The organism is Asticcacaulis sp. (assembly GCF_051956075.1).
Taxonomy (GTDB): domain Bacteria; phylum Pseudomonadota; class Alphaproteobacteria; order Caulobacterales; family Caulobacteraceae; genus Asticcacaulis.
Genome location: NZ_JBQCGA010000013.1, coordinates 54267 through 109925 on the forward strand (window position 1 = coordinate 54267; position 55659 = coordinate 109925).

Below are 55659 nucleotides of genomic sequence, written 5' to 3' on the forward strand. Positions count from 1 at the left end.
GATCACCGTCGCACCGCCTTTTTCCAGCCGCGCCTGCAACCGCCCGCCCTTGCTGACGACGATCGAGCGCCCGCCCGCCGCGATGATCGCTTCGGAGACGTCCACCACGGTCTGTTCGACGCCGCCCGTATCGAGTTCGGGGACGACTTGCAGGACGCAGGCGGTGAAGGCGTGATCGGGCATGGATTGTCTGTGCGGGGAAACAATGGCAAAGCATTGACCATGACCGACTTTTTAAATCAAGCACCGCAATGGCGCGACGCCCCGAACGGCGACCGCATCGCCTATCGCCGTATCGAAGGCCAGGGACCGACCCTGCTGTGGCTGGGCGGTTTCCTGTCCGACATGACCGGCTCGAAAATCGCTTATCTGAGCGACCTCTGCCGCCGCGAAGGCCGCGCCTTTGTCTGTTTCGACTATTTCGCCCACGGCGAGACGGGCGGCGACTTTGCGCACGCCTCGGTCAGCCGCTGGCGCGACAATGTGCTGGCCGTGGCGGACAGTATCGACGGGCCGCTGGTCGCCATCGGCTCCAGCATGGGCGCGCATATGCTGGCCCTGCTGCTGAAGGCGCGTCCGGGCAAGGTCCGGGCGGCGGGCTTTATCGCCCCGGCGCCGGATTTCGCCACCCAACTCATGCTGCCGTCTTTGACCCCGCAACAGCGTGAAGCCTATGAGGCGACCGGTGTTCACAACATGCCCGGCTATGACCGCCCTGTGCCGCTATCAAAAGCGTTTTTCGACGACGCCGCGCAGCATGAGGTGCTGAACGCCCCCATCGCCTTCGACGGTCCGGTGCGTATCCTGCATGGCATGCAGGACGTTGTCGTGCCGTGGCGGCACGGCGTCCGCCTGCTGGAAACCCTGACCACGGCGGATGCGCGCATGGAGCTGATCAAGGACGGCGACCACCGCCTGTCGCGCCCGCAGGATTTGCAGAGGCTGGGTAAAATGGCAATTGAGCTCCGCGCCCTGGAAACAGTCAAAAATTGACAATTTTTACAAAATCTGTCATATACAGACTCTATTGTCGGAAAAACCGCTATGTCCCGAAATCGTCAGTATAGAAGCGAACCTGACCAGCCGATCTCCGGCGTCAGCGAAGCGCCGACTGCGCCTTTCCACCTGCAACTGCAAATCGGCGCCGATGGCCGCGTCCTGATTCCCTCAGAACTGCGCCGCCAGATGCGTTTGGAGGCAGGCGGCGTCGTCAATGCCGAACTGGTCGATGGTGAATTGCGACTGCTCAGTCCTGCCGTAGCACTGGAAAGACTGGAACGCCTGTTCGCGCCGCTCCGAGATGGTCCGTCTCTGGTCGATGAGCTTATTGCGGACCGCAGGGCCGAGGCGGCGCGCGAATGAGCGCGGTTCTGGACGCATCGGCCCTACTGGCCATGCTGTTGTATGAACCGGGTCGCGAAACAGTGTTGGCCGCCCTGAAGGGCGCCGCCGTCAGCGCCGTCAATATGTCAGAAGTCTATGCCAAGATAGCCGAAAAAGGCTTGGACTCGGAGGCGGCGCGAAAGGCGTTTTCAACTCTGCCGTTTGAAGTCACGCCTTTTGACGAGGCGCATGCCTTCCTGGCGGGACAGTTGCGCGTTGCGACACGCGCCTATGGGCTATCCTTCGGCGACCGCGCCTGTCTGGCGACGGCCATGCTGGCGAAACGAGCCGTGCTGACCGCGGATCGCGCCTGGCTCAAACTCGATCTGGGACTTGAGATCGTTGCGATCCGCTAACCCAGCCTGTCTTTAAGAATATCGCCAACCCTAAGCGCGTTCGCCACTGTCGTCAGGGTCGGATTGACCGCCGAGGCCGAGACGAAGAAGGATGTATCGGTCACATACAGATTGTCCAGTTCGTGCGCCTTGCAGTTTTCGTCCAGCACGCTGGCCGCCGGATCGCGACCGAAGCGGATCGTGCCGCACTGGTGCGCGGTGCCGTAAAGCGGCAGCAGCGAATCGATGGCGAAATGCGGCTCGAACAGGGTGTGCTGGCGCAAGCTAAAGCCCTTCAGACCCGCCTCCAGCTTCTTGGTCAGCCTCAGATGCGAGGTCAGATTGTTCGGCGTATAGGTCAGCTTGATCTGGTCGTCGTCGGTCAGGGTGACGCGGTTTTCAAAACGCGGCAGGTCTTCGCTCATGGTCAGAAACGCGACCATGTGACGCGCAATATCGTCGGTCAGGAAGTCGGGAATCAGCGACGGCGGAATGATGTCGGAAATCTGCCCCTCCAGCGTCTGACCGTTCATATATTCGAGCAGTTGAATCTGTCCCATCGGGTACGGATAATTGTCCGCCGGATCGCCGAAATAGAAGTCGTTGACCGCAAAGGTCTTGGGGAAGGTCGAATCGAAGCGCTCGGCCATGATCGAAATCACCGCCGAGGTGGTGTGAAACATGTAGTTGCGCCCGACCAGACCCGATGAATTGGCCAGCCCCTCCGGGTGATGTTCGTTGCGCGAGCGTAAGAGCACAGCGGCGGAATTGGCCGCCCCCGCCGCCAGCACGAAGATGTCGCCTCTGAAGCTGGACAACAGGCCGTCGGCGCTCATCGTATGCACGGCGGTGACGGTCTTGCCGTCGCCGGAGGTTTCGAAACGCTGCACCTTATGACCGGTCAGGATGGTGACATTGGGCAGGTCGCGGATCGGCTCGATGACGATGGTGCGCGCGTCCGACTTGGCCTTCAGGAGGCATGGAAAACCGCCGCAGGTCGTGCAGCGCACGCATTTGGAATGTTGCGGATCGGCCTCATCGCGATTGATGCCGAGCGGCAGGGGGGACGGATGCCAGCCCAGACCCTCAAAATGCGATTTGAGCCTGGCCACGCCCGGATCGTCGGAGATCGGCGGATAGGGATAGGGCGGATCGTCCGGCAGATCGTTTGGATCGATGCCGCGTTCGCCATGCACGCGCCACAGCTTTTCCGCCTCGGTATAGTAGGTCGCATAGTCGGTATAGCTGAGCGGCCAGGCGGGCGACAAACCGTCGGCGTGATCGACCGCCTCGAAATCGCGTTCCTTCATGCGCATCAGGGCCGCGCCGTAAAAGGTGGTGTTGCCGCCGACCCAGTAATTGGTGTTGGGAATGAAGGGCTTATTCTCCTTATCCAGCCATTCTTCCATGGTGCGGTAGCGATGCTCAACAAAGACCGCGTGCGCGTCCCAGTTTTGCGGCTCGACCGGCAGGACTTCGCCGCGTTCGAGGATCAGGATCTTCTTGCCCGTTTGGGCTAACCGGTAGGCCAATGTGCCGCCGCCCGCGCCGGAGCCGACAATGACGATGTCATAGGATTGGGTTTCGCGCTGCAAGGCTTCAGGCATGGCTACTCCGGTATCTGGTATTTGCTGGCGCCCCAGCGGATCAGCGGCGTGATCAGCCCGTCGGGCAGAAGCGTCATGGCGGCGACGGCGATTGTGTTGACAAGGCCGGTGACGATGACTTCGCGGCCCGCCTCATTGGCGCGGATGGCGGCGGCGACCACGCTGTCGGTGGACTGCGACAGGCGTTTCGGTTTTTGGTCCAGTACCTTCGTCATGCCATTGGCCTGCTGGAACTCCGACTCGGTCGTGCCGGGGCAGAGGGCGGTGACATGCACGCCCTTGGCTGCGACCTCCGCCGCCAGCGAGCGCGAGAATTTCAGCATATAGGCCTTGGCCGCAGGATAGAGGGTATGCCCCGCGGCGCCGGGCGAAAAGGCGACCATTGAGGAGACATTGATGATGCGGCCAAAGCCGCGCGTCAGCATGCCCGACAGCAGCTCATGCGCCAGAATCGTCGGCGCGGTCACGCAGACCTCAAGAAAATCGACCTGCTGCTGTGTGCTGGTGTGGCTGAAGGTGTGGGCCAGCGAATAACCGGCATTGTTGATCAGGCCGTCCACCGCCTGACCCTCAAGTCGATCAAGCAGGTTCTGCACGTCGTCGCGCTTCGACAGATCGGCGGCCAGACAGCGCGCCGTCACGCCATGCTTATCGCCAAGCTCCGCCGCCAGCGCCTCCAGCCGGTCGAGCCGCCGCGCCACCAGAACGAGATCATGACCCATAGTCGCATACTGCCGGGCGAACTCCGCGCCGATGCCCGAAGACGCGCCGGTGATCAGAAAAGTGCGGGAAGCCGTCATGCGAAGCTCGTAAAAACCCTGGCCGCAGCCTAGACCTTTTTACCGCTCCCGCAATGTCAAACCGCCATTTATTGAAAGAGTTTCAGCAGATAGCTACTCGACTGGTTGGCGATGGACAGAACCTGAATCGCCAGTTGCTGCTTGACCTGCAAGGCTTGCAGATTGGCGCTCTCCCGCGCCATGTCGGCATCGACCAGATCGCCGATGGCGCCGGTCAGCGTGTCCTGCAACTTGCCGACGAAGTCACTATGCGTGGACAGGGCCTTGGACGACGTGCCAAAGCTCGACAGGGCCGAAGACACATTGCGGATCGAAGCGTCGAGGCTGCTGAGCAGGTTGGACGCCGCCGTCGCCGACGCGAAGGACGCGCCTGCGCTCAGGGTGATGATCGACCCGCCGAGCGACATATTATGCGCGGCCACAGTCATATGGTTGGCGCCGCTGGCGTCGGCCAGGGCCGCCACCGACGCCCGCGATCCGTCGAGCAGGTTTATGCCGTTGAAATCGGCCAGCCGCACGGTCTGCGTTATCTGGTTGCGCAAGGCGACGAAGTCGCTGTTCAGCGCGGCGCGGGCGGTCGAATCCAGCGACGTGTCGCTGGCCGCCAGCGCCTTGTCGCGCAACTGGGTCAAAAGTTCGGAAACGGTTTCGCCCGCCGTCATGGCGACGTCGATGGTCGATGATGTCCGCGACAGCGACTCCTTGACCGCATCCAGGGACGACACCTGTGAGCGTTCGTTCTGCGCAATCGACCACGCCGCCGGATCGTCCTTGGCGCTGGCGACGCGCAGGCCGGTCGAGATGCGATTCTGGGTCGCCGCCAACTGCGCGTTGATGGCGTTCAGATTCTGCAACGCGACCATCGCGCTGAGATTGGTATTGATGGAATTCATCTTCCTGCGATCACCAATACGACCCATCGACCTTCTGCCGGGGCGGGCTTTACTCTCGCATAACGGGACTAACGGAGTCTGAACGAAGCGTTAAAAATAGCGCTCAGTCCCTCACGGTAGGTCGGATAGCGCAGGCGCCAGCCCAGTTCCGCCTTGGCGCGGGCGTTGGAGACGCGCTTATTGTCGCGATAGAAGCGCTGCATCGGACCTGACAGGGAAGGATCGTCCCACCTGATCACCGGCGGCAGGGACAGGCCGCTCAGATCGGCGGCGAATTCCAGCACGACATCGGCGGGCGCGGGCTCATCGTCGCAGAGATTATAAATCCCGCCGGGACGCGGTCGCGCCGCCGACGCCATCAGGGCCGTGGCGCAGTCATCGTGATGCAGGCGGGAAAAGACATGGCCGGGCTTATGGATGCGTCGCGCGGTTCCATCCCTCAGCCGTTCGATGACATTACGGCCCGGCCCGTAAAGGCCCGGCAGGCGAAAGACCTGTGCGCCGCGCGTCAGCCATTGCTGTTCCGCCTTCACGCGCCGCGCGCCTTCTCTGGAGGTCGGCGAAAGCCTCGAATCCTCGAACACCCAGCCGCCGTTCCGGTCGCCATAGACGCCGGTGGTGGACAGATAGCCGATCCATTGTCCGCCGATATAATCACCTATTGTCGCAAACGCCGGGCAGCCGTCATCATCCGGCGCGGGCGTGATCAGGATCAGATCGGCGTCGCAGGCGCGTTGCAGCGCGTTTGCATCGGCGGGATCGACCGCTTCGACGCCCTGAGTGGTTAGATCGGCGCGTTTGCCCGCATCGCGGGCGGTGGCGCGGATCGTAAAACCTTCCTGACGCGCGGCGGACGCGAACGCCTGACCGATAAAGCCATAGCCGAAAATAAAGGCCGTGCGGCTCACTTCAGCGCGGCGGCCTGTGCGGACGCCGAAGCGGCGGCGGCGCTGGCGGCGGCGTCCGCCCTGGCCTGAGCTGCCTTTTGCTCGGCCTCGTGCTGGCGGCGTTCGTCGCGTTCGCGCACCATGCGGTAATAGTCAGGCATTTCAATAGCGTGGCCGAACGGCGGCAAGGAGCGCGTCCCCAGACCCTGCGGCCAGACCAGGCTCAGGGCGATCAGCAGCAGCGCGATTATGGCGGCGGCGGGGAAGAAGATCTTGGCTTGCATGGCCTGACTTATAAGCGGTTCGCGCGCGCGGCGCCAGCCTGCTTTTCGCGGGCGCATAATGCCGCGCGTTATTTTGCCTCGTGGACCTTGTGTTGTGCAAATGTCACACCATATCGGAGCCACTGACGGGTCGCTTCAGTGGGAGGGCGCGTTGGAATTTTCCGCCTTAAAAGGGGACCAAAAACGCTATGAATATCGAAAAATATTCCGAAAAAACGCAAAAACTGATTCAGGCCGCCCAGAGCGCCGCCCAAGGGGCCAGCCACGCCTATTTCATGCCCGTGCATGTGCTGAAGGCGCTGATCGACGATAAGGATTCCATCGCCCTGCGGCTGATCACTCTGGCGGGCGGTCGCGCCGACGCCTTCGCCGCCTCGGTCAATCTCAGCTTAGGCAAGCTGCCGAGCGTCAGCGGCGATACCCAGCTTTACATGAACAACGATACGGCCAAGCTGTTCAACGCCGCCGAAACCGACGCGCAGAAGGCGGGCGACGCCTTCGTGACCGTGGATCGCCTGTTCGTGGCCGCGCTCGACACGCCGGACGGTCAGGCCGCGCTGAAGGCCGCAGGCGTTGCGATGAAACAGGTTCAGGCCGCGCAGGCTGAGTTCCGCAAGGGCAAACCCGCCGATTCCGCCACCGCCGAAAACGGCTTCGACGCGCTGAAAAAATACGCGCGCGACCTGACCGAGGCCGCCGAAGAAGGCAAGATCGACCCGGTCATCGGCCGCGATGAGGAAATCCGCCGCACCATTCAGGTGCTGGCGCGCCGCACCAAGAACAATCCGGTGCTGATCGGCGAGCCGGGCGTCGGCAAGACCGCCATCGTCGAAGGGCTGGCGCAGCGCATCGTCAATGGCGACGTGCCGGAAAGCCTCAAGGACAAGAAGTTGTTCGCGCTCGACATGGGCGCCCTGATCGCGGGCGCCAAATATCGCGGCGAGTTCGAGGAGCGGCTGAAGGCCGTGCTCAATGAGGTCACGACCGCCGAAGGTCAGATCGTGCTGTTCATCGACGAGATGCACACCCTGGTCGGCGCGGGCAAGTCGGACGGGGCGATGGACGCCTCCAACCTCTTGAAGCCCGCTCTGGCGCGCGGCGAACTGCACTGCGTCGGCGCGACCACGCTCGATGAATACCGCAAGCATGTCGAAAAAGACCCGGCCCTGGCCCGGCGCTTCCAGCCGGTTTTCGTGCAGGAGCCGACGGTCGAGGACACCATCTCGATCCTGCGCGGCCTGAAAGAAAAGTATGAAGTCCACCACGGCGTGCGCATCTCCGACAGCGCCATCGTCTCGGCGGCCACCCTGTCGAACCGCTATATTCAGGACCGTTTCCTGCCCGACAAGGCCATCGACCTGATCGACGAGGCGGCCTCGCGCGTGCGCATGGCGGTCGATTCCAAGCCGGAGGAACTGGACGAGCTGGACCGCCGCATCGTGCAGCTCAAGATCGAGCGCGAGGCTCTGACCAAGGAGACCGACGCCGGTTCGCGCGCGCGGCTTGAAAAGCTGACCGACGAACTGGAAGACCTTGAAGGCAAGTCGTTTGCGCTGACCGAACGCTGGAAGGCGGAAAAGGACAAGGTCGGCTCGGCGGCCCGCGCGCGTGAGGCGCTGGACCGGGCGCGCATCGACCTGGCCAACGCGCAGCGCGTCGGCGATCTGCAAAAGGCGTCGGAGATTCTGTACGGCCTGATTCCGCAACTGGAGAACCAGTTGAAGGCGGCGGAAAACGCCTCGACGGAGAGCGCCGCTTTGACGCCGGAAGTGGTCGATTCTTCGCAGATCGCTCAGGTCGTGTCGCGCTGGACCGGCATTCCGGTCGATAAGATGCTGGAAGGCGAGCGTGACAAGCTGCTGCGCATGGAGGACGAGTTGCGCAAGCGGGTCGTCGGTCAGGACGAAGCTCTGGTCGCCGTCTCCGACGCCGTGCGCCGCGCGCGGGCGGGGCTGAAAGACCCGAACCGCCCCATAGGCTCCTTCCTGTTCCTCGGCCCTACGGGCGTCGGCAAGACCGAGCTGAACAAGGCGCTGGCCGAGTTTCTGTTCGATGACGAGACGGCGATCACCCGGCTCGACATGTCCGAATATATGGAGAAGCACTCGGTCTCACGCATGATCGGCGCGCCTCCGGGCTATGTCGGCTATGACGAGGGCGGGGCGCTGACCGAGTCGGTGCGGCGCCGGCCCTATCAGGTCGTGCTGTTCGACGAGGTCGAAAAAGCGCACCCGGACGTGTTCAACATCCTGCTTCAGGTGCTGGATGACGGGCGGCTGACCGACGGGCAGGGGCGTGTGGTGGATTTCCGCAATACGCTGATCGTCATGACCTCGAACCTCGGCTCAGATATATTGGTCAATATGGACCTGCGCTCAAACAGCGTAAGCGGTAGCGCAAAGCAAGATGTGGCCGATGTCGAGGCGGTGCGGCCATTGGTGCTGGACGTGGTGCGCAAGCACTTCCGCCCGGAATTCCTCAACCGCATCGACGAGATGATCCTGTTCCATCGTCTCGATCAGGCGCACATGCACGACATTGTGCGCATCCAGCTCAAGGGTCTGGAAAAGCTGCTGGCCGACCGCGAGATGACGCTGAGCATCGACGAGGCGGCGCTGAACTATCTGGCCGAAAAAGGCTTCGACCCGGCCTACGGGGCGCGGCCTTTAAAGCGGGTGATCCAGAAGCTGCTGGTCGATGGCATTGCGCGCGAAATCCTGGCCGGACGCTTCGTCGATGGCGACGTGATCCATGTCGGCTTCGATGGCGAGACCTTAAGCATCGGCAAGCCGACGGTGAACTAAAATCTTCATCCTCCCCTGATTTCAGGGGAGGATTTTCTTTATCCCTTCTCCTCCGGTTCTTCCGGCGGCAGTTCGGTGTGCAGGTCGGCGGCGGCGTCGTTGGTGGAGGGCAGCATGGCCTCCGGCTTCTTCGCCTGACCGGTCTTGAGGCCCAGGCTTTTGAGCGCATCCTCCTCGGTCAGGCCGAACAGGCTGCGCACATGCAGGTCGCGCTGCGGGAACGGGATTTCAATGCCCTCGGCGCGCAGGGCGTCCTCAATGGCCCAGTTATAGGCCGCCATCAGCGAAGCCGGGCGGCGGATCGCCTCATTGGTCGGCCACACCACCAGCTCGAAATTGAGCGAATTGTCGCCAAAGCCGGTCAGCCAGACCTGAGTGCGGCGCTGATCGGTGTCGGGCAGGGTGAAGGACACGCTCTGCGCCGCGCGGATCACGCATTCGCGCACCCGCGCCTTATCGACGCCATAGGCGACGCCGAACGGCACATGGATGCGCCGGGTCGAGCCCTTGAAGGTCCAGTTGATCACCTGGTTTTCGATCAGGGCGGAGTTCGGAATGACGATGTTCAGCCCGTCATTGGTGCGCAGGCGCGTGGCGCGCGCGCCGATCTCCATGATCTCGCCGCGCAGCTTGTCGTCGATCTGAACGAAGTCGCCGACATCAAGATGCGGATCGAAGATGATGACGAGGCCGGAGACGAACTCCCTGACCACGCCTTGCAGGCCCAGACCGACGCCGACGCCGATGGCGCCCGCGAACACGGCCAGCGAGGTGATGTTGATGCCGCTGACCGACAGGCCCAGCAGGATGCCCAGAATAATCAGCCCGTAGGCGACCAGCTTCTGGAAGATATAGAGCGAGGACGCCGCCGTTTTGGCCCGCGCCCGCGCACGGTCGAACAGGCTGGAGGCGACGCGGGCGGCGACGAAAGCGATGGCGACGACGACAAGGCCGAGAACGGCGCGTTCGGCCAGATGCGGCCAGTCGGGCTCGCTGAGCAGCTTGAGCATATCCATACCGCCAGCCTAAAGGCCAGGGCGGCGGGCTTCAACCCGTGCGGCGTTAACAATGTCGGGAGGAGGCTATTGCGCGAGCCGGCTGGCAGTCCCTAGGGGAGTCGAACCCCTCTTTTCAGGTTGAAAACCTGACGTCCTAACCGATAGACGAAGGGACCGCGCCGGTAAGAGGCGCGCTTTTGAACGATCGCGCGCCGCCGGTCAAGAGTCTTTTTGCAGAAAAATCAGTCTCTCAACAGCTCGTTGATGCCCGTCTTGGAACGAGTCTGGGCATCGACGCGCTTGACGATGACGGCGCAGTAGAGCGACGGACCGTTCAGATTATTGGCCGAGGGCATGGCGCCCGCCACGACCACAGAATAGGGCGGCACTTCGCCATAAAAGACCTCGCCCGTGGCGCGGTCGACGATGCGGGTGGACTTGCCGATATAGACGCCCATGCCCAGCACCGACCCTTCGCGGATGATGCAGCCCTCGACAACTTCGGAGCGCGCGCCGATAAAGCAATTGTCTTCGATAATGGTCGGCGAGGCCTGCAACGGCTCCAGCACGCCGCCGATGCCGACGCCGCCCGACAGGTGGACGTTCTTGCCGATCTGCGCGCAGGAGCCGACCGTCGCCCAGGTGTCGACCATCGTGCCTTCGTCGATATAGGCGCCGATATTGACGACGGATGGCATCAGCACAACATTCTTGCCGACGAACGACCCGGCGCGGACAATGGCTCCCGGCACGGCGCGGAAACCGGCCTCCTGAAACTCCTTGTCATGCCACTTGGCGAACTTGTTGGGCACCTTGTCCCAGAACGGCCCGATCGGCGAGCCTTCAAACAGGCCGCGCCCGGTGTGCATCAACGTATTGCCATTGAGGCGGAAAGACAGAAGTACGGCCTTTTTTAGCCAGTCATGCGTGACCCATTGTCCGTCCTTCTTCTCCGATACGCGGAAGCGGCCATTGTCGAGCAGGCCCAGCACCTTGTCCACGGCTTCGCGGTATTTGCCCGCATAGCCGGGCGACAACGTATCGCGCGCCTCCCAGGCGGCTTCGATATCTTCCTTGAAAGCGGCGAGATCGGACATGGCGGGCTCTTTCGGCTGCGGAACTTAAGTCGTCCTCGCCATAAAAGGCCCGCCCATGCGGATCAAGGTCTATTTCCATCGGGTCTTCAGATTCCTCACCTCATGACGTCGTTACAAACCCGTTTTATTCGTCAGATTCCAAAGGCGTCGGATGAAATTTCAGTTTGCGCTCAGCTTCCCGCGCTAAGACAAATTCAAACAGGGGAGTTTTGCATGTCGAAGCTATGGATATCCGCCTGCGCCCTGGCGCTTGTCATCGCCGGACCCGCCACAGCGGCGCCGCAACTGAAAATTCTGGACACGATCAAAATCGGCGGCAAGGGGCATTGGGACTACGCCACTTACGACGCCGGTCACAAGCGCATCCTTTTGAGCCATAATGACAGCATCGCGTCTGTCGATCTGGACAGCCAGCAGGTCAATTCGCATCTTGCGGCGGCCGTCGGCTCACATATCGCCCTGGCCTTGCCTGATGGCCGCACGCTGCTGATCACCAACGGCAAGGCCAACAACGTGACGCTCAACGACGCCGTTACGGGCGAGGTCAGGGCGACGATAGCGACCGACACAGGGCCGGATGGCGCTGTTCTCGATCCGGTAAGCGGCGATGTCTTTGTCATGGCCAATCATGGCGGCGTGGTCGATGTGATCAATACGGCTGCGGCTTCGGTGAAAGTCCGCATCTCTGCTGGCGGCGCCCCCGAGGGCGCGGCGACGGATGGCCTGGGCCACGTCTTCACCCATCTTGAAGACAAGAACGCCCTCGTCGTGATGGATGCGAAATCCGACAAGGTGCAGGCAAGCTATGCCATGGATGATTGCGACGAACCGTCAGGCCTGGCCTATGTCGGTGATGGCGGACTGCTGCTTTCAGCCTGTCACAATGGCGTCGCGCGCCTGACCGACGCCGCCACAGGCAAGGAGGTCGCCAAACTGCCGATCGGCCAGCATCCAGACTACGCCATCTATGACGCCGAACGCAAGCTGGGCTACATTCCCTGCGGCGATGGAACCCTGACCGTCATCGACTTCAGCGGTGACAAGCCGGTCGTGGCGCAGATCCTCACCACCAAACCCGGCGCCAGGACCGCCGCGCTCGATCCTGAAACGGGCCGTCTGTATCTGCCGACGGCGAATTTCGCGCCTACGCAGCCGGGCGCGCGTCCGACCGTCATTGACGACAGTTTTGAGGTTCTGGTCGTCGGGCCTTAAAAATTAATGTGTTCTGTCGAGGCGGTAGGTTTGTGCGATCAGGCCGTTATCGGTCATGAATCTCGCCACGCTCTCATAGGTGGCGGTGACGAGTGGCCCGGACTGGTCATCCGTTTTCACGGTTGAATCCACCATCGGGCCGAGCAGACGCTCAAAGGCGTTGACCTGCACCACAGTCGGCTGGAAATGCGCCTTGAGATCGGCCTTGATCTGGGCGTAGTCGGAGGTGTCCCACGCCGCCGCCGCGATCACGTCCAGCACGAATTCCGTACAGTTCTGGTAGCGCGCGTCGATCGGGTTGGCGATCACCGAATAGGCGGGAATGTGCAGCCTGTCATAGGCGGGCGATTCGATCACCTTATAGATTCGGCGCTGCATTTCCGGCGACGGAATAATCACGCCAACATCGTCGGCCTGGCTGCCGCCGACGAAATCGACGGGGAAGTCCTGATGCAGATAGGACTGGTCGCGCGGCAGGTCATGGCCGTCGCCCCGCTCCAGGCCCCGCCGGAATCGCGCACCGCATGCGGGGTTTGCGACTCCTGCCCAAAGACCGGAGCGGCGGGCAGGGCAAGCGCCAGCGCCGCCGCCACGATCAGCGCGGCGCGCCAGCCAGCGGCTTTCGCGGGCGAGACCGGCTGATCCTGACGCGGCGCGCGGTCATAGGGCACATGCGGCGCGGGTTGCGCGGTCAGGGTTTGCGGCGTGATCTCCAGCGGGCCGTTGGCCGATTCCCACATCGCCTTGCCGCCCTGATGCAGCGCCTTGCCCGCGCCCTCGGCGACGCGCTCCTTTGCTTGAACGATGTAATGTGAACGTCGTTCAAGTTCGTGCGAGCGTCAAGTTGAAATTGAACTAAGTTCAAAATTCAGTGCGACTCAGGAAAGTCTTGAGGTCGGGGCCGCGAAAATCGACGAACGGGTCGGTATTGCCGACCGATTTCGGACCCACCAGAACCGTCTTCATGCCCAGTTCGAACGCCGGTTTGAGATTCTTCGGGCTGTCCTCGAAGAAGGCGGCCTCGGTCGCGACAACGGTATGGGCGGCCATCATGCGCTCGAAGGTGACGAGATTGGGCTTGGGGATGAAGTTGGCGTGTTCGAGGTGGAAGACGCCGTCGAACAAGGCGTTCATCTCAAGCTTATCGAGAATGCGCGTGGCGTGGCGTTCGTCGCCATTGGTGAAGACCAGCTTGCGGCCCGGCAGGGCGGCGATGTGATCGTTCAGTTCGGCGTCAGGATGCAGCTTGTCGAGCGAGACGTCATGCACCTCGTTGAGGAAGCGATACGGATCGACATTGTGATAGGCCATCAGACCCGCCAGGGTCGTGCCGTGTTCGTTGAGATAGCGCTTTTGCAGCGCATAGGCCTCGGCATAGGGCAGGCCGGTCTCGCGCGCCACGAAGGCCGACATCTTGCCCTCAACCAGCGCCATGACCTCGGCGTCGGCGGGATAGAGGGTCTGGTCGAGATCGAAAATCCAGGTGGTGACGTGGGAGAGGCTATCAGGCAGGGTCATGTCTTTGCTTGTAAAGACTCTGGCCGACTTAGGAAGAAAAAAGTTGATCCACAGATGGACACAGATGTTCAGGTCAATTTCACGCTACCGCTATCGGAAGCGCGAGCTTGGCCATAAAAGGCGCTTCGCGCCCGAAGACTACCGACTTGCCCAAACGATAGCGGTAGCGTGCAATCCAACCTGAATATCTGTGTTTATTTGTGGATAAAGACCTTTAATCCGCCGTTATCAAAGTACCTGCCCCATGTTCGGTGAACAGTTCGACCAGCATGGCGTGCGGGCGGCGGCCGTCGAGAATGACCACGGCTTCGACGCCCGATTCGATGGCCATGATGGCCGTTTCCAGCTTGGGGATCATGCCGCCATTGGCGACGCCTGACGTGATCAGGCCGCGCGCTTCGGAGACGCTCATCTGGCGGATCAGGTTCTTGTTTTCATCAAGCACGCCCGCAATGTCGGTCAAGAGCAACATGCGCTTGGCGTTCAGCTTGCCCGCCACCGCGCCCGCCACCGTGTCGGCGTTGACGTTGAAGGTGTGGCCGTCTTCCGACACGCCGATCGGCGCGATCACCGGCACATAGTCGTGGTTCGGATCGTCGATCAGGGTGCGGATCAGCTTGTCATCGACCTTTTTTGGCTCGCCGACGAAGCCGAGATCGACGACCTGCTCGATCATCGAATCGGGGTCTTTTTTCGTGCGTGTGGCCTTTTCGACCGTGATCAGGCCCGCATCCTTGCCCGACAGGCCGACGCCGCGCACGTCGGCCTCGGCGCCCGCGCGCGTGATCCAGTTGGCGATCTCCTTATTGACCGCGCCGGACAGCACCATTTCGGCGATCTCCATGGTCGCCTCGTCGGTGACGCGCAGGCCGTCGATAAAGGTCGATTTGACGCCCGCCCGGTTCAGCATGGCCGAGATTTGTGGCCCGCCGCCATGGACCACGACCGGATGGATGCCGAGCAGCTTCAAAAGCACGATATCCGAGGCGAACACCTTGGCGGTTTCGGCCTCGCCCATGGCGTGACCGCCGTACTTGATCGTCACGATCTCGCGGTCGTAAATCTGGATGTAGGGCAGGGCCTCGGCCAGTTGTTTGGCGGTGGCCCAGCCCTTTTCTTCAAGGGCGTCGGTCTCGGTCTGAATGATCATGTGCGCGTCTTACCGGTGACGAAAAAGCTGTGGCCGCGCCTTACAGGATCGCGGCCACGATGTCATGTTTTTTATCAGTCGGCGGCCGCGTGAACCGCGCCCGACGCTCGTGTTTCCTCGCACAGCCAGATCAGCGGAATCAGGGCCAGCACGATAATCGCCGACAGCCGGAAAAAGTCGAGCGCGCCGCCCAGATAGGCCTGACCGACCACCTGATGCACGACCGTGCCTGCGCCCTGCGCGGTGGTGAGGCCGAGGTGATGCGCTTGCTCGACCGCTTGCTGCACGGGGCCTGATACGCCACCGGGACCGCCCATGATCTCGGCCAGATGAGTCTGGCGGCGGGTTTCGAACTGATCCCAGATGGTGGTGGCCAGTGAGGCGGCGAAGGAACCGGCCACGATGCGCGCGAAATTGGACAGGCCCGAAGCCTGCGGCACCTGCGGCCCCGGAACGCCGTGCAAGGTAATCGACACCATGGCGATAAAGAAGGTGCTCATGGCCACCCCCATCACCGCCATCGGCGCGGCGTAGGTGAAAAAGCTGGCGTCGGGCGTATAGAGCGAACGCATATAGAAGCTGAGCGAGAAGAAGATCATCGAAATCGTCGCCAGAATGCGCGCGTCCATCCGATTGAGCATCCGGGCCGCAAACGGGGTCAGCAGCACCGCCACCATGCCCGACGGTGCGGCGACAAGGCCCGCCCAGAAGGCCTGATAACCGACCTGGGTTTGCAGCCATAAAGGCATAAGCAGGTTATTGCCAAAAAAGATGGCGTAACCGATGCACAGGACGATACAGCCCAGCGCGAAGTTGCGCGTCTTGAACAGGGACAGGCTGACGATCGGGTGCTGATCGTACATCTCCCACACCATCCAGGCGATGAAGCCGACAATGGCGACGATGGTTTCGACGACGATGACCGGTGAATTGAACCAGTCGGCGTCCTTGCCGGTGTCGAGCATGACCTGCAAAGCGCCGACCCAGATGACAAGCAGGATAAAGCCGGTGCGGTCGATCTGACGGCGGAAGGTCGGGGTTTCGCGGCCTTGCAGGCCCTGCCAGCACAGGAAGGCGCATATGGCGCCGACCGGTAGGTTGATGAAGAAGATCCATGGCCAGGAGATATTGTCGGAAATATAGCCGCCCAGAATCGGCCCGCAGATCGGCGCCACCAGCGTGGTCATCGACCAGATGGCCAGGGCCGTGCCGCGTTTGTTGGGCGGAAAGATCATCATCAGCAGCGCCTGAGAGCCCGGAATCATCGGACCTGACACCGCGCCCTGCAGCACGCGGAACAGGATCAGCGTGTCAATATTCCACGCAATGCCGCACAGGAAGGAGGCGATGGTGAACATGATCACCGAGGCGAGGAACACCTTGACCACGCCGTAACGGCCCATCAGCCAGCCGGTCAGCGGCACGGAAATGCCGTTGGCGACCGCGAACGAGGTGATCACCCAGGTGCCCTGCGAGGTCGAGACGCCGAGATTGCCGGCGATGGTCGGCACCGAAACGTTGGCGATGGTCGAGTCTAGCACCTGCATGAAGGTGCCGAGCGCCAGCGCGATCGCGGTGACGCCGAGCGCCGTGCCGGTCAGCGGCGCGGGGCCTGCATTGGCGGGCGGCGCGTTATCGGCGGTGGTGGAAGCTGAGGACATTGGTGGGCCTCGGAAGGATGGTGCGTGTTATGCGGCGAGAAACCCCACCACCACATCTTAGCCGCTTCGCGGCTTCGTGCGGTCCCCCTCCCCAGTCAACTGGGGAGGTATGAGGGGGCTTAGTTCTTGCTGGTGTCGATCTTCGCGGTCATGGACAGGCCGACGCGCAAGGGGTGGGCTTTCAGTTCCTTCGGGTCGAGGTCGATGCGCACCGGCAGGCGCTGCACGACCTTGATCCAGTTGCCGGAGGCGTTCTGCGCCGGGATCAGCGAGAAGGCCGAGCCGGTGCCGCCCGACAGACCGCGCACCACGCCATGATAGGTCACGCCCTTGCCGTAGAGGTCGGAATAAAGCTCGACCTTCTGGCCCGCATGCACCTTTTTGAGCTGCACTTCCTTGTAATTGGCATCCACATAGGCGGTCGAGGTCGGCACGATGGTCATCAAAGGCGTGCCGACGGCGACCTGCTGGCCGACCTCGATGGACTTCTTCGAGACGATGCCGTCGGTCGGGGCGCGCACAATGGTGCGGTCGAGCGCCAGTTGCGCGGCGTCGAGCTTCGCCTGTGCAGCCAGGACTTCGGGGTTTTGCGAAGCGTCAACCCCGTTGATCTGGGTCGCATTGGTGGCGCGCTGGCCGCTGGCGGCCTGCACGGCGGCCTGGGCGGCGTCGCGGTCGGCGGCGGCGGTCGCATAGGCGGCCTGGGCGCGAGCATAGGCGTTCTGCGCCGAGGTCAACTCCTCCTGCGACACGGCGCCGGACTGGGCGAGGTTCTGACGGCGGGTCAGCTCCAGTTTCGCGTTGTCGAGATCGGATTTGGCGGCGGCGATGGCGGCTTCGGCGCGGGCGACGTCGGCCTGACGAGCGCTAAGCTGGCCGCCCAACGCTTCGTCGGTGGCGTAATAGCCCTGTACGCGGCGTTGCGCCAGGGCAAGGTCGGCCTTGGCCTGTTCGACGGCGATCCTGGCGTCGGAATTGTCGATGGTGGCCAGAACGTCGCCCGCCTTGACGGCTTGGGTTTCATTGACGACCACGGTGGCGATCGGGCCGGGGACCAGAGCGTTGACCTGCGCCACATCCGTGCCGACATAGGCGTTGTCGGTCGAAACATAGTGTGAGGCGTAGGCCAGATAATAGACGCCGTAACCGATGGCGCCGACCGCGACGGCGGCGGCCAGATAGGTCAGAAGACGCTTGCGTTTGGCGTTATTGGCGGCGTTGGGCTTGGGCGCGGATTGAGCTGTGTCGGACATGACGGATTCTCTGAGAGCGGAGGATGTGTTGCTTATGCGGTGTATTGGCCGCCGAGGGCCTTGATCAGGGCGATGTCGAGCGTCAGGGCGCGACTCTTCAGGTCGGTCACGACGCGACGTTGATTGATCAAGGCCTGTTCGGCGACGAGCAGCGAGGTGTAGTCGGAAAGGCCGCCGTCATAGCGCAGCTTGGCCAGCTTATAGGCTTCCTCATAGGCGTCCTGCGCCTTCTGGGCGTTGTCGAGCCGGTCGTGCAGGGCGCGCTGGCTGGTCAGGGCGTCGGCGACCTGCTGCATGGCGGTCAGCACGTCCTGATTATAGCTGGCTATGGCCAGGGCGTGACCGGCCTCGGCTGTCTTGAGATTGGCCTTGAGCGCGCCGCCGTCGAACAGGGGCAGGCTGAGGGCCGGACCGGCCTGACCGATGTCCGAACCCGACTGGAGCAACTGGTCGAGGTGCCGCGACTGCACGCCGACAAAGGCGGCCAGATTGATGTTCGGATAGAAGGCGGCGTGGGCTTCGCGGATTTTCGCCGAGGCCGCCTCGGCGCGCCAGCGTGCGGCGATGATGTCGGGACGGCGGCCGATCAGGTCGAGATCGACCGTCTGCGGCGCCCCGGAGAAGGCGTCGGCGGCGGGCTTGAGCTGTGGACGCTGGATCTTCGCGGCGGCGTCGGGCGCGGCGCCGATCAGTGCGGCGATCAGGTGCTTGTTGATGTCGATCTGTTCGTCGAGGGCGGCCAGATCGGACCGGGCGGCGTAAACATTGGCCTGCGCCTGATCGAGCGTGGCGCGGTTGGCGACGCCGTTATTGAGTTTCTGCTGCACCAGATTGGCGCTGTCCTGATGGATATCGACGGCGCGCGCGGCCAGATCGCGCTCCTGATAGAGGCGATCAAGATCGACATAGGCCGAGGTCACAGCGGCGGCCAGCATCAGCCGCGCCTGCGCGGCGTCGGCCCCGGCGGCGCGCGCCGAATTGGTGGCGGCGGTGATGGCGGCGCGGTTCTTGCCCCAGAAGTCGAGATCCCAGTCGAAATTCAGCGTAACCTGACCGTAATCCTGATAGCCGGACGGCAGCGGGCTGCCCGCCCCGGGATGGCCGAACAGATAATTATAGCTCTGCTTGGCTGCGAAAGCCGAAGCGTTCAGGCCGATATTCGGCCCGGCGACAGCGTGCGAGGACGACACGACCGCCTGCGCCGCGTTCAGACGCGCCTCGGCCGTGGCCAGACTGGGCGCGTTGTTGAGCGCCTGCACCATCAGACCTTCGAGCTGCGGATCGCCAAAGCTTTTCCACCAGTCCTGTTCGCTGACCGCTGCAATCGGGTTGACCTTCTTGGCCTGGCTCGGTTCGGTGGCGAAGGGCGCGCTCTGCGGAATGGTCGTGCAGGCGGTCAGGGCGCTCGCGGCCAGCAGCGCCGCGGCAAGCGGGGCGGAAAAACGGATGTGCGTCATTTTGCCACTCTGGAGTCGATCGGTACGGTTCACCATATAACCGTACGGTATGGTCATTTCGGCTGGACATATAGTCTGGCGCATAGTATCTGTCAAGCTGACCATACCGTACGGTTTAGGATTTTTTTGCAATGCACACAGACGATCAAACGCCAAACGGGGGCGAGGCTGGATGCAAGGGGCGTATGGACCGCGAAGACCGCCGCGAGGCGATTTTGGATGTAGCGACAGAAGTCTTCCTTAATGAAGGCTATGCCAGCGCCTCCATGTCCACCATCGCGGCCAGGGTCGGCGGGTCGAAGGGCACGCTTTATAACTATTTCAAGAGTAAGGAAGAACTGTTCGAAGCTTATGTGCAACGCTCCTGCGTCTTTCATCGCGGCGAGATCGCGCATCTTCTGACGGACGACGGGGACGCGCGCACGGTCCTGACCCGCTTCGCCAAAGGTTATGTGCGCGCCTTCACCGCCGAACCGGCCTTACAGAACTGGCGCGTCATCTCAGCGGAAAGCCACAAATCGCCGGACGTCGGGCGGATGTTCTACGAAGCCGGGCCGCTGACCGGGGCGCGCATCATCGCCGCCTATATCGAAAAGGCCCGCAATCGCGGCGAGCTGATCGTGCCCGACGTCATGGTCGCGGCGCATCATTTCACTTCGCTGATCCACGGACGTATGCTCAAGGCGCGTCTGCTGGCCTATGCGCCGGAACCATCGGACGCCGAGATCGACGCCGAGGTCGAGGCGGCGATGTTCGTCTTCTTCTCGGCCTACGGGGCCAAATCCTAGACCCGCAAAACCTGCGTCGCCAACACCCGCGGCGCTTCGCGGTGGCTGATCAGGATCAGGCCCTGTGATTTCAGCCGGTCGCGCAACCGCTCGACCACAAAGGCCTCGGTGGCCAGGTCCAGCCCCTCCGTCGGTTCATCCAGAATCAGCACCGGCGCGTCGCGCAGCAGGGCGCGCGCGAGAGCCAGCCGCTTGCGCTCGCCGCCGGACAGGGTGACGCCGCCGTCACCAATCCAGGTCTCAAGACCATTCGCCATGCCGCGCACCCGGTTCGCCAGTGCGGCGTCCTCCAGCGCAAGCCACAGCCGCGCCGTCTGTTCCTCGCGCGTCAGCGTCTTCAGCGTCGCGTCGCTCATCGCCATCATCAGATTGTCGCGCACTGAACCGGTCAGCACAGCGGCGTCCTGCGGCGCCAGGGCGAACAGGGCGCTGTCGTAAACGCCTTCGGGCCGATCCGCGCGCAATCCCATCAACCCCTCAATCAGCCGCGTCTTGCCACTGCCCGACGCGCCGTCAATGCGTAAGCGCAAGGAACGGTCGAGATCGTAGCGCGTCTCGTCCGCCTTCAGATAGGGCGCCTGCGCCAGAGTCGCAGCCTCAACTTCCCGCGGCGCGTCGTACAGGTCCGCGACGCGCGTCTGCGCCTGATCGAACACGGCCTTCTGCCCGATGGCTTTCGCCAGAACGCCCAGACTGTCGAACGCCATGCTGGCGGCCAGCAGGCTCAGCGCCAGATCGGCGAGGCGGGCGTGAATGTCGGACGCGATCAACGCCGTCATGCACAAACCCATCAGGATCAAGCTGACCGCGCCGACCACAGCGTCGCGCCCGACCATGTGTGTCTTTGCGGCGTGCAGACGCGCTTCAAGCTCGCGCAGCTCCTTCATTAGCGGCGCGCGCAGATCGTAGGCGCGCACGTCCGGCAACAGGGCGCTCAGCTCATAAAAGCGCGTCTTGAGCGCCCCGATGGCGGCCTGTTCTGAAACGGTCTCGGTGGCGGGCAGGCGACGGTGGATGTAGAGAGCGGTTGTCAGGGTCGCCGCCATGAAGACCAGCAGGATCAGGGCGCTCCACGGCATCGCCCAGCCGCACATCACAAGCGCCATGACCAGGCCGCCGCCCGCCGCCGCCGGGGCGCTTTGCGCCACCAGCCGGTTCTCCAGTGCGCTGACGTCCTGCACGAAGCGGCTTGACGCCTCGCCGCGCGACAGGCGCATCAGATCGCTGCGACTCTGGCCCAGCAGGCGTCTGAACAGGGCGGGGCGCAGATCGGCCATGGCGCGCAGGGCCGCGCTGTGGCCGAGATAGCGTTCGCCGTAGCGCAGCACGGTGCGCGCAATGGCGAAGAAGCGGATCGCCGCACTCGGCAGCAGATAGTTGAACGCCTGCACGGCGACAGGACCGGCTGCGCCCGCTACGGCGGCGGCGGTCAGGAACCAGCCCGACAGGCCGAGCAGGGCGACGGCGGCCACGCTCACCCCAGCGGCGAAGGCCGAGGTCAACAGCAGGCGCGGCGCGAAGGGGCGCAATAGGGTTTTGTAATCCTGCTCAAACATGACCGACCTCCACAATCTGTTCGGCAAGCGCGCACAGGCGCGGCGAGTGGCTGGAGAGGATCACGGTGCGCCCCCGAAACAGATCAGGCAGGCGCGTGATCAGGTCGGCCTCGGATTCGGCGTCGAGATCGGCGCTGGGTTCGTCGAGCAGCCACAGCGGCGCGTCCTTCAGCACGGCGCGCGCCAGGCCGATGCGCCGCCGCTCCCCGCCGGACAGGCCAGAGCCGCGCTCATCGAGCTGCGCGTCTAGCCCGCGCGCGGCGACCAGCGGCTCCAGCCCGACCGCGGCTATGGCGCGCGCCAGCGCGGCCTCATCCGCCTTCGTACCGGCCAGCAGATTGTCGCGTAAGGAACCCGCCAGGATCGGCGGATGCTGCGACACCCAGGCGATGCTGTCGGTGATGTCGGTCAAGGGCGCGTCGTTGACGAAGACGGCGCCGGAAACAATCTGGCCCTGCCCTAACAAGGCGCGCAGCAGAGTCGTCTTGCCTGCGCCGGTCGGCCCGACCAGAGCGGTGACCGATCCCGGCCCGGCCTGGAAGCTGACCGGTCCGATGCGAAAGCCCGGATCGTCGGGAAAGCCGCACGTCACCTTATCGAAGCTGAGCCGCGGCGCGGCGGTAAGGCGCGGGCTGGCGACGGGTTCGGGCAGAACCTCAACGGCCAGCAGGCGCTGCGCCGCCGCCACGGCGGTCTGACGGTCGTGATAGGCGGCGGCGAGGCGGCGCATCGGCGCATAGACTTCGGGGGCCAGGGCCAGCACGAAAAACGCCTTGCCGAGGTCGAGGTGCTCGGGAACGTGAAACGGCAACTGACCCAGCAGGTAGAAGCCGCAATAGACGGCGATCAGAGCCACGCTCAGCGCGCTGAAAAACTCCAGCACCGCCGAGGTCAGGAAGGCGATCTTCAGCACGCGCAGGGTGCGCTCGGCCACATCGTGCGCGGCGCGGTCCACGGCCCTAGCCTGTCGGTCGCCTGCATCGAAGGCGAGGATCAGCGGCAGCGACTTGATGCGATCGACGAACAGGCCCGACAGGCGCGATAAGGCGTCGAGCTGCTTTTTCGATTCGTCGGCGCTGCCCATGCCCAGCACCGCCATCAGCACAATGAACGGAACGAGCGTCATCAGCAGAATCAGCGCGCCGACCGGACTGGCCAGCGCGATCAGCGCGATCATCAGCAGCGGGATCAGCCGCGCCTGCGTCTCGGCCTGACGAAAGCGCGCATAATAGCCTTCCAGCGCCTCGGTGTCCTCGAACAGGGCGTTGAGCCGCCCCTGCTGACGCGCCGGGTCGATGCGTCCGGCCAGCGCCTTGTCCATCAGACCGAGACGCACATCGCGCACGATGTCGCGCGCCAGCTTCTGGTTGAGTCGCTGCATGACGACCGACAGGCCTGCGCGCAGCGTTACCGCCAGCAGCAGGGCAGCGATCGGCAGGGCGTCCGCCGCAATGGCGTGCGGTCGCCGCATCAGATCGCTGACCGCATGGCTCAGCCCCCAGGCGAACAGCACGATCAGTCCAGCGTCGAGCAGGCCGATAATATTGACGCGACGCAAGGCGGCGCCGGCGTTTTTCGCCCATGTCCGTAACTGTTTTTGCGCGTCCTTAGGCGTGGCGACAGCGGGTGCGGCATTTTGACGTGCGACAGGGGGGTGCGACATTTCCAGTGATTGTGCAGTGCGGGGCAAAGCCTTAGGGTTTCTATGGATTTTGCTTCATCTGTCACGCGCTCGTTATATGCGTGACGTTGAATATAGCCAGGTTTCGGTGTCTAATTCGCGCATTGCGTGAGTCTTGGACACACTTGTTAGGGGAGGGTCTGATGGACCTCAGTACCGTAGAACTGTCAAGGCTGCAATTCGCCCTGACAGCCATGTATCACTTCCTGTTCGTACCGCTAACCCTGGGCCTCAGCTTCATGCTGGTGATCATGGAGAGCGTGTACGTGCTGACGCGTCAGGAGATCTGGCGCACAATCACCCGTTTCTGGGGCATGCTGTTCGGTATCAACTTCGTCCTCGGCGTCGCCACCGGCCTGACCATGGAGTTCGAGTTCGGCACCAACTGGTCGTACTATTCGCACTATGTCGGCGACATTTTCGGCGCGCCGCTGGCGATCGAGGGGCTGATGGCCTTCTTCCTTGAAGCCACCTTTGTCGGCCTGATGTTCTTCGGCTGGGACAAGCTGTCCAAACCGGCGCACCTGATGGTCACCTTCATGGTGGCGCTGGGCACCAATCTGTCGGCGCTGTGGATCCTGATCGCCAATGGCTGGATGCAGCATCCGACCGGCGCGGTTTTCAACCCGGAAACCATGCGCATGGAGGTGTCCAACTTCATGGAGGTGCTGTTCAACCCAGTCGCTCAGGCCAAGTTCGTGCATACGGTCAGCGCCGGTTATGTGCTGGCGGCGGTGTTCGTGCTGGGCGTCTCAGCCATCTATCTGATCCGCGGCAAATATGTCAGCGTGGCCAAACGCTCGATGGCGGTGGCGGCGGCCTTCGGTCTGGCCGCCTCATTGTCGGTCGTCGTGCTGGGCGATGAGTCGGGCTACACCCTGACCGATAACCAGAAGATGAAGCTGGCCGCTCTGGAGGCCATGTGGCACACGGAACCTGCGCCCGCGGGCATCACCCTGTTCGGCATTCCCGATCTCAAGACCCACACCACCAAGGCCGAGATCAAGATTCCCTACGTTCTGGGCCTGATCGCGACCCGCAGCGTCGATAAGCCGGTCATCGGCATTCTCGAACTGGTCGATATCGCCGAGCATCGCATCCGCAACGGCGTCATCGCCTATGATGCGGTCGAAAAGCTCAAGGCCAATCCGAACGATCTGGGCGCGCGCGCGCAGTTCGAAGGAACCAAGGCCGACCTCGGCTACGGTCTGTTGCTGAAGAAATACATCGCCGATCCGCGTCAGGCCAATGACGCCCTGATCGTCAAGGCGGCGATGGACACCATACCGAACGTGCCTTTGATGTTCTGGGCCTTCCGGCTGATGGCCTTCCTCGGCTTCGCCTTCATCGCCCTGTTCATTGCGGCCTTCTTCATGGTCACCTTCAACGGCCACCGCAATAAGCTGTTCCTCACCGCCTGCATTGTGGCCATTCCCTTCCCGTGGATCGCCATCGAAGGCGGCTGGCTGCTGGCCGAAATCGGTCGCCAGCCCTGGGCGGTGGATGGTGTTCTGCCGACCTTTATGGGCGCCTCCAGCCTGACGGTCCCGCAGATCTGGCTGACCATTGCGGGCTTTACCCTGATGTACGGCGTCATGGCCGTGATTGAGGTCAGCCTGATGGTCCGTACGATCAAGAAGGGGCCTTACGAAGCCAAGTTTGGCCGTATGCACGACGAGCCTGCCGACGACGTGCCGGCGCTCGAACCGGCGCCCGCTGAGTAAGCACAAGCGCAAGGAGACTTATCATGGAATTACCTCTCGACTACATGGCTCTGCGCGCCATCTGGTGGCTGCTGGTCGGCGTGCTGCTCATCGGCTTCGCCATCACCGACGGCTTCGACATGGGCGTGGCCAGCCTCCTGCCCTTCGTCGCCAAAGGCGACAAGGAGCGGCGGGCCGTCATCAACACGGTCGGACCGACCTGGGAAGGCAATCAGGTCTGGTTCATCCTCGGCGGCGGCGCCATCTTCGCGGCCTGGCCATTCGTCTATGCCGTCAGCTTCTCAGGCTTCTATCTGGCCATGTTCCTGGTTCTGATGTCGCTGATCCTGCGGCCCGTCGGGTTCAAGTACCGCTCCAAGAAGCCGGGCGCAGCCTGGCGGCGCAACTGGGATTGGGCCCTGTTCGCAGGCGGCTTTATCCCGGCCCTGGTGTTCGGCGTGGCGATGGGCAATGTGCTGCAAGGCGCGCCCTTCAGCCTCGATTCGGACCTGCGCGTGACCTATCAGGATCATGTCCTGGGCGGCCTTCTGCACCTGTTCACGCCGTTCACCCTCGTCTGCGGTCTGGCTTCGGTCGCCATGCTGGCCCTGCAGGGCGCAACCTGGCTGGCCATGAAGCTGGAAAAGGGCGAGGCCCGTGACCGGGCTATCAATTACGGCGTCATCGCCGCCATCGCCCTGATTGTGCTGCTGGCCGTCGGCCACGTCTTCGTCCGTTTCACCGATCTCGGCTACGCAGTCGTCGGTCAGGTCGATCCCGAAGGCGCCTCCAACCCGACCCATGCCGAGGTCGTGCGTCAGGCGGGCGCCTGGCTGAGCAACTACGCCAAATATCCGTGGATGTGGATTGCGCCCGTCGTCGCCTTCGCCGGTCCCGCCCTTGCGGCGCTGTTCCTGAAAGGGCGTCAGGACTTCCTGGCCTTCCTGGCTTCGTCCCTGACCATTTTCGGGGTGATCGGCACGGTAGGGTTCTCGATGTTCCCGATCATCCTGCCGTCCAGCGTCGACGCCCATTCCAGCCTGCTGGTGTGGAACGCCTCGTCCTCGCACATGACCCTGTTCATCATGCTGCTGGTCACCGTCGTCTTCCTGCCGATCGTGCTCTACTACACCGGCTGGGTCTATAAGGTTCTGTTCGGCCGGGTCGGCGTGCAGGACGTCGCTGTCAATCCCGACCTGTATTAAGGAGAGAAGACATGTGGTACTTTTCCTGGATACTGGGCGTCGGACTGGCCGTCGCCGTCGGCATCCTCAACGGCATCTGGTATGAATTTCATACCGCGGACGACCCGGACGCCGAGGATCCGCACAAGAGCTGAAACGACAAACGCCGACCTGAAAAGGTCGGCGTTTTCATGTTGCTTAAGACGGACGGCGACTATTCGGCGTTGACGATCTGCGGCAGCGGCGTCGGGCGGTCTCGCAGCGACTTGACGAGGTTGAACACCATGGTCCGGGCCGGATCGTCATGGCCTTCCTGCGCCAGAGCGTACAGGGTGTGCATGATTTCGTCGGCCAGCGGCGCGACATGGGCGACATTGGCGACCTCGAAAATGCCGGGCAGCACCGCCTGACGGATTTCATTATCGTCGATCAGCGCCTCGGTGACCTTTTCGCCTTCGCGCAGGCCGGTGAAGGTGATCTTGATGTCCTTGTCGGGCTTGAGGCCGTAAAGCCGGATCAGGCGGTTGGCCAGGTCAAGAATGCGCACCGGCTGGCCCATTTCCAGAATATACAGCCCCGACTTGTGCTGCGGCGTCTCGGCATTGTGCATGGCGGCGGTCAGCACCAGTTGCACGGCCTCGAAAATGGTCATGAAATAGCGTTCGGCGTCCTTGTCGGTCAGGGTAAGCGGTCCGCCGCGCTCGATCTGCGACTTGAACAGGGGCACGACCGAGCCGGTCGAGCCCAGCACATTGCCGAAGCGCACCACGCAGGCCTGATGGTCATCGGTGATCTGGGTGCGGATCAGGTGTTCGGCCAGACGCTTGGTCGCGCCCATCAGCGAGGACGGCGCCACCGCCTTGTCCGATGAGATCAGCACCAGTTGCCCGACCTTCGCCGCCTTGGCCGCGTCGATCACATATTGCGTGCCCAGCACATTGGTCAGCACGCTTTCGCACGGATTCAGCTCAACCATCGGCACGTGTTTGAGCGCGGCGGCGTGGAAGACGACGTCGGGCCGGGCGGCCTTCATCACCGCCTCAATGCGCTCCTTGCGCCGGATGCTGCACAAGACAGGATGGGCGCGCTGGCCCTCGAAGGTTTCCCGAACGGCGCGGTCGATCTCATAAAGCGCCAGTTCGGAGTGATCGACCAAGGTGACGTGCGTGGCGCCGAGCGTCAACGCCTGTTTGACGATTTCAGAGCCGATCGAGCCGCCTGCGCCGGTGACCAGAATGCGCTTGCCGTTGTAAAAACGCTTCAAGCCATCGGTATCCAGCGCCACCTGCGGCCGATGCAGCAGGACGCGGAACGAGGCCGGATCGCTGGGATCGGGCAGGGGCAGCACGCCGGGTTTCCGGCCCAGAGACGCAAGTCTGCTTAAAGTACGCAGCAGGCGATAGTTTGACAGACTCATGGACGTCTCAACGAATAGGCTCTTTACGGTTATCAAGCTTGATCTTTGCCGTTTGGCAAGCCTTTAATACAAGCGGGCGTGTAAAAAGCCGACGCTTTTTTCACCCACAGGTTTAGGGTGCGGATGATTGAAATTTTATTTTTCGGCAGGCTGGCGGATGCGATGCAGGCGCGACGTCTGAGCTATGCGGGTGACGCCAAAACGCTCTATGGTTTGCGGGACGAGGTGTTGGCAGCCGCCTTGACCGGCGGACATCTGAACGCAGGGGATATTCGCATGAGCGTCAATCAGGCGCAGGTTTTCGACGACCGACCGCTGACCGCGGGTGATGAGGTTGCTTTTTTCCCCGTTTTTTCAGGCGGCTGACGTGGTTGCGCGCGACATATGGGTCGGCGAGGCGCCGATCGACCCCGCTGCGTTGCATGAGGCGTTTCTGGCGGCCCATGGCCATGCCGGAGCTGTGGTCAGCTTTACCGGGGCGGTGCGCGGCCATGCGCGCGACGGCGCGGTCGACCATCTGTGGCTGGACTGGTATCCGGGCATGACCGAAGCGTCGGTGACGGCGATTGCGCAGGACGCGGAAGGCCGGTTTGCGCCCACCGCTCTGACCATCCATCATCGCGCCGGAAAAATCGCGGCGGGCGAGGCGATTGTCTTTGTCGCCGCCGCCAGTCCGCACCGTCGTGCGGCGTTCGAAGCGGCGGATTATGTTATGGACCGGTTGAAGTCCGAAGCGGCCTTCTGGAAGCGCGAATCGGGTGAAGATTTTACGCGCTGGGTCGAGCCGACGGCGCAGGACCGCGACGATCTGAACCGATGGAGCCGGAGATGAGTGAATTATCGCATCTGGACGCGGCGGGCCGCGTGCACATGGTTGATGTTTCCGACAAGCCGGACACGGCGCGCATCGCCTCGGCGCGCGGTCGGCTCGCGTGCGCGCCCGCGACACTGGAGATTGTGCGCGAAGGCCGCGCGCCCAAGGGGGCCGTGATCGCCACGGCGGAGCTGGCCGGGATCATGGCCGCCAAGCAGACGGCGAACCTGATTCCCTTATGCCACCCCTTGCCCCTGAGCCGGGTCAGTGTGCGCATCGCGATGACCGATCTCGGCTTCGACATTGTCGGCGAGGTGAAAACCACGGGCAAGACCGGGGTGGAGATGGAGGCGCTGACCGCCGTCAGCGTCGCGGCCCTGACGCTCTATGACATGCTCAAGGCGGTCGATAAGGCCATGCGCATCGAAGCGATTGAGGTGGTCGCCAAATCGGGCGGAAAATCCGACTGGCCAACAGCGGAGTAAAAAGAAACCGCAGAGGACGAACCCCTGCGGTGCTTTGGAATCGGCGCGAACGCCGTGCTTGAACGCCATCACCATAGGCGCATTGTTGCGACGCACAACACCCTGATGCTCAAAAGAGACGGGTGTGGACGCCAAGCCACACCCGGCGTCCGGGCTGGCCATAACCGGCCGCGGTCTCAAAGCGCGTATCGCCCGCGTTTTCGATCCGGCCATAGAGGCTGAGGCGGTCATTGAGCGCATAGTCGGCGCGCAGATCGGCCAGGGTGTAGGCCTTCAGGCGGGTCGCGTTGTCAACATCGTCGAACGCCGCGCCCGCATGGCGCAGGCCGAGGCCCAGGTTCAGCTTCTTCGTCGCCGCATAGCCAAGGTCGACTCCGCCCATCTGATCCGGCGTGCGCGCCAGACGCTTGCCTGCAAAGCCCGCCGAGTCATTGCGCGTGTGCAGAAAGCTGTAGTGGCCGCGTAGAGTTATGGCGCCGGAGACGGCGATTTCGCCTTCCATCTCCACGCCGGATGCGCGCGTCCGGTCTATATTGCCATAGCAGCCATAAAGCTGCGCCGCTGCGCAGCCGACATAACCGAAGTCGATCTGGTCGCGTACGGTGCGCGAAAACACGGTCAGGTCGATATGGCCGCGCGCCGTCGTCAAGGTCGCGCCGCCATCGACGGTCACGCCTTTCTCCGGCGTCAAACCAGCCGCGCCGTACTCGCTGTAAAGTTGATAGAGGCTCGGCGCCTTGACGCCCGTTCCGGCGCTGGCGTGCAATCTGACGTGCGCACCGACAGGGGCGACGAGCGCGGCCTGAACCGTGTCCAGTCCGCCAAAGCTCGACGAGTCGTCATGGCGTCCGCTGAGGGTGACTCCGACCCGACCGAAATCGCGCCGTACCTGACCATAGACGCTGCTTTGCGTGACCGAGGCTTTCAGCGGAACCGGCGCCGGATCCCACGCCGAGGGCGCGGCGTTGCTCATCCAGTCGCGCTCATAGGCGATGCCGCCAAGGAGGTGGGCGTTCAGCAGGTTGTAGCTGATATGATAGTCCGCCGCCTCAATACGACCGCGTGCGATAAAGGACGGCGATCCGTCTGCGTTGTAATCCTTGCGCTGCGTGTCGCTGGCGCTGAGTGACAGGCTCTGTTCGCCCTTGTCAAAGCTGTGCGTTAGGCCGAGGCCGGCGATTTGCGTATCGGTCTTGCCGAAGTCGCCGGTGTCGGCGAAGACGTAGTCGGGCGCCGGATAGCCGTCATAGGCGTTGCGGCTGTGGGCGCGGCTGTAGAGACCGTTCAGTTTCAGCGTATCGCTGAACGCATATCCGGCGGTCAGGCTGGCGTCTTGCTGCGAAAATCCGTCCCTCTCGGTTCCGCCTGCAAAGGCCGACACGCCCTGATCACTGATCAGGCCTGTGCTGAAGCGCCAGTTGAGGCGCTTATCCTTGCCGCCAAAACCGAGACGCGCCGCGCCGTAATGATCAAAGCCCTGCGCGTCGAAATCGCCCTCCAGCGGCGCCTGCGCCGTGCGCGTGGTCACGCTGACCACGCCGCCCAGCGCACCCTGGCCCCACAGGGTCGAAAGTGGACCGCGCAGCACCTCGACGCGCGCGGCGTCGCCAATGTTCAGCAGGCCAAGATTGGTCCCGCCGCCGACCTGAGACGGATCGTTCAGGCGAATGCCGTTCAGGACGTACAGCGTGTGATCGGCGCCCGCGCCCCGGATCGAGGCGGCGGCGGCTTCGCCCGGACCGCCATTGCGCGCGATGCTGAGATCGGTGGTGTGCAGCAGCAGGTCGGACAGCAGAAGCGGCTGATAGGTTTGAATATCGGCCGAGGTCAGCACGTCGAGGCTCTGGCCGATCTTCGAGACGGGCAGGGCTTCGCGCGTAATGGTGACGACGGTCTCCTGCGCATGGGCGGCGGGCGCCAGGCACAAAAGAACGAAGGGAATCAGGGAAAGTCGTAATCCGGGCACAGGTCTTGGCTCCATAAGGCGACGACAGCCCATGCGCGCAGGCAGGGACTGACAGGAATCGTCGCTCAGGAAATAAAGACCTGCTCGCCCCGGCTGGACCCGGCCGGACAAGGGACGACAGCCAAGGCAGGTCTCCTGACTTGCGCCTCGAACGCCGGGCGGCGTCTTCCCCCTTGCGGAGTGACATTTGCCGTCTGGCTCAGCGCTTACAGTTGCGGGCACAGTCCGGGATTTTCACCCGGTTCCCTATTCTTCCGCAGCCGTGGCTGCGGACACCTTGACACGGCGGGGGCGATACGGGGTTTGCCGACTTACGTCAAGCTATTGCTGAATCCGCACCACCTGCACCACCTTGTTGAACAAGGCGGTCATGGCCTCGCTGATGCCTTCGTCGGGACCAACCTCGAAGAACAGGTCCGGTGAGGCGCAGGTTTTCATGCTGTTGTATACTGCGGTCGGCGATGTCGCGAGTAAGGGATCGACATTGCTCATATACCAGTTCCTGTCGCCTGAACCTGTCGGCAGATAGTTGCCGGTCAGGCGCAGATAGGTCGTGTAAAGCACGGCGATGCGGACGCCGCGACTTTTGAGGCTGTCGCAGACCGAGGTGTCCCATCCGCCCAACTGACGCGAACACTTTCCGTTTTTATTGCAACTATAGCTGTCCTGCATGCCGTCTGAGACGAAGAACAGCACTTTTTGCGGCGCGGTCGAGGATGTTCCAGGGCCGGGCTTGGCGATGACCGAGGTCTGATTCATATAAGCCAGAACGGACGTAAAGCTCGTCTGCTGGTCGGTATTGTAGTTTTGATACGGGATCGTCATCAGGTCGATCGCGCCCGCATTACTGGCCGATTGGGTCAGATTGCTGGTCAACTGACTGACCATATAGGCGGGCGGGCTATTCAGCGGGATTTTATCCGCCGCAGACCCGAAATCATAGATGGCCATGCGATACTGGCCGGGCATGGTCTGGGTCTTGTTCGCCGTAGCCATCAGTTGCTGAGTCGCTTCGCGCACAACGTCGATACGCATGGTGACGCCTAGGCTCTTGGCCAGTGTATAACGCTCCGGCGAGGTGGCGGCATGGCCGTTGAAGGGGCCAGTTTCGTGGCAGGCGAAGGCGCAATTCTGCTCGTTGGGCGCATTTCTGGTGGCGCTCGTCATCTTGTCGATATCGGCATAGGTGGCCCCCAGCCCCATGGACGGCGTGTTGTCCAGCAGCAGGTAGAAGTCGATATAGGGCGGGATGGTTGAGGACGATTTCGACGTGACGCTGAGCGGCAGGGTGGCGAAGCCGAACAGTTGCAGCAGGTAGGGCTTGTAATTGGCGCTGACATTGATCTTCGAGGTCAGCACTGTGCCGGACTTGCTGACATTCGTCGAAATGATCGGCGTTGAGAGTTCCGGCGCGCTGATCATGTCGGACAGATAGATGTCGTGCGCCTGCGCGGTTCCGGCGGTGATTTCACCGTCGCCCTGCTGCAAGGCGACCTTATAGGCGGCGGAATTGATCGCGACGGCGCCGAGGCTGGCCACGTCAGCGGCGTCCTGCATCGCCACGCGCAACTGCACGGCGCGGCCAAAGTCAATGGCGCCGCCAATGGCCGCCAGCACCACAGGTATGGTGAGAGCGAAGATCAGAAGGGTGTTGCCAGCGCGGTTTTGCGCAAAGCGTTGCAGAAGATTGAGCACGTTCCGGCCCCCGACAGGCTGTAAAGTCGGGGACCATCCTAAGCCAACAGGTTTAAGCCTTGGCTAACCCGGTCAGGAATTTTGCGCGAATTCCTCCGGCGTCAGGGTGCGCAGCGACAGGGCGTGAACCGGTCCGGCCAGTTCGTCGGCCAGGACGCCATTGACCAGCCGCTGCCGCGCCACCCGATTCAGACCGACGAATTTCGTCGATACGATCAGCAGCGAAAAATGACTTTCGCCCTCTTTCCGAGCGCCCGCATGTCCACTATGTTTGGCGCTGTCGTCGTGAATCTCCAGATGCACCGGGGCAAGGGCTTCGCCCAGGCGGGATTTCATGCGTTCGGCTACCATTCCCATGTTTCGGCCTCAATCCTCCGTCAGGATGCTGCGGGCAATCAGTTTATAAGCGGCTTTTTAAGCTTCAAGGGTCATATCTCAGACTATGAGCGAAGGTTTCAAGTACAAACCCAAATTCATGGACATTCGCATCCGTCCGCCCAAGGAAGGCGAGACCGAGGGCGGTCGCCGTCCTGAAGACGATGTCCTGCATCTCAAGCCAGGTCAGAAGCGCTGCGAATGGCCGGAATGTTCCAAGGTCGCCACGGCTCGCGCGCCCAAGTCGCGCGACATGATGAACGAATACTACAATTTCTGCACCGGCCACGCCGCCGAGTACAACAAGAACTGGAATTTCTTCGCGGGGATGAGCGAGGGCGAGGCGCGCCGTCATCGCGAATCCATCGCCACCGGCGACCGTCCGACCTGGGCCTTCCGCGCCTCGCGCCAGAGCCGTGAAGCCGCCAATTTCGCCGCCAAGGGTACGACCAGCGGCGGCCGCTACGATCCGCACAGCGTCTTCGGCGCCGGGGCCGCCCCGCAACGCGAACGCGATGAGCCGGTCAAGCGCCAGTTCGGCAAGATCGAGCGCCAGGCCTATGTCGACCTCGACCTCGAAGCGGGCGCCGCCCCAGACGAGGTGCGCGTGCGCTACACCGAGCTGCTCAAACGCTGCCACCCCGACAATAACGGCGGCGACCGCTCCGCCGAGGACAAGCTGCAACGGGTGATCAAGGCGTACAAGGTCTTGAAGAAAATGAATCTCGCCTGAACCATCTTATCCTCCCCTGCGCAGCGGGGGAGGTGGCGGCGAAGCCGACGGAGGGGGCGCGGCGACGGCCTCGTCACAAACTGCTGAAAAACGGATCGTCCGCCGCTTCGCCGCCGGGCTTGCGCAGCAGGTGAACAAACATCTGGCGGCGCAGCGTGAAGCCCAACCGGTCGTAAAGCGCGCGGGCGGACACATTCTCCGGCAGCACATTGAGGAACGGCGTTTGTCCGGCCTTGACGATTCGCGCGCCGATGATCTGGGTCAGCCGTTTTGCCAGGCCGCGCCCCTGATAATCGGGATGGGTGCAGATGGCGCTGATTTCCGTGAAATTCCCCGGCTTCATGCGTTCGCCCGCCATCGCGATCAGCTTGCCTTCCTCGCGCACCCCGACATAGTGGCCGAAATGACGTGTGCGCGTAGTGAACGGCCCCGGCTTGGTCAGCGCCGTTAACGCGATCATGTCGGCGACGTCGTCATCCCCCATCACGTCCGCCGCCTCGATCTCGACGGGCTGAAAATCGAACGCCGCCATTTGCAGGATTGGAAAGCGCACGATCAGGTCCAGACCCGCGGGGGTCGCCAGTTCCTCCGGCCACCAGATCAGCGCCGTCTCGCCCTCGGCCAGAACGTCCGGCAGGATGGCCGAATCCTCAGCCTGCTCGAAGCCAATAAAGGGCGAGACATCCGCCGGATAACGCAGGATTGGCCCCCGCTTCTGCGCCAGATGCGCATGACGTCCGTTCAAAGCATGCCAGGCCGGATTGTCGAGTAAGCTGGTGTCCATTGTAACCGTCCTTCTTGCCCGCCGCAGATAGGCGTGTCAGCCTGCGGCGTCAATGTGGCCTGCTGTCGGAAACCGTCAGCACGGCGCCGCATATCGTGTGCAGGAGGCGATCCATGAGCAAAATCCAAAATGGCGGCTGTCAATGCGGCGCGGTGCGGTTCTCCGTCGAAGGCGAGATGGGCCGCCCGTCCATCTGCCATTGCCGCATGTGCCAGAAGGCGTTCGGCAATGTCTTTGCGCCACTGGTCAATCTGGGCGAGGGGAAACTGACCTGGACGAAGGCCGAACCGGCGCGCTTCCAAAGCTCCAACTTCGTCAAGCGCGGCTTCTGCCCCCATTGCGGCACGCCCCTGACCTATGAGGCGCCCGACGGCATGGCGCTGGCTATCGCCGCCTTCGATCATCCGGGAGAGATCGTTCCTGTCGTGCAGTACGGCATGGAATCACGTATCCCATGGGTGGCGCACGTCAATGACTGGCCCGGCATGGATACGATGGACGATCTGGAAGCCCTGCCGTTTCTGATGCAACTGGTCAGTTATCAGCACCCGGATGAAGCGTAAAAAAACACTGTGGAGTTCAAAATCGGGGTTGTTTCACAGGCGCTAAAGTCTTAGCTGGAAAGTCGAAATTTCGTTTGCGAAAGTCCGATCCCGTCATGCCCGCCGAACTCGACTATAACGATCCCTTGCTCACCCTGACGCCCGACAAACGGGTGAGCATCCGTGAGGTTTTCGGCGTCGATAGCGACATGATGGTCCCGGCCTTTTCGACACGCGATGCGCATGTGCCGGACATCGACGAGGCCTATCGCTTCGATCCGCAGACGACTCTCGCCATCTGCGCGGGCTTTGCATACGACCGCCGCGTCATGGTGCAGGGCTTTCACGGCACCGGCAAATCGACCCATATCGAACAGATCGCGGCGCGCCTGAACTGGCCGCTGGTGCGCGTCAATCTCGACAGCCATGTCAGCCGCATCGACCTGATCGGCAAGGACGCCATCGTGCTGAAGAACGGCCAGCAGGTCACCGAATTCCGCGAAGGCATATTGCCGTGGGCGCTGCAACGCCCGGTCGCTCTGGTGTTCGACGAATATGACGCCGGCCGACCGGACGTGATGTTCGTGATCCAGCGCGTTCTGGAGGCGCAGGGTCGCCTGACCCTGCTGGACCAGAACCGGGTCATCAAGCCCAACCCGTTCTTCCGCCTGTTCTCGACCACCAACACCATCGGTCTGGGCGACACAAGCGGGCTCTATCACGGCACGCAGCAGATCAATCAGGGCCAGATGGACCGCTGGTCGCTGGTGACGACGCTCAACTATCTGAGCCATGACGCCGAGGTCGAGATCGTTTTGGCCAAGGTGCCGGAGTTCAATACGCCGGAGCGCAAGGGAATCATCGACGCCATGGTGCGCGTCGCCGACATGTCGCGCTCGGCTTTTGCGAACGGCGACATCTCGACTGTCATGTCGCCGCGCACCGTCATCACCTGGGCGCAGAACACGCTGATCTTCGGCGACGACCCGGAACAGGCCTTCCGCCTGTCCTTCCTCAACAAGTCGGACGAGCTGGAGCGTCACACCCTGGCGGAATTCTATCAACGCGCCTTCGGCATGGACGTGAAGGAAAGCGCGCTGAAGGTCAAGGTGATCTAACCTTCTCCTCCCCTGCGAAGCGGGGGAGGGGGACCACGAAGTGGTGGAGGGGGCGCCGGATACCCCTCCGTCATCCGAAGCCTTATCGGCTTCGTTTGCCACCTCGCCATAGATGGGGAGGAGAATTCAGGATATGGCCCAGAAACCGAACATCCTCTCCGAACCGTTCAAGAAGGCGCTGACGCATTCGACGCGCGCCCTGGCGGAGTCGCCTGAGCTGGAGATCGTGTTCGGCTCGGATGGTCCGCGTCTTGAGGGCGACAAGCTGATCCTGCCGCACCCGCCGCGCGACCTGAATCCCAAGCTGGCGCAGCGCGTGCGCGGTCAGGCCGACCGCATGGCGCTGCGGATGGCGCACCATGACGCCGCCGCGCACGCCCGCGCCCGGCCTCTGGACGACGCCTCCGGCGACGCCTTTGACGCGATGGAGGCGGCGCGGCTCGACGCCATTGGCGCGCGCGCCATGCGCGGCGTGCGCCAGAACCTGTTGTCCGTGCTGGAAAACGATGTCGAACGCTCCGGCCTGATGCGCAAAGAGGGCGAGGACGTCACCATTCCCGACGTGCTGGGCCTTCTGGCGCGCGAAGCCATGACCGGCGATCCGGTTCCGGCCAGCGTCGAGCGCGTTGTCAATCAATTGCGCGGTGAAATTGCGGCCAAGGCGGGCGGCGCGCTCGATGAGCTGGGCCGTCTCATTCACGACCAGAAAGCCTTCGACAAGCAGGCGCGCGCCATCCTGACGGCGCTCGACATGACCGATAACAGCGCCGACGCCGCCGACGAAGAACGTGAGGCGGGTGAGGAGGGCAAAGACGAGGGCGAGTCGCAGGACGATAAGCCCGAAGATCAGGAACAGCCCGACGACGGCCAACAGACCCCCGAGTCCGAGCAGGAAATGGCCGGTCAGGAGCAAACTCAAGAGGGCGAGGACGACTTCACCCAGATGTCCGGCGATCCGATGGAGGCGTCCGAAGCCTCTACCGACGAAACGCCCGACGGTGAGGCGGGCGAGGCCGAGCGCCGTGACGCGCCCCTGCCCGAAGCCGCCGCCAAAAAAGATTATGAGGTCTTTACCCGCCAGTTCGATGAGATCGTCACCGCCGAGGAGCTGTGCGATCAGGAGGAGCTGGAGCGGCTGCGCGGCTTCCTGAATGCGCAACTGGCCAGCTATGCCCATGTCGTGTCGCGTCTGGCTAACCGGCTGCAACGGAAATTAATGGCGCAGCAGAGCCGGTCATGGTCGTTCGACCTCGAAGAAGGCGTGCTGGACGCCTCGCGCCTGACGCGGGTGATCATCGACCCCAGCGCCCCCTTATCGTTCAAGCAGGAAAAGGACACCGAGTTCCGCGATACGGTGGTGACCCTGCTGCTCGACAATTCCGGCTCAATGCGCGGGCGCCCGATCATGATTGCCGCCATGTGCGCCGATATTCTGGCGCGCACGCTGGAGCGCGTCGGCGTCAAGGTCGAGATTCTCGGCTTCACCACCCGCGCCTGGAAGGGCGGGCAGTCGCGCGAAGCCTGGGTGCGCGCGGGCAAGCCCGCCCATCCGGGCCGCCTCAACGATCTGCGCCACATCATCTACAAACCCGCCGACAGTCCGTGGCGGCGCACGCACCGTAATCTCGGCCTGATGATGCGCGAAGGTCTGTTGAAGGAAAATATCGACGGCGAGGCGCTGCAATGGGCGCATGCGCGTCTGGCCGGGCGGCCTGAGCAACGCCGGATTCTGATGGTGATCTCCGACGGCGCGCCGGTCGATGACAGCACCTTGAGTGTCAATTCCGGCCATTATCTCGAAAATCACCTGCGCAAGGTGATCCCTGAGATCGAGACCGCGCCGAAATCGTCGGGGCGGCATGTCGAGCTGGTCGCCATCGGCATCGGCCACGATGTCACGCGCTATTACAAGCGCGCCCTGACCCTGATCGACGTCGAGCAACTGGCGGGCGGCCTGATGGATAAGCTGACCGAGCTGTTCGACGAGACGCGCTGACGCCGAAAGGCTTGCCAATTTAAATAAATCAAATTAATTTAAGTGAAAATCGCTGATTTTCATAACAATTTGCGCTGTGCAAACAGCGGGCAGGGGAGATCACTATGTCGCATCCGGGTTTGAACAAGCGTGAGCTGATGCAGGCGACCGCAGCGGGCGCAGCGCTGGCCCTGACCGCGCAACGGACCGTGGCGCAAATTCCCAAACCCGGTGAGCGCCTGCTGTCCGAAGGCTGGACCTTCCGCGAAGCCGGAACCGGCGACTGGCTGCCCGCCACGGTTCCCGGCACGGTGCATACCGACCTGCTGGCCAACAAAAAGATCGACGATCCCTTCTGGCGCACCAACGAACGCGATCAGCAATGGATCGACAAGAAGGACTGGGAATACGCCACAAGCTTCGACCTCGACGACGCGACATTGGCGCACAGCCATGTCGAGCTGGTGTTCGCGGGGCTCGACACCTATGCGGACGTCTATGTCAACGGCGCGCTGGTTTTGCAGGCCGACAATATGCACCGCACCTGGACCGCAGACATCAAGCCGCAGGCGAAGGCGGGCGCCAACAGCCTGCGCATCGTCTTCACCTCCCCGATCCGCATAGGCCTGCAAAAGCTGGCCGCGCTCGGCTATAATCCCCCCGCCACCAACGACCAGAGTGAAAACGGCGGCCTGGGCGATAAGAAGGTCAGCGTGTTCACGCGCAAAGCCGGTTATCATTACGGTTGGGACTGGGGGCCGCGCTTCGTCACCTCCGGCGTGTGGCGGCCCATTGCCTTGCGGGCCTGGAGCGGGGCGCGCATCCAGGACCTGCATATTGTTCAGGACAGCCTGACGCCCGAAAAAGCCGACCTGACCGCCGTGTTCGAGGTCATGGCCGATACGGCGGGCCCAGCGACGCTGGAGCTGCGCGGCGACGGCGTGACGGCGCGTATCGAAGCGAATCTGACGGCGGGTCTGAACACGGTCCCGCTCACATTCAGCCTCGCCAGACCGAAGCTGTGGTGGACGAACGGGCTGGGAGAGGCACATCTTTACAGCTTCACTGGAACCGTGACGAAAGGAACCACCACGGCCAGCCGCAGCGTCCGCACGGGCCTGCGCACCCTGAAAATCGTGCAGAAGCCCGACGACGCCGGAACCAGCTTCTATGTCGAGCTGAATGGCGTTCCGGTCTTCATGAAGGGCGCCAACTACATCCCCAATGACAGCTTCCTGCCGCGCGTCACCTCCGAGACCTATGCCCGCGTGGTTCAGTCCGCTGTCGATACCCACATGAACATGATCCGCGTCTGGGGCGGCGGCGTCTATGAGGACGACCGGCTCTACGATCTGTGCGACGAGAACGGCATCCTCGTCTGGCAGGACTTCATGTTCGCCTGCTCGATGTACCCGAACGATCCGGCGCTTCTGGACAGCATCCGGCTTGAGGCCGAGGACAATGTCCGGCGTCTGCGCGGTCACGCTTGCCTTGCCCTTTGGGTCGGCAATAACGAGATCGACACGGCGTGGGAGAACGATGTCCCGAACGGCGGCTGGGGCTGGAAACAGCCTTATACACAGGCGCAGCGCGACGAGATGTGGGCGGCCTATCGCGCGATTTTCCACGAGATATTGCCGCAGACCGTGGCGAAGCTGGATGCGGGCCGCTGTTATCGCCCGTCCTCGCCGCTGGCGACCTGGGACGGCAAGACGGTGACCCATGCCGACGTCAATGCGCCGAAGCAGTCGGGCGATATTCACTATTGGGATGTGTGGTGGGGGCAAAAGCCGTTCGAAGAGTACCGCACCCATATCGGCCGTTTCATGAGCGAATACGGCTTTCAGTCCTTTCCAGAACTGCGCACGGTCGCCGCCTATGCGAAACCAGAGGATTACGACATCTTCTCCGAGGTCATGCAGGCGCACCAGCGCTCCTCGATCGGCAATGGCACGATCAAGAACTACATGCAGCGCGACTATAAGGTTCCTAAGGATTTCGCGCACTTCCTCTATGTCGGTCAGGTCTTGCAGGCCGAGGGTATCAAGATGGCGATGGAGGCGCACCGCGCGCGCATGTCCTACTGCATGGGCTCGCTGTTCTGGCAGATCAATGACTGCTGGCCGGTCGCCTCGTGGAGCAGCATCGACTATTACGGGCGCTGGAAGGCGCAGCAATTCTATGCGCGCAAATCCTTCGCGCCGATCCTCGTCTCGGCCTGGCGCGATGGCGACCAGGTCAGCGTGCATGTCGTCAGCGACGAATTGAAGGACCGACGCGCCGAGCTGGTCATCGAGGTGATGGACTTCCACGGCAAGGCGCTGAAAACCGCGCACCAGTCGTTCACCGTCACGGCCAACGCCGCCGCCACGCCCTACAAGGCGTCCGTCTATGAGCTGCTGTCCGGCTTCCTGCCCGACCGTGTGCTGGTGCGCGCGCGATTGACGGCGGGCAGGACGATTCTGGCCGAGGACCGGCTCTATGTCCGCCCGGTCAAGGATCTGGCCCTGCCGGACGCGAAAGTGACCGCCAGGGCGATGGCGCTGAGCGGCGGGGACATCGCCATCGCCCTGACCACAAACGCTCTGGCCAAGAACCTCTATCTGAGCTTCGGTGAGATGGACGGCGCGTTCAGCGACAACTATTTCGACCTGCTGCCGGGCGAAACCGTCATCGTCACCTTTAAACCCGCCAAGCCCATGACCGCCGCGCAGGTCGAGAAGGGTCTGAATATGCTGCATATGGCGCAAATCGCCTGAGGCCGTTACAAGGCGGTTCCAACCGGAGCCCCCCATGTCCTTCACCGCGTTCGCCGCCTTTATCCAAAGAGAGAAGCTGGCGGTCGGCCTGCTGGCCCTGCTGCTGGTCCTGTGCCTGATCGCGCCGGATCAGATCACGCATATTCCCGGCCTGATCGACGCACGTACGATCGCGGCGCTGGGCGGTCTTTTGTGCCTGACCACGGCGCTCGACCTCAGCGGCGGCCTGCGATGGGCGGCGGCGCGCCTGATTGACCACGCGGCCAGCCAGAGAACGGCGGCGCTGGCCCTGGTCGCGTTGACCGTGATTGCGGCCATGTTCGTCACCAATGACGTCGCCCTGTTCATCGCCGTGCCGCTGACGCTCAACCTGTCGCGATTGACCGGACAATCATCGGTGCGGCTGGTGATCTTCGAGGCTTTGGCCGCCAATACCGGCTCGCTGCTGACGCCGATCGGCAATCCGCAGAACCTGTTCCTGTGGCAGACCTCCGGCGTGTCGTTTGCGGCCTTCGCCGTCGCAATGGCGCCACTGGCCGCCGTGCTGACGGCAGGCCTGCTGCTGGCGACCTGGCTGGCTTTTCCGGTGCGCCGCCTGCAAAGCCATGAGGTCGAGGCCGGACGGACGGATCGCAGCCTGTTGACGGCGGCGCTGCTGCTATATCCGCCCTTTCTGATCGCCGTCAATGCGGGCTGGGCTGTTCCCGCCGGTCTGGCGCTGCTGGTCCTGTTCCTGATCTTCCGCACGGGCGTGCTGGCGCGGCTCGACTGGGCGCTGCTGCTGGTGTTCGCGCTGATGTTTGTGGATCTGCGCTTGTTGGCGGGCCTGCCGACGGTCAGCCACGTCCTGAGCGGCCTGGGCGAGCCGCACCGGCTCTATGGCGCGGCGATTCTGTTGTCGCAGCTCATCAGCAATGTCCCCGCCGCCATCGCGCTGGAGCCGTTCACGCACGACTGGAAGACCCTGAGTTACGGCGTCAATATCGGCGGCTTCGGCCTGCTGCCCGGCTCGCTGGCCAATCTGATCGCGCTGCGTCTGCTGGGCCAGAAGGGCGCATGGCGCAGCTTTCACCTGTGGTCCATCCCGGCGCTCATCCTGGCGGCGGCGGTGGGGTATTGGCTGTTGTTTGGTTAGAGAACCGCGGTTAAATAACAAAAAACCCGGCTGTTTCAGCCGGGTTTTTCCATTCTTAGCAAATCGAAAAAAGCTTACGCAGCCTTCTCGGCCAGCTTCGCCTTGATCTGCTTCTTCAGGCGACGGGCGCGTAAGGAAAGCGCCTCATCGTCGGCCTTGACCAGAAACGCATCCAGGCCGCCCCGGAAGTCGAGCGTGCGCAGAGCGGCGTTCGAGATCTTCAGGCGGAAGGACTGACCCAGAGCATCCGAGGCCAGGTCATGCTGATGCAGCGACGGCAGGAAGCGGCGCTTGGTCTTGATATTGGAGTGGCTCACGCTGTGGCCGACCATCGGACCGACACCGGTGAGTTCGCAGCGACGCGACATGGGACACCTTCGTATAAAAAGGCTGCGCTCTTAAGAAGCGAAGCGAATAAAGCTGTGCGCGACACCACGGCGTCCGCCGGTCACGCGAGAGGCGCGTTCTATAAGCAAGCCACGCGGTTAGGTCAAGGGGTAAACGGCGCAAAATGCCGCCTATGCGCCCTGTCTGGTTTGTCTTATAGCAAAGATAAGCATGAGGGGAGGGACGTTTATGCGCGGGCTTATTTTGGCAGCGTTGCTGTCGACGGTGGGGGCGGCGACGGCCCAGGATATGCATGCGATCTTGCACGCAGGCGGCGGTTTGGCGACGGGCGAGGGCGCGAGCTTCGCGCGTCGGCACGACGGCGTGTCCATCGTATCAGATGGTAGGCGCACGAAGACGTGTCCGGCGAACAAGATCGCACTGGCGGCTAAGGGCATGGTGCATATAACGACGCGCCACAGCGTCAAAACCTATCCGCACGGTTTTATCGGTTGCCTGGACCCCGCGCAGTTCGGCGGACAGGCGGAGGCGTCGCTGGATCAGGGCGTCAGCCTGAAACCTGCCGCCAGCCAATAAAAAGCCTCCCGGCGGAACCGGGAGGCTTTCGATTCAGGCCTGAAAGCGCGCTTTACGCGGCCTTGGTCAGATTCTTGTTGAGGATGGCCACGGCGGCGTCGCGGTCGATCTTTTCGATGGCGGCGACTTCGCGGGCCATGCGGTCCAGCGCCGATTCGTAAAGCTGACGCTCCGAATAGGACTGTTCCGGCTGGTTGTCGGCGCGGTGCAGGTCGCGCACCACCTCGGCCAGCGAGACCAGGCAGCCGGAATTGATCTTGGCTTCATATTCCTGCGCGCGGCGCGACCACATGGTGCGCTTGATGCGCGCGCGGCCCTTGAGCGTGGTCAGGGCCTGCGACATGACGGCGTCGGCGGCCAGATGACGCAGACCGGCGGTCTTGGCCTTCTTGGTCGGGACGCGCAGGGTCATCTTTTCGTGGTCGAAGGTGATGACATAGACTTCGAGGCTGAGGCCGGCCACTTCCTGGGTTTCGACCGCCGCGACGGAACCGACGCCGTGCGCCGGATAGACGACCTTGTCGCCTACGGTGAAATCATGACGGGAAAGGGTGAGGGTGTCTGCGGACATGGCGAACCTTTCGCGGTTAGAGACATTTCGGCGACAACATGGTCCTTCAGGCGTCAGAAAGGCGTGACCGGCTCCGGGGAGGCGCCGACGATACGCAAGGCGCACAAAATCCCGAACCCGGAGAGTTTTTCTCAAGGACTTCGGGATGGCGCGCGCCAAATTCCTGACTAAGACAAGGTTATCATCCGACCTGTGTCGATGGCGCATCCGAACCTTCCGACGGGAGGAAGCGAACGCTCAATAAAACAAACGAAGATTTGCGCGGATCGTCTGGTCTCTGCCTTGCGATGAAGGCATACGAGGCCGCTGCGACTCTTGCAATAAAACTGTGTATATCACAAATTTACGACAAAATAAAGCGACCATCGGGCGATGGCTGCGCAATTGTTAAGATATTACAGCGCGTTTTTCCCACTTCACGCCGTAATTTCGCCCTATTTTCCGTCGCCCGGCTTTTCGGAAAAGTACTTCTCGAACTTGCCGGTTTCGCGCTCATAGTCTTCGCGATCGGCGGGCGGCGTGCCTTTTTCGGAGATGTTCGGCCAGATGGCCGCGTACTTGGTGTTGATCTCAAGCCACTTCGTGCCGTCGTCCTCGGTATCCGGCTTGATGGCGTCCACCGGGCATTCCGGCTCGCATACGCCGCAGTCGATGCACTCGTCTGGATTGATGACCAGAAAGTTCTCGCCCTCATAGAAGCAGTCCACCGGACACACTTCGACGCAGTCCATGAACTTGCATTTCACGCAGGGGTCGGTGACGATATAGGTCATGAGCGAACTCTTGGGCCGAAACAGGTTTTTCCGCGTTGCGTCATGCTCAAGTCGCGCCGCTCTGTCAAGCCGCCTGAGCCCCATTTGTTCTGATCACAGGCTTTAGAGCGGCTAAGCGGGCGGATTTTCTCTTACTGCATAAAGGGTTTTCGCTCTTTACGGCGCAGCCTTCAAGCGGAAGCGGCGCGCGAGATGTATAGGGTCTGCGCCGCATTTTAGTTTTATCGGCGCAGCCTTCAAATGGAAGTGATGCGCGAGATGTATAGGGTCTGCGCCTCGGGCGCCGGACCGCGCCGCTCGCCCGCCGCGCAAATTTCGACGTCGATCAGGCGCGCGCCGAGCGCAAAGATCAGCCGGTCGCCGGGCTTGACGGCGGCGGCGGCCTTTTCGACCCGATGAATCTGACCGAAGCGCTCCAGCCGGATATGGCCCGACTCGCACGCTTTCGCCGCCAGCGCCCGCGTCTTGAAAAAGCGCGCGCGCCACAGCCAGACATCGAGTCGAACGGAAGCGGGGGAGTCGGTCATAGGTCTCGATATTGGAAAGCGTCGGGCAAAAGTCAATTTGGGCTTGTCGGGACGCAGGCGACGTGGTTGCGTGTAATGGATTACAACAAGATCGCACAAGCGGTCGGTCTGGGAGGATGATGTGATGAAATACGTGCTTTCGATGGCGGCCAGCCTGCTGGCCTTGAGTCTGGCGGCGCAGGCCGGGGCGGAACCGCAGCTCAAGCTCAACGACAAGGGCTATTTCGAGGCGCCGGGCCTGAACGTCACCGTCTTCGCCGACATCTATCCAGACGGCCACCAGACCGGGGTGACGGTGATCCAGCACGGCACGCGCGTCGCGGCCAATGGCGATCTGCGGCTGGAGCCGTCGCCGGGCCAGTGGTCGCCCATGCCAGCGGGCGACGGCAAGCCCGTGGTGGATGCGAAGACTCAGAGCGTGACCCAGACCCTGCATTATCCGGACGAATCGAAGAACCGCAAGGGCTTCAACCCGATCGACTATCCCGATTTGAACTTCACCTATCATGTCCGTGTCACGCCGATGGACGGCGACGCCTTCAAGGTGACAGTCGATCTCGACAAGCCGCTGCCTAAGGATTGGGAAGGCAAGGTCGGTTTCAATTTCGAGCTGTTCCCGACTGATCTGTTCGGCAAGTCGTGGCTGATGGACCAGCAGAGCGGAACCTTCCCGCGGCAGGCCGACGGCCCCATGAGCGACGACCACGGCCAGACGATCTCAGCCCCGATGGCGGAGGGAAAAACGCTGGTGGTCGCGCCGGAAAGCGACCTGCAACGCCTGAAGATCGTGAGCCAGACCGGTGAGCTGGAGCTGCTGGACGGGCGCGGCAATATGAACAATGGCTGGTATGTGGTGCGCGAAATCACCCGACCCGGCGCGACGAAGGACGCTGTGTCGTGGATCATCACGCCGAACGTCGATCCGAACTGGCGCTCCGCCCCGGTCGTGCAGGTCAGCCAGGTCGGCTACCGCCCCGATCAGGCCAAGACCATCGTCATCGAACAGGACAAGCGCGACGATCAGGCCTCGCCGCTCACCCTCTACAAGCTGACCGATAATGGCCCGAAGCAGGTAGGCGTCTATACGCCGAAGCCGTGGGGCCAGTTCCTGCGTTATCATTACCTGACCGCCGATCTCAGCGCGGTCAAAGACCCCGGCATGTATGAACTCGGCTATCGCGGTCAGATGACGCATGTGTTCCGCATCGCCGACGATGTCTATGACCGCGGCGTCTGGCAGCCGACTCTCGAATATTTCCTGCCGGTGCAGATGTCGCACATGAAGGTGGTCGAAAACTATCGCACCTGGCATGGGCTTGACCATCAGGACGATGCGCGCATGGCCTTCCCCGGCGACCATTTCGACGGTTACGAGCAGGGGCCGGACACGCTCACCAGGTACAAGCCCGGCGAGCATGTGCCCGGCCTCAATGCCGGTGGCTGGCACGACGCCGGCGATTACGACCTGCGTGTCGAAAGCCAGATGGGTACGGTATGGCTGCTGGCCAAGATGGTCGAGGAGTTCGGCCTGAACTACGACGCCACCACCATCAATGAGACGACGAAGGAAGCCGACATCCACAAGCCGGACGGGATCAATGACGCCGTCCAGCAGATCGAACACGGCCTGCTGAGCGTACTCGGCGGCTACAAGGCGATGGGGCGCACCTATCGCGGCATTATCGTGCCGACGCTCACGCAATATACTCTGCTCGGTGACGTATCGACCGTGACGGACGGGCTGGACTATGATCCATCGCTGAAGCCGGGCGAGAAGACCGCCGCCACCTCCTCCATCCCCGACGACCGCTGGGTGTTCACCGAAGATAATCCCAACCGCGAACTGGGCACGGCGGCGCAACTGGCCACGGCGGCGCGCGTGCTGACAACCGCCAATCCGCAGATGTCGGCCGACGCGTTGGCCGCCGCCAAAGATATCTACGGCAAGGCCATCGACCGCGCCGACGATCTGGGCGCCAAGGTGTTCGCCCTATCAGAACTGGCGAAAACCACGCATGATCCTGTCTATGTGCAACGTCTGATCGCCCTGCAGCCGGACATTGTCGCCCATATCGACCGTACCGGCGCCATGCTATCCGAAGCCCTGCCGCTGATCCACGACGCCGCCTTCCTGAATGCAGTCGGCGCGGCGGTGAAAACCTATCAGGCCAAGCTGACCGACGATGCGACGAAAACGCCCTATGGCGTACCGTATGTGCCCTATATCTGGGGCGCGGGCTGGGACATTCAGAAATTTGGCGTCGATCAGTATTTCTTCCGCAAGGCCTGGCCGCAATACACGCCGGACACGCTGCAGATGGAGGCGCTCAACTTCGTGCTGGGCGTGCATCCGGGCGATAATCCCGAATCGTTCGCTTCGGGCGTCGGGGCGAGGTCCGCGACCGTGGCCTATGGCGGCAACCGCGCCGACTGGAGCTATATTCCGGGCGGGGTGATTTCCGGCACGGCCCTGATCCGGCCCGACCTGCCTGAGCTGAAGATCTGGCCCTATTTCTGGCAGCAGCGCGAATATGTCATGGGTGGCGGCGCGACCAATTTCATGTTCCTGGCCCTGGCGGCGGCGCAGACGAAATAGCGCTTAAAGATCGTCCCGCCAGTTTTCGCGCGCATGGCGCACGGCCAGAATCAGCACGTCATCGTTATCGGTGATCTGATAGATGATGACGTGCGAACTGTGGGGCTGAAGACGTATAGGCGGATCAATCTCTGTCCGCTCGTGAGCCATGCGCGGGTTCGCGCTCAGCAAAACGAAAGCGTCCTCCAGCCGCGCGTGATAGCGTTCAGCTTGCGGTTGCCCGAACATCAGGACGCCCTGGACATAGATGTTAAAAACGTCGTCAACTGCTTTAGGCGTAAGCTGATAAGACATCAGGCGCTCTTGTTGAGGCCATTGGCTTCAACATGTGCGCGCGCCTTTTCCAGTATATCCTGCATACTGAGAGGACTGACGCCGCTGGCCAGGCTGCGGGTGACGACGGCCTGCATGGCGGCGATCTTGTCGGCGCGGTCCTGATCGCGGCGGATCAGGTCGCGCACATAGTCGCTGCTGTTGCTGTACTTACCGGTCTCCGCCTGCGCCTCGACCCAGGCCTTCATGGCGTCGGGCAGGGAGATGTTCATAGTGGCCATAGCACGCTCCTTTACCATCAGATTATGTCGTTTGGCAAAGTTTGTCAAAAGCCCGCATTGTCATGTGGTTGTCACGGGTGGGGACTATGCGCGCAGCAAACGGAGGGTTTTATGCGCGCCTTATCCATCATCCTGCTCACCCTGCTGGCCACTCCTGCGCTCGCCGAGCCGCAACTGGTCGCCAGGCTCGATATCGACGCCTCGCAACGCGACCTGGCCGCCAACACCGCTGCGCCATTGGAAAATGGCGTCGCGGGCAATCTGCTCGGCGGTCTGGGATCCGGCATGGCCTGGGCGGGCGGCGACACCTTCCTGATGCTGCCCGATCGCGGACCGAATGCGGCGCCCTATAATGGTTATGTCGATAACACGACCTCCTATGTGCCGCGCTTTCAGACCTTCAACTTTCATCTGACGCCGCAAACAAACGGCCTGCCGTACCGCGTCGAGGCGCATCTGGACGCCACCACCCTTTTGTGGAGCCCGACGAAGCTGGCCTATGGCTCCGGTCTGGCGGCGCATATCGGCAATGGCGCGCCCGCAATCAATACGCCCGAGCGCTTCTATTTCTCCGGCCGCTCCGACAATATGGACCGCAGCCAGCCATCGGATTTCGACGGCGATGCGCGCCTCGACCCGGAAAGCCTGCGCGTCGCCAATGACGGCAAAAGCATCTTCATCTCCGACGAATACGGCCCGCACATCTATCAGTTCGACCGCGAAAGCGGCGAACGCCTGCACAGCTTCAAACTGCCGCAAGGCTTCGCGGTCAGCTTCTCAAGCCCGCGCGGCGAAGAGGAGATCAGCGGCAACGTGTCGGGGCGCGAAGCCAATCATGGCATGGAAGGTCTCAGTCTCACGCCGGACGGCAAGACCCTGGTCGGCATCATGCAAACGGCCCTGCTTCAGGACGGCGGGGGCAAGGAAGGCGGCTATTTACGCATGCTGGCCATCGACATCGCCAGCGGTGCGACGCGCCAGTACGCCTATCCGCTTGACAACTGGGGCTCCGACAATAAGCCGAAATATAATGCGGTCAGCGAAATCCTGGCCGTCAATGATCACCAGTTCCTCGTCGATGAACGCGACGGCAAGGGACGCGGCGCGGCCTCATCGGCGGCGAACAAACTCATCTATCTGGCCGATATTGCGGGCGCACAGGACATCAGCGCGCTCACGGGCCGCAAGGCGCTGCGCAAGGCGGCGATCCACAAGACCCTGTTCATCGACCTCGTCGCCGTGCTGAATGCGGGCGGCGTGCCGTCCGAGGCCATCCCGGCCAAGATCGAAGGCATGAGCTTCGGTCTCGACGTGACGCTGGATGGCAAGACCTTGCACACGCTCTGGATCAGCAGCGACAACGACTTCCTCAGCGCCGCCGACAGCCTGCCCAATCCGAACACCGTCTATGTCATCGCCTTCAGCGACGCCGACCTGCCGGGCTATCAGCCTCAAAATTTGACAATATAATCACTCCTGCCCGACCTTTTCCGCCAGCCTCTGGCGCAGATCGGCGAAGGGGGAGAAAGGATTGACCGCCGGTTCCTTGCGTTGCGGACGCCCGGAATGTGAGGCCCCGTGCGGCTGATCCGGGCGCTTGCCGCCGCGATTGGAAGAGGGGGCTTGCGGTTTCGGTCTGCCTTTGCGTGCCGGGTTTTCACCCGCAGCGGGCTCGCGATGCGGACGGTGACGCGGTTCGCGCGGCTCATGATTCTTCTGCCGCCAGCCGAGCAGTTGCACCTCGCGCGTTTCGGTCAAAGGCGCAACGGGTGCAACGACCTCGGCGGGCGTTTCCGCAACGACCTCGGCCGGTGTTTCCGACGGGCTGGCCTCAGACGTATCATCAGGCGTTTCGGTGGACGTTGCATCGGGCGTTTCTGTAGCCGCAACTTCAGTCGCTTCGTCAGCAGCAGCCGTCGTTTCGGGAGCCGTCTCCGCGGCCTTGCCCTTGCGGCGGCGGCGCTTCTTCTTCGCAGGCGCTTCGGCGACCGGCGCGGCGATAACGACCTCTTCAGTCACGGCGATCGGCTCGACCTTGACCAGGCCCAGCGCCTGCATCAGCTTGTCGCGCTGTTTTTCCGACAGGCCCAGCGCCTCGAATTCGGACGCTTTCGCATAGACGGCGCCCTTCTGATAGCGCGCCGCATTCATGATGCGGTCGATCTGCGACAGGGTCTTCATCGCCACAGCACCATAATCGTCGAGCAGCAACTGGCCCTTGCGGCTGTGCTGGCGCTGGCCTTCCGCCGTCCCGAACGCTTGCAACAGGGGGCGCAGTTTCGGCGACATCATGTCGGGCAGGAACCAGGCGTAGCGATGTCCGGCCACGCCCAGCGCCTTAAGCGCCGCCTTATCTTCCGGCGACAGTTTCAGCGTCTCGTCGCGATGCAGCAGGCCGCCATTTTCGTACAGTCGGAAGGCGATGGCGCGCACATTCGGCGGCGTACCTTCCGCCTCGGCGGCCTGTTTGGTCTTCCACAGCCCCTTGAACTGGTGTTGCGCCAATTGTTTCAGATAGTCGCCGATTCGCCTGACGGCGTTGGCGCACAGGCTTGGATGATCGGGCGCGTCGATCAGGCGCACACGCGGTGAAAAATAGTCCGACGGCTCGATCTCGGCCACCGCCTCGTTGTTCCACAGAACTGTATGACCCTTGACGCGGAAGGTCTTGGACGCCGCCTGACCCAGCGCCCGCAGCCGGTCGATCAGCACGGGACGCACGGCGCGGAAGGCCGCCTGCCGCAGCGCCTTGTCGGCGATCAGACTGTCCGAGGCGCCGGGCTGGAAACGCAGGCCCTTGAGTTCGCCGACGCTGTGGCCTTCGATGATCACCTGACCGTCGGGCGTCACCTCCGGGCGCGGCGCCTCTTCGGCGTCGAGCGCTTTTAAAAGCGCCGAGGTGCGCTGGTCGATAAAGCGCTGCATCAAGGCTTCGTGCAGCTTGTCGGACAGCCGGTCCTCCAGATCGCGCGTCGCCTCGCGCCAATGCTCGGCGCGCTTCAGCCATTGGCCGCGATGGGCGATATAGGTCAGAGTGCGGACGCCCGACAGGCGCGAGGACAGGGTATCGACATCGCCCTCCATGCGGTCGAGGTCGGCGACCTGCGCGGCGAACCAGTCCTCCGGCACGGCGCCTTCCGGCGATAGCCGCGACCAGAACAGCAGGCTGACAAGTTTCAGATATTCGTCCATGCCCACTTTGCGGAAATCCGGCAACTGGCAGCAGTCCCAGAGGGTGCGCAAAGAGACCGGATTTTTGATCTTGGCCGCGACCTCCTCGTCCTGCGCCAGCGCCCGCAGCGCCTTTTCGTCGAGCGCCTCCTTGGCCAGATGCAGGCCCGGAATCTGCGACGGCTGGGTCAGGCTTTTCAGCAGGGCGTCCAGCGTCGAGAAGTCGAGCTTGTGATTACGCCATTGCGCCGCCTCCAGCGGCATGAACTCGTGGTTCTCGATGGCGTGGACCAGATCGTCGTCCAGCTCCGGGCATTCGCCCGTCACGCCAAATGTGCCGTCGCTCATGTGCCGTCCGGCGCGCCCGGCGATCTGGCCGATCTCCTGTGCGGTCAGGTGGCGGGTCGATTTGCCGTCGAACTTGCTCATGCCGGAAAAGGCGACATGCTGGATATCCATGTTCAGCCCCATGCCGATGGCGTCGGTGGCGACCAGGAAATCGACCTCGCCGCGCTGGAACAGATCGACCTGGGCGTTGCGCGTCTTAGGCGACAGGCCGCCCATGACCACAGCTGCGCCGCCGCGCTGACGGCGGATCAGTTCGGCTATGGCATAGACCTTCTCGGTCGAGAAGGCGACGATGGCGGTGCGCGGCGGCAACCGGGTCAGCTTCTTCGCACCCGAATAGGTCAGGTGCGACAGACGCTCGCGCATCATCACCTCGGCGCCGGGGAACAGGCGGTGAAACAGCGGCCTGAAGGTCGCCGCGCCCAAAAACAGCGTCTCGAAGCGTCCGCGCGCATGCAACAGCCGGTCGGTGAAGACATGGCCGCGCTCGGCGTCGCCGCAGAGCTGGATCTCATCGACGCACAGGAAATCGACATGGCGCTCCAGCGGCATGGCCTCCACGGTGCAGACGAAATAGGACGGCAGGCGCGGAATGATCTTTTCCTCGCCGGTGATCAGCGCCACCGCGTTCGCGCCCTTGAGCGTGACCACACGCTCGTAAATCTCGCGCGCCAATAGCCGCAGCGGCAGGCCGATCATGCCCGACGCGTAGCCGCACATGCGCTCGATCGCATAGTGGGTCTTGCCGGTATTGGTCGGACCCAGCACGGCCATCAGCTTGGCGTCGCTGACCGTGTGGATGATGGGGCGGGGGGATGAGGTCTGGTTCACCCGCGTGTTTTAGCGGGCGATAAGGCTTTCGCAAAACGAAAAAGCGCGAATCGTGCGTTCGTAAACGAGTCGTGACCGCCCCGCTGAACGAGACGGCAACAAACCATGTACGAATCAGTGATGTTGATTCGTTCCGTTTTCCTTCTATACCATATCTGGTAGGTCGCGACCAGATTAACCATAAGGCCGTCAAGGATCAGCGCGACGTATTCCAGTCGAAGACGAGAAGTTTCGGCCTGTCCTGCGGATGCAGGCCGTCGCTGATCAGGTAAAGCCGATAGCCATCCGCTGTCGGCGCCGCCGACACGCCCTCGAAATTATCGTAGGGCAGGGGCGGCGCAATCTTGAGCAGTGTCGTCTCAAGGACGAGTTCATCGCCGCTCAACCTCATCAGCCGCAGGATGTTGCGCGGCCCGTTGAACGGGTCATAATAGCGGTACAGCGCCAGAATGTCGTGATCGTGGCCGTCATAGTCCAGCACGGCCAGCGACACCATCTTGTACAGAAACCCCGGCGGCTCCGGCGCGCGCACTTCGCGGCAGGCGCCGTCCTTGAGCGCGCAGCGCCAGAAGCCGCCCGCTTCGACGCCGATCAGCAGGGAGTCGCCGCCTGTTTCGCGAATATAGGCCAGTCCCTCCATGCCCTCGTTCGACGGAAACGGCGGCAGGCCGCTTAAGCGCAGCGTCTCGCCGCGGCCATGCCAGTCGGCATAACGCATGACGCGCTGATAACCCTCGAACGAGACGTAATGCGCGCCGGTCTTCGGGTCGCTGGCGATGTCCTCGGAATCGCCGAGCTGCTTGTCGTAATAGGGTTTGCCGTCCTCGTCGCGCAGCGGATCGACGCTCAAATCGCTGCCGCGAAACCCGCCCTTGCCGTCCGGCTTCAAATTGAACAGGGCGATGGCGCCGTAATCGCTGATCGCCTCGGCGCGATAACCGTCGCCGTCCGGGAAAAGCTGGAGGTCCGACAGGCCGGTCAGGAACTCCGTATCGTGCGCCTCCAGTTCAAAGCCGCCGACATAGCGCACATCTGGATTGGCGGGCGCGGTCTGCGTCGCGGCGGGCAGGGGGCGGAAGGTCACGCTGGCCTTTTGCAGGTACGGGTGCAGTTCGGCCCGCGCCGGGACCGCAAACAAAAGCGCAAAAAGGACGATGAGGCGACGCATGCGGCAAGGCTTACGACCCTGCGTCGCCGTGCGCAAGTTACCGGCGCCCTTATGCGCAGGGCGTCTTTCAACAGCGCGTTTTTACACGTCGCGAAACATAATGGCGCATGGCACATGCGATGCGGCCCGATCCTGAAGCGATACGCGCCTGGTCCGCCCGTGCGGCGAAAGGGACGCGCGAGTCGCTGCGTCGGTTTGGCGGCGAGGTCGCGGCGACCTGGCGCGGCCTGTCTTTGCTGATGCGGTTGCTCCTCGGCGCGGCGGTCCTGATCGTGTTGGTGGTCTTTGTTTTCCTGGCGCAACCCAACTGGAACTGGGCGCGCGGCGGGGTTAGTTCCCTCGTCTCGGCAAAACTGCATCGTCCGGTGGCCATCGCCGGAAATCTGCGCGTGCATCTGTTCAGCTTCACCCCGTCCGCCGCTGTCGCCGACTTGCGCGTCGGCCAGCCGAGGAACTTCGTCAAGGACGCGCCGAAAGACGATCTCGCCCATATCGACGCTTTGAGCGCCAGCGTCCAGCTTTTGCCCCTGTTGGTCGGCCATGTCGTCCTGCCGCGCGTTCAGGCGGATAAGCCGGACGTGGTCCTGTTTCAGGACGGCGCCGGTCACGCCAACTGGGACTTTAGCAACGGCGCCAATAAGGGCCAGGCGGCGCGCCTGCCGCTGATCAAGAATTTCATCATCCATGACGGCCGCATCCGCATGGAAAGTCTGTCGCGCGACATGCGCTTCAGCGGAACCGTCGAGGCGCATGAAAAGGCCGACGCGGGCGGTCAGGCGTTCGGGCTGATGGGCGATGGTAGCCTGAACGGCAAGGATTTTACGGTCAAGGCGACAGGCGGCCCGTTGCTGAACGTGCATAGCGGGACGCCCTATCCGTTCGACATGACGGTGCGCGCGGGCGGCACGCAGGTTGTCGCCAAGGGACAAGTGCTGCACCCGTTCGATCTCGGCCAGTTGCAGGGTGCCGTGACGGTCAGCGGCGGCAATCTGGCCGATCTTTACTATCTGACCGGCCTGACCCTGCCGGATACGCCCGCCTACCGCCTGAGCGCGCAGGTGCGCCGCGACGACCGGACCTATCAGATCAGAAGCATTGATGGCCGCGTCGGCCACAGCGATCTGGAAGGCGCGCTCAAGGTGGTGCTGGACCGCGACGGTCGCCCAGACCTCAGCGGCGACCTGACCTCGAAACGCCTCGATTTCAAGGATCTCGGCGCCTTGTTCGGCGCGACCTCGGCCAATGCGCCGCAGGGCGCGACGGTCACGCTCAGCCCCAAACCCACAGCCGCCGCGCGCCGCCTGCTGCCGGACGTTCCGCTCGACGTCGCGCGGGTGCGCGGCATGGACGCCGACGTGCATTACCGGGCGCAAAGCGTCAACGCCTCGCCGAACCTGCCGCTGCGCGGCGTCGATCTCGGCGTCAAACTCGATCATGGCCTGATGAGGCTCGACCCCATCGCCTTCCAGTTCCCGCAGGGCCGACTGAAAGGGGCGGCGAAAATCGACGCGCGCAGCAAAGTGCAGCAAAACAGCGTCGATTTCACCGTCAGCGACATCGCCGTGCAGCAGTTCACGCCGCAATTTCAGGGCGCTGCGCCGATCGAAGGCCGCATCAGCGCCCGCCTGCGCGCCACGGGCGGCGGCGCCACCGTGCATGACGCCGCCAGCACGGCCAATGGCCGCTTCGCGCTGGTCATGTCAGGCGGAACGGTGCGGCAAAGCCTGGCCGAGTTGATGGGGGTGGACGCCACCAAGGGCCTGTTCATGCTGCTGGCCAAAGACCCGCACCAGACCGATGTGCGTTGCGCGATCGCGGATTTCGCGGTCAAGGACGGTGTTATGACCGCTCAGCGCATCGTCTTCGACACGGGGGTGGTTGTCGTCAACGGTTCGGGCCGCATCGACATGCGGGATGAGAGCCTGAAACTGGTCTTCAAGGGCAAGGCCAAGAAGTTCCGCCTCGTGCATCTGAATGCGCCGATCGTGATCGGCGGCCATCTGACCCGGCCCAGCTTCGGCGTCAATCCCGCTCCGGCTCTGGCGCAGGGCGGCGTCGGCGCAGCGCTTGGCGCGCTCAGCGGCGGTCTGGCCATCCTGCCCTTCCTCAATCTGAATGGCGCCCCGGACGCCAATTGCGCGGCCCTC

Annotated in this window: 52 protein-coding genes, 1 tRNA gene and 1 riboswitch (2 of these 54 running past the window's edge); of the genes, 22 read left to right on the top strand and 31 right to left on the bottom strand. The window is 62.9% G+C overall.

Annotated features, from left to right (window positions below; all coding sequences use genetic code 11):
* Nucleotides 1-183: the beginning of a glycosyltransferase family 4 protein gene (locus ACTHLA_RS03670; protein ID WP_440185584.1), read on the bottom strand. The gene continues 996 nt to the left of window position 1, outside the view; only the first 183 of its 1179 coding nucleotides appear in the window; the start codon lies at nucleotides 181-183; its stop codon lies beyond the left edge, outside the window.
* A 39-nt stretch (nucleotides 184-222) separates the two neighbouring features.
* Here ACTHLA_RS03670 and ACTHLA_RS03675 point away from each other — a divergent pair, with 39 nt between their 5' ends.
* Genes ACTHLA_RS03675 through ACTHLA_RS03685 form a run of 3 tightly spaced genes read left to right on the top strand, consistent with a single transcriptional unit; the run spans nucleotide 223 to nucleotide 1739 of the window.
* Nucleotides 223-993, top strand: a complete 771-nt coding sequence (locus ACTHLA_RS03675) for an alpha/beta hydrolase (protein ID WP_440185586.1) — start codon at nucleotides 223-225, stop codon at nucleotides 991-993.
* Between the two features lie 51 nt (nucleotides 994-1044).
* Complete coding sequence (locus tag ACTHLA_RS03680) at nucleotides 1045-1362, top strand: AbrB/MazE/SpoVT family DNA-binding domain-containing protein (protein ID WP_440185588.1); 318 nt, start codon at nucleotides 1045-1047, stop codon at nucleotides 1360-1362.
* The gene (locus ACTHLA_RS03685; protein ID WP_440185590.1) at nucleotides 1359-1739 is read left to right on the top strand and encodes a type II toxin-antitoxin system VapC family toxin; all 381 of its coding nucleotides are present in this window, start codon (nucleotides 1359-1361) and stop codon (nucleotides 1737-1739) included. Before ACTHLA_RS03680 ends, ACTHLA_RS03685 begins: the two co-directional genes overlap by 4 nt.
* Here the strand turns inward: ACTHLA_RS03685 and ACTHLA_RS03690 are convergent.
* The 5 genes from ACTHLA_RS03690 to ACTHLA_RS03710 form a co-directional block, all read right to left on the bottom strand.
* Complete coding sequence (locus tag ACTHLA_RS03690) at nucleotides 1736-3325, bottom strand: GMC oxidoreductase (protein WP_440185592.1); 1590 nt, start codon at nucleotides 3323-3325, stop codon at nucleotides 1736-1738. The two genes, ACTHLA_RS03685 and ACTHLA_RS03690, sit on opposite strands and share 4 nt — an antisense overlap.
* 2 nt (nucleotides 3326-3327) lie before the next feature.
* Nucleotides 3328-4125 carry an SDR family NAD(P)-dependent oxidoreductase gene (locus tag ACTHLA_RS03695; RefSeq protein ID WP_440185594.1) on the bottom strand — a complete coding sequence of 266 codons (798 nt, stop codon included), beginning with the start codon at nucleotides 4123-4125 and terminating at the stop codon, nucleotides 3328-3330.
* Between the two features lie 68 nt (nucleotides 4126-4193).
* Entirely contained in the window at nucleotides 4194-5018 is an 825-nt protein-coding gene (locus ACTHLA_RS03700) for a flagellin (protein ID WP_440185596.1), read from the bottom strand.
* A gap of 68 nt (nucleotides 5019-5086) precedes the next feature.
* Entirely contained in the window at nucleotides 5087-5926 is an 840-nt protein-coding gene (locus ACTHLA_RS03705) for an SDR family oxidoreductase (protein WP_440185598.1), read from the bottom strand.
* A complete protein-coding gene (locus ACTHLA_RS03710) occupies nucleotides 5923-6189 on the bottom strand; it encodes a hypothetical protein (RefSeq protein WP_440185600.1) in 267 nt (88 codons plus the stop codon). The genes ACTHLA_RS03705 and ACTHLA_RS03710 overlap by 4 nt, the downstream gene beginning before the upstream one ends.
* 188 nt (nucleotides 6190-6377) lie before the next feature.
* Here ACTHLA_RS03710 and clpB point away from each other — a divergent pair, with 188 nt between their 5' ends.
* Nucleotides 6378-8993, top strand: coding sequence for an ATP-dependent chaperone ClpB (clpB, locus tag ACTHLA_RS03715; protein ID WP_440185602.1), 2616 nt, complete (start codon nucleotides 6378-6380; stop codon nucleotides 8991-8993).
* Between the two features lie 38 nt (nucleotides 8994-9031).
* Here clpB and ACTHLA_RS03720 read toward each other — a convergent pair whose 3' ends face one another.
* The 3 genes from ACTHLA_RS03720 to dapD form a co-directional block, all read right to left on the bottom strand.
* On the bottom strand, nucleotides 9032-10009 hold the full coding sequence (locus ACTHLA_RS03720) for a mechanosensitive ion channel family protein (protein ID WP_440185604.1): 978 nt from the start codon (nucleotides 10007-10009) through the stop codon (nucleotides 9032-9034).
* 83 nt (nucleotides 10010-10092) lie between these two features.
* Nucleotides 10093-10167, bottom strand: a tRNA-Glu gene (locus ACTHLA_RS03725).
* 66 nt (nucleotides 10168-10233) lie between these two features.
* Nucleotides 10234-11088, bottom strand: a complete 855-nt coding sequence (gene dapD / locus ACTHLA_RS03730; RefSeq protein WP_440185606.1) for a 2,3,4,5-tetrahydropyridine-2,6-dicarboxylate N-succinyltransferase — start codon at nucleotides 11086-11088, stop codon at nucleotides 10234-10236.
* Nucleotides 11089-11301: 213 nt separating this feature from the next.
* Here dapD and ACTHLA_RS03735 point away from each other — a divergent pair, with 213 nt between their 5' ends.
* Nucleotides 11302-12300, top strand: coding sequence for a YncE family protein (locus tag ACTHLA_RS03735; protein WP_440185608.1), 999 nt, complete (start codon nucleotides 11302-11304; stop codon nucleotides 12298-12300).
* A gap of 3 nt (nucleotides 12301-12303) precedes the next feature.
* On the opposite strand, the gene ACTHLA_RS03740 is transcribed toward ACTHLA_RS03735, so the two are convergent.
* The 7 genes from ACTHLA_RS03740 to ACTHLA_RS03770 all read right to left on the bottom strand — a co-directional run bounded on the left by ACTHLA_RS03740 (nucleotide 12304) and on the right by ACTHLA_RS03770 (nucleotide 19339).
* Nucleotides 12304-12801 carry a DUF2145 domain-containing protein gene (locus tag ACTHLA_RS03740; RefSeq protein WP_440185783.1) on the bottom strand — a complete coding sequence of 166 codons (498 nt, stop codon included), beginning with the start codon at nucleotides 12799-12801 and terminating at the stop codon, nucleotides 12304-12306.
* On the bottom strand, nucleotides 12696-13040 hold the full coding sequence (locus ACTHLA_RS03745) for a hypothetical protein (protein WP_440185610.1): 345 nt from the start codon (nucleotides 13038-13040) through the stop codon (nucleotides 12696-12698). The genes ACTHLA_RS03740 and ACTHLA_RS03745 overlap by 106 nt, the downstream gene beginning before the upstream one ends.
* A 121-nt stretch (nucleotides 13041-13161) precedes the next feature.
* Nucleotides 13162-13818 carry a pyrimidine 5'-nucleotidase gene (locus ACTHLA_RS03750; protein ID WP_440185612.1) on the bottom strand — a complete coding sequence of 219 codons (657 nt, stop codon included), beginning with the start codon at nucleotides 13816-13818 and terminating at the stop codon, nucleotides 13162-13164.
* 214 nt (nucleotides 13819-14032) lie between these two features.
* Nucleotides 14033-14968 (bottom strand): acetylglutamate kinase, encoded by a 936-nt coding sequence (gene argB, locus ACTHLA_RS03755; protein ID WP_440185614.1) that lies wholly within the window; start codon nucleotides 14966-14968, stop codon nucleotides 14033-14035.
* 74 nt (nucleotides 14969-15042) lie between these two features.
* Nucleotides 15043-16629: a DHA2 family efflux MFS transporter permease subunit gene (locus ACTHLA_RS03760; protein ID WP_440185616.1), complete on the bottom strand. Its 1587-nt coding sequence runs from the start codon at nucleotides 16627-16629 to the stop codon at nucleotides 15043-15045.
* Between the two features lie 119 nt (nucleotides 16630-16748).
* Nucleotides 16749-17882 carry an HlyD family efflux transporter periplasmic adaptor subunit gene (locus ACTHLA_RS03765; RefSeq protein ID WP_440185618.1) on the bottom strand — a complete coding sequence of 378 codons (1134 nt, stop codon included), beginning with the start codon at nucleotides 17880-17882 and terminating at the stop codon, nucleotides 16749-16751.
* Nucleotides 17883-17914: 32 nt separating this feature from the next.
* Nucleotides 17915-19339, bottom strand: a complete 1425-nt coding sequence (locus ACTHLA_RS03770) for an efflux transporter outer membrane subunit (protein WP_440185620.1) — start codon at nucleotides 19337-19339, stop codon at nucleotides 17915-17917.
* Between the two features lie 185 nt (nucleotides 19340-19524).
* On the opposite strand from ACTHLA_RS03770, the gene ACTHLA_RS03775 reads away from it, so the two are divergent.
* Nucleotides 19525-20127, top strand: coding sequence for a TetR/AcrR family transcriptional regulator (locus ACTHLA_RS03775; protein ID WP_440185622.1), 603 nt, complete (start codon nucleotides 19525-19527; stop codon nucleotides 20125-20127).
* Here ACTHLA_RS03775 and ACTHLA_RS03780 read toward each other — a convergent pair.
* Together ACTHLA_RS03780 and cydD are read right to left on the bottom strand one after the other, a co-directional pair.
* A complete protein-coding gene (locus ACTHLA_RS03780) occupies nucleotides 20124-21683 on the bottom strand; it encodes an ATP-binding cassette domain-containing protein (RefSeq protein ID WP_440185624.1) in 1560 nt (519 codons plus the stop codon). The two genes, ACTHLA_RS03775 and ACTHLA_RS03780, sit on opposite strands and share 4 nt — an antisense overlap.
* On the bottom strand, nucleotides 21676-23241 hold the full coding sequence (gene cydD / locus ACTHLA_RS03785; protein ID WP_440185626.1) for a thiol reductant ABC exporter subunit CydD: 1566 nt from the start codon (nucleotides 23239-23241) through the stop codon (nucleotides 21676-21678). The genes ACTHLA_RS03780 and cydD overlap by 8 nt, the downstream gene beginning before the upstream one ends.
* A gap of 266 nt (nucleotides 23242-23507) precedes the next feature.
* Between cydD and ACTHLA_RS03790 the strand changes: the two genes are divergently transcribed.
* From ACTHLA_RS03790 to cydX, 3 genes are read left to right on the top strand one after another with little or no spacing between them, the layout of a single operon-like run.
* Nucleotides 23508-25088 (top strand): cytochrome ubiquinol oxidase subunit I, encoded by a 1581-nt coding sequence (locus tag ACTHLA_RS03790; RefSeq protein ID WP_440185628.1) that lies wholly within the window; start codon nucleotides 23508-23510, stop codon nucleotides 25086-25088.
* Nucleotides 25089-25111: 23 nt separating this feature from the next.
* Nucleotides 25112-26272, top strand: coding sequence for a cytochrome d ubiquinol oxidase subunit II (gene cydB / locus ACTHLA_RS03795; RefSeq protein WP_440185630.1), 1161 nt, complete (start codon nucleotides 25112-25114; stop codon nucleotides 26270-26272).
* Between the two features lie 11 nt (nucleotides 26273-26283).
* Complete coding sequence (gene cydX / locus ACTHLA_RS03800) at nucleotides 26284-26406, top strand: cytochrome bd-I oxidase subunit CydX (RefSeq protein WP_440185632.1); 123 nt, start codon at nucleotides 26284-26286, stop codon at nucleotides 26404-26406.
* A 59-nt stretch (nucleotides 26407-26465) separates the two neighbouring features.
* On the opposite strand, the gene ACTHLA_RS03805 is transcribed toward cydX, so the two are convergent.
* Complete coding sequence (locus tag ACTHLA_RS03805) at nucleotides 26466-27668, bottom strand: SDR family NAD(P)-dependent oxidoreductase (protein WP_440185634.1); 1203 nt, start codon at nucleotides 27666-27668, stop codon at nucleotides 26466-26468.
* Between the two features lie 123 nt (nucleotides 27669-27791).
* Here ACTHLA_RS03805 and ACTHLA_RS03810 point away from each other — a divergent pair, with 123 nt between their 5' ends.
* The 3 genes from ACTHLA_RS03810 to moaC are packed head-to-tail and all read left to right on the top strand — an operon-like array spanning nucleotide 27792 to nucleotide 28967.
* Complete coding sequence (locus tag ACTHLA_RS03810) at nucleotides 27792-28034, top strand: MoaD/ThiS family protein (RefSeq protein ID WP_440185636.1); 243 nt, start codon at nucleotides 27792-27794, stop codon at nucleotides 28032-28034.
* Nucleotide 28035: 1 nt separating this feature from the next.
* Nucleotides 28036-28500 (top strand): molybdenum cofactor biosynthesis protein MoaE, encoded by a 465-nt coding sequence (locus ACTHLA_RS03815; RefSeq protein WP_440185638.1) that lies wholly within the window; start codon nucleotides 28036-28038, stop codon nucleotides 28498-28500.
* Nucleotides 28497-28967 (top strand): cyclic pyranopterin monophosphate synthase MoaC, encoded by a 471-nt coding sequence (gene moaC, locus ACTHLA_RS03820; protein WP_440185640.1) that lies wholly within the window; start codon nucleotides 28497-28499, stop codon nucleotides 28965-28967. The genes ACTHLA_RS03815 and moaC overlap by 4 nt, the downstream gene beginning before the upstream one ends.
* A 109-nt stretch (nucleotides 28968-29076) precedes the next feature.
* On the opposite strand, the gene ACTHLA_RS03825 is transcribed toward moaC, so the two are convergent.
* The 3 genes from ACTHLA_RS03825 to ACTHLA_RS03835 all read right to left on the bottom strand — a co-directional run bounded on the left by ACTHLA_RS03825 (nucleotide 29077) and on the right by ACTHLA_RS03835 (nucleotide 32985).
* On the bottom strand, nucleotides 29077-30933 hold the full coding sequence (locus ACTHLA_RS03825; RefSeq protein ID WP_440185642.1) for a TonB-dependent receptor plug domain-containing protein: 1857 nt from the start codon (nucleotides 30931-30933) through the stop codon (nucleotides 29077-29079).
* Between the two features lie 109 nt (nucleotides 30934-31042).
* Nucleotides 31043-31228, bottom strand: a riboswitch (cobalamin riboswitch).
* A gap of 26 nt (nucleotides 31229-31254) precedes the next feature.
* Nucleotides 31255-32628, bottom strand: a complete 1374-nt coding sequence (locus tag ACTHLA_RS03830; protein WP_440185644.1) for a TadE/TadG family type IV pilus assembly protein — start codon at nucleotides 32626-32628, stop codon at nucleotides 31255-31257.
* Nucleotides 32629-32700: 72 nt separating this feature from the next.
* Nucleotides 32701-32985, bottom strand: coding sequence for a BolA family protein (locus ACTHLA_RS03835; protein ID WP_440185646.1), 285 nt, complete (start codon nucleotides 32983-32985; stop codon nucleotides 32701-32703).
* Nucleotides 32986-33070: 85 nt separating this feature from the next.
* Between ACTHLA_RS03835 and ACTHLA_RS03840 the strand changes: the two genes are divergently transcribed.
* Nucleotides 33071-33736 carry a J domain-containing protein gene (locus ACTHLA_RS03840; RefSeq protein WP_440185647.1) on the top strand — a complete coding sequence of 222 codons (666 nt, stop codon included), beginning with the start codon at nucleotides 33071-33073 and terminating at the stop codon, nucleotides 33734-33736.
* Between the two features lie 73 nt (nucleotides 33737-33809).
* Here the strand turns inward: ACTHLA_RS03840 and ACTHLA_RS03845 are convergent, their stop codons facing one another.
* Complete coding sequence (locus ACTHLA_RS03845; RefSeq protein ID WP_440185648.1) at nucleotides 33810-34520, bottom strand: GNAT family N-acetyltransferase; 711 nt, start codon at nucleotides 34518-34520, stop codon at nucleotides 33810-33812.
* Between the two features lie 113 nt (nucleotides 34521-34633).
* Between ACTHLA_RS03845 and ACTHLA_RS03850 the strand changes: the two genes are divergently transcribed.
* The 5 genes from ACTHLA_RS03850 (at nucleotide 34634) to ACTHLA_RS03870 (ending at nucleotide 42049) form a co-directional block, all read left to right on the top strand.
* The gene (locus tag ACTHLA_RS03850; RefSeq protein ID WP_440185650.1) at nucleotides 34634-35083 is read left to right on the top strand and encodes a GFA family protein; all 450 of its coding nucleotides are present in this window, start codon (nucleotides 34634-34636) and stop codon (nucleotides 35081-35083) included.
* A gap of 95 nt (nucleotides 35084-35178) precedes the next feature.
* Nucleotides 35179-36180, top strand: coding sequence for a cobaltochelatase subunit CobS (gene cobS / locus ACTHLA_RS03855; RefSeq protein ID WP_440185652.1), 1002 nt, complete (start codon nucleotides 35179-35181; stop codon nucleotides 36178-36180).
* Nucleotides 36181-36313: 133 nt separating this feature from the next.
* Entirely contained in the window at nucleotides 36314-38176 is a 1863-nt protein-coding gene (gene cobT / locus ACTHLA_RS03860) for a cobaltochelatase subunit CobT (protein WP_440185654.1), read from the top strand.
* A 104-nt stretch (nucleotides 38177-38280) separates the two neighbouring features.
* Nucleotides 38281-40914, top strand: coding sequence for a beta-mannosidase (locus ACTHLA_RS03865; protein ID WP_440185656.1), 2634 nt, complete (start codon nucleotides 38281-38283; stop codon nucleotides 40912-40914).
* Between the two features lie 34 nt (nucleotides 40915-40948).
* The gene (locus ACTHLA_RS03870) at nucleotides 40949-42049 is read left to right on the top strand and encodes an SLC13 family permease (RefSeq protein WP_440185658.1); all 1101 of its coding nucleotides are present in this window, start codon (nucleotides 40949-40951) and stop codon (nucleotides 42047-42049) included.
* 74 nt (nucleotides 42050-42123) lie between these two features.
* Here the strand turns inward: ACTHLA_RS03870 and rpmB are convergent, their stop codons facing one another.
* The gene (gene rpmB / locus ACTHLA_RS03875; protein ID WP_440185660.1) at nucleotides 42124-42417 is read right to left on the bottom strand and encodes a 50S ribosomal protein L28; all 294 of its coding nucleotides are present in this window, start codon (nucleotides 42415-42417) and stop codon (nucleotides 42124-42126) included.
* A 208-nt stretch (nucleotides 42418-42625) separates the two neighbouring features.
* Between rpmB and ACTHLA_RS03880 the strand changes: the two genes are divergently transcribed.
* A complete protein-coding gene (locus tag ACTHLA_RS03880; protein ID WP_440185662.1) occupies nucleotides 42626-42973 on the top strand; it encodes a hypothetical protein in 348 nt (115 codons plus the stop codon).
* Between the two features lie 52 nt (nucleotides 42974-43025).
* Here ACTHLA_RS03880 and ACTHLA_RS03885 read toward each other — a convergent pair whose 3' ends face one another.
* The 3 genes from ACTHLA_RS03885 to ACTHLA_RS03895 form a co-directional block, all read right to left on the bottom strand.
* Complete coding sequence (locus tag ACTHLA_RS03885; RefSeq protein WP_440185664.1) at nucleotides 43026-43544, bottom strand: CarD family transcriptional regulator; 519 nt, start codon at nucleotides 43542-43544, stop codon at nucleotides 43026-43028.
* Between the two features lie 434 nt (nucleotides 43545-43978).
* The gene (gene fdxA, locus ACTHLA_RS03890) at nucleotides 43979-44317 is read right to left on the bottom strand and encodes a ferredoxin FdxA (RefSeq protein WP_440185666.1); all 339 of its coding nucleotides are present in this window, start codon (nucleotides 44315-44317) and stop codon (nucleotides 43979-43981) included.
* Between the two features lie 236 nt (nucleotides 44318-44553).
* Nucleotides 44554-44844: an RNA-binding S4 domain-containing protein gene (locus tag ACTHLA_RS03895; protein WP_440185668.1), complete on the bottom strand. Its 291-nt coding sequence runs from the start codon at nucleotides 44842-44844 to the stop codon at nucleotides 44554-44556.
* A 124-nt stretch (nucleotides 44845-44968) separates the two neighbouring features.
* On the opposite strand from ACTHLA_RS03895, the gene ACTHLA_RS03900 reads away from it, so the two are divergent.
* On the top strand, nucleotides 44969-47440 hold the full coding sequence (locus tag ACTHLA_RS03900) for a glycoside hydrolase family 9 protein (RefSeq protein ID WP_440185670.1): 2472 nt from the start codon (nucleotides 44969-44971) through the stop codon (nucleotides 47438-47440).
* A 3-nt stretch (nucleotides 47441-47443) separates the two neighbouring features.
* Here the strand turns inward: ACTHLA_RS03900 and ACTHLA_RS03905 are convergent, their stop codons facing one another.
* Nucleotides 47444-47734: a type II toxin-antitoxin system RelE/ParE family toxin gene (locus tag ACTHLA_RS03905; RefSeq protein ID WP_440185672.1), complete on the bottom strand. Its 291-nt coding sequence runs from the start codon at nucleotides 47732-47734 to the stop codon at nucleotides 47444-47446.
* Nucleotides 47734-47994: a type II toxin-antitoxin system ParD family antitoxin gene (locus tag ACTHLA_RS03910; RefSeq protein ID WP_440185674.1), complete on the bottom strand. Its 261-nt coding sequence runs from the start codon at nucleotides 47992-47994 to the stop codon at nucleotides 47734-47736. Before ACTHLA_RS03910 ends, ACTHLA_RS03905 begins: the two co-directional genes overlap by 1 nt.
* Before the next feature lie 111 nt (nucleotides 47995-48105).
* Here ACTHLA_RS03910 and ACTHLA_RS03915 point away from each other — a divergent pair, with 111 nt between their 5' ends.
* Complete coding sequence (locus tag ACTHLA_RS03915) at nucleotides 48106-49464, top strand: esterase-like activity of phytase family protein (protein WP_440185676.1); 1359 nt, start codon at nucleotides 48106-48108, stop codon at nucleotides 49462-49464.
* On the opposite strand, the gene ACTHLA_RS03920 is transcribed toward ACTHLA_RS03915, so the two are convergent.
* Nucleotides 49465-52344: a helicase-related protein gene (locus tag ACTHLA_RS03920; RefSeq protein WP_440185678.1), complete on the bottom strand. Its 2880-nt coding sequence runs from the start codon at nucleotides 52342-52344 to the stop codon at nucleotides 49465-49467.
* A 196-nt stretch (nucleotides 52345-52540) separates the two neighbouring features.
* Complete coding sequence (locus tag ACTHLA_RS03925) at nucleotides 52541-53512, bottom strand: esterase-like activity of phytase family protein (RefSeq protein ID WP_440185680.1); 972 nt, start codon at nucleotides 53510-53512, stop codon at nucleotides 52541-52543.
* A gap of 119 nt (nucleotides 53513-53631) precedes the next feature.
* Between ACTHLA_RS03925 and ACTHLA_RS03930 the strand changes: the two genes are divergently transcribed.
* A protein-coding gene (locus tag ACTHLA_RS03930) for an AsmA family protein (RefSeq protein WP_440185682.1) crosses the window boundary here: on the top strand, nucleotides 53632-55659 show its 5' portion. Its footprint extends 39 nt past the window's final position; only the first 2028 of its 2067 coding nucleotides appear in the window; it begins with the start codon at nucleotides 53632-53634; the stop codon falls past the right edge of the window.

Coding starts and splice junctions, on each gene's coding strand:
- dapD (WP_440185606.1), bottom strand. CDS start 11,088: ATGTCCGATCTCGCCGCTTTCAAGGAAGATATCGAAGCCGCCTGGGAG.
- ACTHLA_RS03700 (WP_440185596.1), bottom strand. CDS start 5,018: ATGAATTCCATCAATACCAATCTCAGCGCGATGGTCGCGTTGCAGAAT.
- clpB (WP_440185602.1), top strand. CDS start 6,378: ATGAATATCGAAAAATATTCCGAAAAAACGCAAAAACTGATTCAGGCC.
- ACTHLA_RS03900 (WP_440185670.1), top strand. CDS start 44,969: ATGAAATACGTGCTTTCGATGGCGGCCAGCCTGCTGGCCTTGAGTCTG.
- ACTHLA_RS03880 (WP_440185662.1), top strand. CDS start 42,626: ATGCGCGGGCTTATTTTGGCAGCGTTGCTGTCGACGGTGGGGGCGGCG.
- ACTHLA_RS03745 (WP_440185610.1), bottom strand. CDS start 13,040: ATGTGGGAATCGGCCAACGGCCCGCTGGAGATCACGCCGCAAACCCTG.
- cydX (WP_440185632.1), top strand. CDS start 26,284: ATGTGGTACTTTTCCTGGATACTGGGCGTCGGACTGGCCGTCGCCGTC.
- ACTHLA_RS03780 (WP_440185624.1), bottom strand. CDS start 21,683: ATGTTTGAGCAGGATTACAAAACCCTATTGCGCCCCTTCGCGCCGCGC.
- ACTHLA_RS03750 (WP_440185612.1), bottom strand. CDS start 13,818: ATGACCCTGCCTGATAGCCTCTCCCACGTCACCACCTGGATTTTCGAT.
- ACTHLA_RS03810 (WP_440185636.1), top strand. CDS start 27,792: ATGATTGAAATTTTATTTTTCGGCAGGCTGGCGGATGCGATGCAGGCG.
- ACTHLA_RS03905 (WP_440185672.1), bottom strand. CDS start 47,734: ATGTCTTATCAGCTTACGCCTAAAGCAGTTGACGACGTTTTTAACATC.
- ACTHLA_RS03765 (WP_440185618.1), bottom strand. CDS start 17,882: ATGTCCGACACAGCTCAATCCGCGCCCAAGCCCAACGCCGCCAATAAC.
- ACTHLA_RS03915 (WP_440185676.1), top strand. CDS start 48,106: ATGCGCGCCTTATCCATCATCCTGCTCACCCTGCTGGCCACTCCTGCG.
- ACTHLA_RS03675 (WP_440185586.1), top strand. CDS start 223: ATGACCGACTTTTTAAATCAAGCACCGCAATGGCGCGACGCCCCGAAC.
- ACTHLA_RS03770 (WP_440185620.1), bottom strand. CDS start 19,339: ATGACGCACATCCGTTTTTCCGCCCCGCTTGCCGCGGCGCTGCTGGCC.
- cobT (WP_440185654.1), top strand. CDS start 36,314: ATGGCCCAGAAACCGAACATCCTCTCCGAACCGTTCAAGAAGGCGCTG.
- ACTHLA_RS03925 (WP_440185680.1), bottom strand. CDS start 53,512: ATGCGTCGCCTCATCGTCCTTTTTGCGCTTTTGTTTGCGGTCCCGGCG.
- ACTHLA_RS03790 (WP_440185628.1), top strand. CDS start 23,508: ATGGACCTCAGTACCGTAGAACTGTCAAGGCTGCAATTCGCCCTGACA.
- ACTHLA_RS03690 (WP_440185592.1), bottom strand. CDS start 3,325: ATGCCTGAAGCCTTGCAGCGCGAAACCCAATCCTATGACATCGTCATT.
- ACTHLA_RS03735 (WP_440185608.1), top strand. CDS start 11,302: ATGTCGAAGCTATGGATATCCGCCTGCGCCCTGGCGCTTGTCATCGCC.
- ACTHLA_RS03760 (WP_440185616.1), bottom strand. CDS start 16,629: ATGTCCTCAGCTTCCACCACCGCCGATAACGCGCCGCCCGCCAATGCA.
- cydB (WP_440185630.1), top strand. CDS start 25,112: ATGGAATTACCTCTCGACTACATGGCTCTGCGCGCCATCTGGTGGCTG.
- fdxA (WP_440185666.1), bottom strand. CDS start 44,317: ATGACCTATATCGTCACCGACCCCTGCGTGAAATGCAAGTTCATGGAC.
- ACTHLA_RS03885 (WP_440185664.1), bottom strand. CDS start 43,544: ATGTCCGCAGACACCCTCACCCTTTCCCGTCATGATTTCACCGTAGGC.
- ACTHLA_RS03895 (WP_440185668.1), bottom strand. CDS start 44,844: ATGACCGACTCCCCCGCTTCCGTTCGACTCGATGTCTGGCTGTGGCGC.
- ACTHLA_RS03695 (WP_440185594.1), bottom strand. CDS start 4,125: ATGACGGCTTCCCGCACTTTTCTGATCACCGGCGCGTCTTCGGGCATC.
- ACTHLA_RS03835 (WP_440185646.1), bottom strand. CDS start 32,985: ATGGGAATGGTAGCCGAACGCATGAAATCCCGCCTGGGCGAAGCCCTT.
- ACTHLA_RS03685 (WP_440185590.1), top strand. CDS start 1,359: ATGAGCGCGGTTCTGGACGCATCGGCCCTACTGGCCATGCTGTTGTAT.
- ACTHLA_RS03845 (WP_440185648.1), bottom strand. CDS start 34,520: ATGGACACCAGCTTACTCGACAATCCGGCCTGGCATGCTTTGAACGGA.
- ACTHLA_RS03910 (WP_440185674.1), bottom strand. CDS start 47,994: ATGGCCACTATGAACATCTCCCTGCCCGACGCCATGAAGGCCTGGGTC.
- ACTHLA_RS03805 (WP_440185634.1), bottom strand. CDS start 27,668: ATGAGTCTGTCAAACTATCGCCTGCTGCGTACTTTAAGCAGACTTGCG.
- ACTHLA_RS03865 (WP_440185656.1), top strand. CDS start 38,281: ATGTCGCATCCGGGTTTGAACAAGCGTGAGCTGATGCAGGCGACCGCA.
- rpmB (WP_440185660.1), bottom strand. CDS start 42,417: ATGTCGCGTCGCTGCGAACTCACCGGTGTCGGTCCGATGGTCGGCCAC.
- ACTHLA_RS03680 (WP_440185588.1), top strand. CDS start 1,045: ATGTCCCGAAATCGTCAGTATAGAAGCGAACCTGACCAGCCGATCTCC.
- moaC (WP_440185640.1), top strand. CDS start 28,497: ATGAGTGAATTATCGCATCTGGACGCGGCGGGCCGCGTGCACATGGTT.
- ACTHLA_RS03850 (WP_440185650.1), top strand. CDS start 34,634: ATGAGCAAAATCCAAAATGGCGGCTGTCAATGCGGCGCGGTGCGGTTC.
- cobS (WP_440185652.1), top strand. CDS start 35,179: ATGCCCGCCGAACTCGACTATAACGATCCCTTGCTCACCCTGACGCCC.
- ACTHLA_RS03775 (WP_440185622.1), top strand. CDS start 19,525: ATGGACCGCGAAGACCGCCGCGAGGCGATTTTGGATGTAGCGACAGAA.
- ACTHLA_RS03870 (WP_440185658.1), top strand. CDS start 40,949: ATGTCCTTCACCGCGTTCGCCGCCTTTATCCAAAGAGAGAAGCTGGCG.
- argB (WP_440185614.1), bottom strand. CDS start 14,968: ATGATCATTCAGACCGAGACCGACGCCCTTGAAGAAAAGGGCTGGGCC.
- ACTHLA_RS03710 (WP_440185600.1), bottom strand. CDS start 6,189: ATGCAAGCCAAGATCTTCTTCCCCGCCGCCGCCATAATCGCGCTGCTG.
- ACTHLA_RS03840 (WP_440185647.1), top strand. CDS start 33,071: ATGAGCGAAGGTTTCAAGTACAAACCCAAATTCATGGACATTCGCATC.
- ACTHLA_RS03720 (WP_440185604.1), bottom strand. CDS start 10,009: ATGGATATGCTCAAGCTGCTCAGCGAGCCCGACTGGCCGCATCTGGCC.